Genomic DNA, 57,671 nt, shown 5'->3' with positions numbered 1-57,671 from the left:
GACAAGCGTGGGGGCCACATACTTAGACCAGTTTTTTTAGCAGCTCGGCCTTCTTGGCGTCGAACTCTTCCTGTGTGAGGATGCCCTTGGCCTTGAGTTCTCCGAGCTTCTCGAGCGTGGCCATGACATCGTCTGGCTTGACCGCCGCAGCCGCTGCGGCCGAAGCCGCCTGGGCTGTGTTGCCCTGCAGGCCCTGCTGCAGGTTTTGCGCCAGCACCTGGCCCAGCGCCACACCGGCACCCAGGCCCATGGCGTCACCGGCAATACCGCTGCCGCCCCCGCCGCCTTCGGCGAACTTCGGGATGGCCTGCGCCGTCTGGTACTGCATGAACTTGCCCATGTCGTTGCCGACCATGCCCATGCCGATTTTCTGGTCGAGGATTTTTTGCAGCTCTTCGGGCAGCGAGAGGTTCTGCACCGTCATGCCCTCGAGCTTCAGGCCGATCTTGGCAAATTCGGGCACGAGCTGCGCCGCCAGCGCCTGTGCAAACACGAGCTGGTTCGCGGCCAGATCGAGGAAGGCAATGTCGCTGGCTGCAATGGCGGCGGAAATGTTCTGCAGCACCAGACCCCGCAGCTGCCCGTCAAGGTCGGCCGTGGTGTAGCGGTCGCGTGTGCCTGAAATTTCGGTATGGAAAAGCTTGGGGTCGGCAACACGGAAGTTGTAGTTGCCGAAGGCGCGCAGCCGGACAGCACCGAAGTCCTTGTCGCGAATGGTGATGGGCTGGGGCGTGCCCCACTTCTGGTCGATCTGCTGGCGGGTGCTGAAGAAGTAGACGTCGCTCTTGAAGGGAGACTCAAACAGCTTGTCCCAGTTCTTGAGGTAGGTCAGCACCGGAATGGTCTGCGTCGTCAGCTTGTACATGCCGGGACCGAACACATCGGCGATCTTGCCCTCGTTGACGAAGACCGCCATTTGCGATTCGCGCACGGTGAGCGAGGCGCCGTACTGGATCTCCATGTCGGCCATCGGGAAACGCCAGGCCAGTGTGCCGTCGTCGTCCTCGGTCCACTGGATGATGTCGATGAACTGTTTCTTGATGAAGTCCATTAAGGCCATAGCGCGCTCCCTTGAGTGGTTGTCGGCCACATGATACCCGCCGATAACGACGTTTTTACGTTATTTACTGGCCCTGACCGCCTCCAGCGCAGTTCAGGCCGCGGCCCTGCTCCGCGCAGTCCTGCAGGACCAGCCCGGCACTGCGCGGATCAGGGAACCCAGCCAGGCGGAAAGTCGGCACATCGGCCGCAACGCCGCCTTCGGCATCCTTGATGCCGGCGGCGCGCAGGGACTGCTGACGGCGCTCATCGCCTTCCAGGACTGGCAGCGCCGTACCGTTCACAATGCGCGCGTCACCGGTACGCTCCGCGGTACTGGCAGGGGCCGGCGTGATATTGGCTGTCGTGGCGGCCGTCGCATTCTGCAAGGTGTAATTGCCGGCGTCGGCACCTGACAGGGTGATGCCGGTAATGCTGACGGGCTTGCCATTGCCGACGGCAGGCGAATCGAAGTTTCCGGTAGCCGCCCCCACGGTGAGAACGTCCGCGCCTATGCGCCCGGTAAACGCAGCACCGCCCGTTGCCAGCGTAGCTGATGTGGTGCCGTCCTGCACCTTGTTCGCGGCGGTGATGCCGCTGACATTCGCAATCGAAGCCGGCGTGATATTGGCCGTGGTGGCGGCCGTGCTGTTGACGCTGTAGTTGACCGCATCGGTGCCGGTGATGGCAATACCGCCGACGTTGACGGTTTTACCCACGCCCGCATTCTTGTCGGCAAAGCTGGCCGAGGTGTTGCTGGCCGCGAGTACATCGCCGGCGACCCGGTTGTCGGCCAGTGTCACGGTTGCGGCAGTGCCGCCGTCGTACACCTTGTTTTGGGCCGTGGCACCCACCGTCAGGGCGCGTTGCGTGATGTTGGCGGTGGTGGCGGCCGTGGTGTTAAACGTGTAGTTTCCGGCGTCGGTGCCGGTGACGGCTATGCCGCTGACGTTCACCGTCTTGCCGGTGCCCACATTCTTGTCGCCAAAGCTGGCAGCCGTGTTGGTGGTGGCGAGCACGTCGCCGGCAACACGGTTGTCGGCAAGCGTCACGGTGGCGGCGGTTCCGCCGTCATAGACACGGTTTTGGCCTGTGGCGCTGACCGTGAGGGCTCGCTGCGTGATGTCGGCCGTGGTGGCGGCCGTGGTGTTGTACGTGTAGTTCCCGGCGTCGGAGCCGGTCACGGCAATGCCGCTGACGCTCACCGCCTTGCCTGTACCCACATTCTTGTCGCCAAAGCTGGCAGCCGTGTTGGTAGCCGTGAGCACATCGCCGGCGATCCGGTTGTCGGCAAGCGTCACGGTGGCAACGGTTCCGCCGTCATACACACGGTTCTGGCCGGTTGCGCCGACCGTGAGCGCGCGCTGCGTGATGTTGGCAGTGGTGGCTGCCGTGGTGTTGGCGCTGTAGTTGCCCGCATCGGCGCCGGTGAGGGCAATGCCGCTGACGTTCACGGTCTTGCCGGTGCCGACGTTCTTGTCGATAAAGCTCGCGGCGGTATTCGTGGCGGTCAGCACATCGCCGCTGAGGCGGTTGTCGGTCAGCGCGACGGTGGCCGCAACGCCGCCGTCATAGACACGGTTCTGGCCGGCGGCGCTGACCGTCAACGCGCGCTGCGTGATGGTCAGCGCGCCATTGGTCAAGGCCAGGGTGTAGTTTTCGCTGTTGGTACCTACGCCGGCAGTGATAGCCACCGGTCCGGCCACCACAGCTGTCCGGTCAACGGCTGTGGTGGTGTAGTTCACACCCAGGCTGGCGATGGTGTCGCCGTCGATCAGCCCGCTTACCACCCCGGTCAGCAGCGGGTTGGTGTCGCCATACACCTTGGTCTTGTTGTCGGCCGTAACCGTCAGGGTCGGCGCGACGCGGTAGAGGAAAGTATTTGCGCTGCCGGCCGGTACATAGCTGGCGTCGCTGTTGTAGCGCTTGCTGTAGCCGGCAACGCCCTCAAGCGTGGTGCCGGGGTCGCCGCTGTAGACCAGGTAGCGGCCAGATGCGGCCACGATGCCGCCCGCGCCCACATTGTTGACGAGCTGGCCGCCGGTGCTGACGCCGGCCGCATTGGCGCTGCCGGCCTTGAGGACGACGGCATCGCCGGTGGCGGAAGAATTCACGGCATTGTTCAACGTGAGATTTGACGCCGCGCCGGTGGTTTCAATTTTGACCGCGCCGGTGGCCGTTACGCCTGCTGTCGCGCCGACCGTGCCCACAACCAGTGCGCCGGCCTGCCTGTAGTCCACGCTGCCGGTGCTGGCGGCGAGCGTGGTGACGGCATTGCCCGCGTTTGCCAGGGTATAAGCACCCGTTCCCCCCGTCAGCGCGAGCCCTGAAGCCAGGATGGCGCCAGACTGGCTGACAGCCCCGCCTGCAGACAGGGTGGCATTGCCGGTTGTCGCAACGGCAGCCACGTCGAATCCGGCCGCGCTGCTGTACTGGATGGCCCCCGCCGCATTGGCCGTGTCTGCGGCATTGCGGGCCTGCAGGTTGATGGCGGTGCTGGTGTTGCCGCTGTTGTTGAGCGTGATGCCACCGCCGGCGTTGACCAGCGTTTTGACCTGCAGCGTGCCGGCCGTGATGTTGCCGGTACCGGCCGTCTGGGTGACCGCGCCCAGTGCTGTCAGGTTCAGTGTGCCGCTGCCGAGGTTTGAGGCCGTGCTGCCCACACCCAGGTTGACGGCGCCCGCGCTGCGCACGAAGGCGTTGGCATTGCCGGTGGTGTTGACGCTCAGGTTGCCGGCCCCCACGTCGATGCCGTTGCTGGCGTCGGTGCCGATCTGGCCGTTGGCATTGAGGGTGAGGTTCTGCGCGGTGATGGTTTGCACGCCCACATCGGTGATGGAGCCGGCATTGAGCGTCAGGGTCTTGCCGGCCAGGCCGACCGCGCCGCCTATGGTCATGGCGCCAGTGCTGGCCGTATCGCCGATGACGATGGGGCCGGTGGCGCCCGTGGCGAAGGCGCTGACTTCCGCGGCCGTGAGGTCAAAGCCCGAAGCGCCCGACAGGGACATGGTGCGGCTCGCGGTTTTGGCCTTGAGCGTCAATGCGCCACTGGTCGCCAGCGCGTTGTTGCCTGTGTTCGCGGCGATGGCGACCGTGTCGGCCGTGATCGTGATGGGCCCGCTGCCGGCAACCACGTCGACGTTGTTCTGCGTGTACGTGCCGGTGCCGGTGTCTATGGCGACAGCGTTGTTGACGGTGCTGATATTGCCAGCCACCGTTGTGCTGTTGTTGCCGTTATTCAGCGTGAAGCCGCCCGCCGCCGTGATGGCATTGAGGGTGGCGATGTTGTTGGCCTGGGTGCCGAGGTTCAGCGAGCCTGCACCCGTGCCGGCCACTGCCAGTGAGGCCGCCGTCACAGCGCCCGACTGCGTGATGTTGCCGCCGGATTGCAGCGTCAATGCCCCTGTGGTGTTGACAGCGGCCACGTCGAAGCCGGTGGCGTCGCGATAGCTGACTGCCCCATTGGCATTGGCCGTGTCGGCGGCATTGCGGGCCCGTAGATCGACCGTGGCGACCTCGTTGCCGGCATTGTTCAATGTGATGTTCGCCGTGCCGGCGGACAGCGTTTTGGCCACCAGCGTGGGCGCGGTGATGGCACCCGTCTGGGTGATGGTCGCGCCGGCCACCACTGTCAGGCTGCTATTGGCAACGGAGGTACCCAGCACCACGGCATTGGCATCGCGCAGCGAGACGTTGTTGCCGCTGGTGACGGCCACGCTGGAGAAGTTGTTGGCCGCATTGGCCAGCGTGATGTCGTTGGCTGCGCCGGCGGCCAGCGTGGTGGCGCCTGTGACCGTCACCGCGCCGGTCTGTGTGATGGCGCCGGCCGTATTCAGCGCCAGAGAACCCGACACCACTGAGGTCCCCATCACCAGCGCATTGCTGTCGGTGATGCTGACGTTATTGCCCGTGGTGACAGCCACCGCCCCCGTGAAATCGTTGCCGGCATTGGTCAGCGTGATGTTGTTGCCGGCGCCGGCCGCCAGGGTGGCGGTGGTCGCCTTGATGGCGCTGGTTTGCGTGAGTGCGCTTCCGGCCGTCAGGGCCAACGCACTGACGTTGAGCGCGCCATTGAGACTGATGTCGCCAGTGTCGGCGCCGGCGGTGGTGGCCGTCAGCGAGGTGGAACCGGTAACGCCCACCGAGGCACCGCCCATGGCGCCCACGGCGATGTCGTTGGCGGTCACGGCCAGCGCCGACAAGGCCAGGCTGGCGCCCGTGGTGCCGGCAATGCTCACGTCGCCGTTGCCTGCCTGCAGGATCAGCGTACGGCCCGAGGCCTGGCTGTTGACCGCTCCGTCGAACTGGATATTGGCGCCGGCACCCGCGCCGGCATTGCCGCCGCGTGAGTCCACAGTGATGCTGGCCGTATTGAGCAGTGCGTCATCCTTGATACGGACAACGCCGCCAGCACCGGAGACCGCGCCGCCGACCTGGTTGCCACCCAGCGCAGTAAGCCCGCCGGCAAGGGTGATGGTGGGCGTGGCGCCCGCTGCGTCGAGTGTGATGGCGCCTGCGTTACCGCCCGCCGCCACGCCTGTGCCGCCGTTGCCGCCGGTGGTGGTGATGGCGGCGACCGATACATTGCCGCCGGTGGAAGCCATCGACACCGCGGCGCCCTGACCGCCGGCCTGGTTGCCGCCCGCACCGTTGCCGCCAACGGCGCTGATTGCACCGGTGCTGCTGATGGCCCCCGTGGAATTGACGGTGACCGCGCCACCATTGCCACCCGAGCCGACGGTGCTGCCGTTGGTGCCGTTGGCCGTGATGGCCGCCGTGGTGACGCCCGCGCCGGAAATGTCTACCGTGCCGGCATTGCGCCCGTTGGCCGGGCCGGCAGTCGTGCCGCCGCTGGTGACTATGGCGCCAACCGCCACTGCGCCGCCGGATCCGCTAACGCTGATGTTGCCGCCATGGCCCGAAGTGCCGCCCGTAGTGGTCAGCGTACCTGCCGTGAGGTTGCCAGCCGTGTTGCTTAGGGTAATGCTGCCTGCCGAGCCGCCTGCGCCCGTGCCGGCTGCATTGCCGCTTTGCGCAGCCAGTGCACCCACCGTGACAGCACCCGCAACGGTGTTAGCCACGCCGATGCTGCCCGCATTGCCGCCGTCGCCGTTGGTGGTTCCGCCCGCACCCCCGCTGGCCGTCATGCCTGCGGTAGTGACCGCCCCCGTGGAGGTGATGCTGACGGCGCCGCCGCTGCCGCCCTTTTGACTGGACGTGGCCGCCGCCGCGCCGCCGCTAGCGGTGATGGTGCCGGTGCCCATGTTGAGGCCGGCGCCGCTGATGGTGACCGTGCCGGCATCACGGCCTGCCAGACCGCTGACCGTGGTGCCGCCGCTGGCGATGATGTTGTTGTTGAGCACTGACACCTGGCCGGCAGCAGAAAGGCTGACGTTGCCGCCGTTGCCCTTGACACCACCGGTGGTGGTGACGGCCCCGGTGGACAACGTTCCCGCTGCGGCGGTGTTGCTCACGGAAACACCGCCGGCCGTGCCGCCCGCGCCGGCGCCCAGCGCGTTACCGGTTTGCGCCGTCAGCGTTCCGGTGGTGATATTGCCGCTGCCGCTGTTGTTGACCGTGATGCTGCCGGCATTGCCACCGGCCGCATTGGTGCCGACCGCTGCGCCGCCGCTCGCCGTGAGATTGGTGAGCGTGAGGCCGTTGTTGCCGGTAATGGAAATCGCCGCACCGTTACCGCCGGCCTGGTCACCCGTCAGCGTGCCATTCGTGCCGCTGGCGGTCACGGTGGTGCCGGTCAGCAGGCCTCCTGTGGCCTGCAGCGTGACGGAACCTGCGTTGCGTCCCGCCGTGCCCGCGTTGGCGGTGCCGCCGCTGGAAACAACCGCGCCTGTCGTCAAAACGCCGGCCGTCGAGGTGACGCTGATGTTGCCGCCGTTGCCGTTGGCGCCACCCGTGGTGGTAAGCGCACCGACTGTCAGCGCCGTTCCGTTCAGCGTGATACTGCCGGCCGTGCCGCCGGCGCCCGTTCCGGTGGCGCCACCCGTTGAGGCCGTCACTGCCGCGGTGCCCAACGTGCCGCTGCCCGTGATGCTCACCACACCGGCATTGCCGCCGGCCTGGTTGGTGCCCAGGCCCGCGCTGCCACTGGCGCTGACCAGACCCGTGACCGAGCGGTTGACGCCCGTCACCGTGATATTGCCCGCATTGCGGCCAGCGCCGGTGCCACCGGCCAGCGCCGTGCCGCTGGTGTTCAGCGTGCCGGTGACCGTCACGCCGCCCTGCGAGGCCAGTGCGACCGAGCCGCCGTTGCCGCCTGCCGCGCCGCTGCTGTCTATCGCACCGGTCCCGATGTTGGCGCCTGCCGCGTTGTTGGTCACGCTGATGCTGCCGGCCGCGCCACCGGCGCCGGTACCCACTGCCGCGCCCGTACGTGCCGCGAGCCCACCCAACGCAATCGCGCCTGCCGTTGTGGAATTGTTCTGCACGGTGATGCTGCCGGCATCACCACCGTCACCGTTGGTGGTGCCACCCGCGCCGCCGTTGGCGGTGAGAGCGCCGGCGGTCACGGCATCGGTGGTCGTGATGCTGACGGCCGCGCCGCTGCCGCCTTTCAGGTTCGACGTGGCAGCTGCCGCGCCACCGCTGGCCGTGATGGTGCCCGTTCCCATATTGAGGCCGCCGCCGCTGATGGTGACGGTGCCGGCGTTACGGCCGGCCTGGCCGCTGACCGCAGTGCCGCCGCTGGTGGTGATGTTGTTGTTGATGATGGACACCTGGCCCAGTGCCGACAGATTGACATTGCCGCCGTTGCCCTTGACACCGCCGCTGGTGAGAATGGCCGCGGTGGACAAGGTACCGCCGGCCGCCGCGTTGGCCACGCTGACGCTGCCGGACGTGCCGCCTGCACCTGTGCCCACCGCATTGCCGGTTTGCGCCGTCAGCGTTCCAGTGGCGATATTGCCGCTGCCGCTGTTGTTGACCGTGATGCTGCCGGCATTGCCGCCGGCCGCATTGGTACCCACGCCTGCGCCGCCGCTGGCCGTGAGGTTGGTCACCGTGATGCCGCCGGTGCCGGCAAGGGAAATCGCCGCGCCATTGCCGCCGGCCTGGTCGCCCGCCAGTGCGCCGTTGGTACCGCTGGCCGTAATGGTCGTGCCGGTGAGCAGGCCGCCCGTGGCCTGCAAGGTGACCGCTGCTGCGTTGCGACCCGCCGTACCGGCATTGGCCACGCCACCGCTGGTATTGATGACGCCGGCCGTCAAAACGCCCGCCGTGGACGTGACACTGACGGCGCCGCCGTCGCCGTTGGCGGTGCCTGTGGTCGTCAGCGCGCCAGCTGTGACGGCGCTGCCCGTCAGCGTGATGCTGCCGGCGTTGCCGCCGGCGCCCGTTCCTGTTGCGGCACCTGTTTGGGACGTGATGCCGACCGCGCCAAGTGTGCCGCTGCCGGTGATGCTCACCGCGCCGGCGTTGCCACCCGCCTGGTTGGCACCCAGCCCCGCGCCGCCGCTGGCGGTGATCAGGCCCGTGACCGAGCGGTTGACGCCGCTCAGGGTAATGTTGCCGGCATTTTTTCCTGCGGCGGTCACCCCAGCGCCGATAGCACCGCCGCTGGTGTTGATCGTTCCGCCGACCGTGAGAGCGCCCTGCGAACTCAGGACGACGTCGGCGCCGGCGCCGTTGGTGCCGCCATTGGCCGTCACAGCCCCTGCGATGGAGAGGGCTTGCCCGGCCGCGCTGTTGGTCACCTGCACAGCGCCGGCGGTGCCGCCCGTGCCGGCGCCGAAAGCAGCCCCGCTGTTGGAGCTCAGTGCTCCCAGCGAGATGGCGCCAGTGGTGGCCGAATTGTTGATGACGGTGATGCTGCCCGCGCTGCCGCCGTTGGCCGGCGTGGCAATGCCCGCACCGCCCGTGGTGTTGATGGCGCCGGCGGTGATGCCGCCCGCGGCAGCCGTGATTTGCACATTGGCGCCGTTGCCGCCGCTTTGGCCGGCGCCTATGCCTGGCGTGCCGTTGGCCGTGATGTTTCCGGTACCGGTGCTCACGCTTGCGCCTGAGAGCGTGACGGTGCCGGCATTGCGGCCTGCATTGCCCGTCAAGGTGACGCCGCCGGCCGTATTGATCGCGCCTGCAGCACCAGTGGACAGCGCACCCTGGGCACTCAGGGTGACGGCACCGCCGTCGCCTTTGGTGCCGCCGGTGGTGGTGATGCCTGCCGTCGTGACATTGCCGGCCGCTGCCGTATTCGTGACGGCGACGCTGGCCGCGGTGCCCCCTGCGCCCGTGCCGATTGCATTGCCGGTTTGGGCCGCCAGGGTTCCGGTGGTGATGTTTCCGCTGCCGCTGTTGTTGACCGTGATACTGCCGGCATTTCCGCCGGCAGCATTGGTGCCCACACCCGCGCCGCCGCTGGCCGCGAGATTGGTGACGCTGATGCCACTGTTGCCGGTAATGGAGATCACCGCACCGTTGCCGCCGGCCTGGTCGCCCGCCAGAGTGCCGTTCGTGCCGCTGGCGGTCATGGTGGCGCCGGTCAACAGACCACCCGTGGCCTGCAGCGTCACCGTTCCGGCATTGCGCCCGGCCGTTCCCGCATTGGCTGTGCCGCCGCTGGAAACGATCGCGCCTGTCGTCAAAACGCCGGCCGTCGAGGTGGCGCTGACAGTGCCGCCGTTGCCGTTGGCACCGCCCGTGGTCGTCAGGGTACCAGTGGTCACTGCCGTGCCGTCCAACATGATGCTGCCTGCTGTGCCGCCCGCGCCGGTGCCCGTCGCTGCACCGGTTTGTGCTGCGATGTTGTTCGTGCCCAGGCTGCCGCTGCCGGTGATGCTCACCACGCCGGCATTGCCACCGGCCTGGTTGGTACCCATCCCTGCACCGCCGCTGGCGGTGATGGCACCGGTGACGGCGCGGTTGACGCCCGTGATCGTGACGTTGCCGGCGTTCTTGCCTGCTGCGGTCATACCGGTACCCAACGCGCCGCCGCTGGTGGTGATCAGCCCGCTGACGGTAAGGGCACCTTGTGAGCTCAGGGTGACATCGGCACCGGCGCTGTTGGTGCCGCCGTTGGCCGTGATGGCCCCCGTGGTGAGGCCTTGCCCGGCCGCATTGTTGGTCACCTGCACGGCACCGGCCGTGCCGCCAGCGCCGGTCCCGAAGGCCGCTCCGCTGCTGGAGCTCAGCCCTCCCAGTGAGATGGCGCCCACCGTCGCCGAGTTGTTGACGACGGTGATCGTGCCCGCATTGCCGCCGCTGGCCAGGGTGGCAATGCCCGCACCGCCCGTTGTATTGATGGCACCGGCTGTGATGGCGCCCGTGGCCGTGACTTGCACATTGGCGCCATTGCCGCCATTTTGGCCAGCGCCTATACCCGGCGTGCCGTTGGCGGTGATGTTGCCCGTGCCGGTGCTTACGCTTGCACCCGAGAGTGTGACGGCGCCAGCATTGCGGCCGGCATAGCCTGCCAGCGTGACGCCACCGGCCGTGTTGATGGTGCCAGCAGCGCCGGTGGACAAAGCGCCCAGCGCACTCAGGTTCACGGCGCCGCCGTCGCCTTTGGCTCCGCCCGTCGTGGTGACTCCCGCGGTCGTCAGGTTGCCCGCGGCAGCCGTATTCGTCACCGAAATGCTGCCGGCCGCACCGCCGGTACCGGTGCCCGTGGCCGTGCCGGTCTGTGCGGCCAGCGCGGCGGCAGTGATGTTGCCGGTACCGCTGTTGGTAACCGTGATGGTTCCTGCATTGCCGCCCGACGCATTGGCGCCCACACCGGCCCCGCCACTGGCGGTCATGGCTGCGCCTGCGATGCCGCCCGCGGCGACTATGGAGACTGCGCCCGCGTTGCCGCCGTTGCCGGCCGTGTTGCCGGCCGTGCCGCTGGCCGTTACAGCGCCCAGCGCGGTGATGGCGCCGGCCGCCGTGATGTTGATTGCACCGGCATTGCGGCCTGCAGTGTTGGCCAGTGCCGTGCCGCCGGTGCTGGTGACGGTGCCCGCGCTCAGTGCACCGGCGGAATTGAGCGTGATGGCGCCGCCGTCGCCGTTGTTGCCGCCCTGGGTGGTGATGTTGCCGGTGCCCAGGCTGGCGCTGGCCACGCTGTTGGTCACGGAGATGCTGCCGGCCGTGCCGCCGGCGCCGGTGGTGACCGCATTGCCGGTGCTGGCGGTCAACCCGCTCACAGCGACGTTACCGGTGCCGCTGTTAGCCAGGATGATGCTGCCCGCGTTGCCCCCGGCCGCGATGCCCGTCGTGCCAGCGGCACCGCCGCTGGCCGTGAGGGTGCCTGTGCTGGAGATGCCGCCGGTGGAGGTAATGTTGATACTGCCGCCCGTACCACCGGCCTGTCCAGCCCCCAGCCCGGCGGAACCGCTGGCGGTGATGGCGGCGGTGGTGACACCGGCGCCCGAGATGCTGACGGCCCCGCCGCTACGGCCTGGGTTGCCGGTTGTGGCAGGGCCTCCGATGGCGTTGATGGCCCCGAGCAGGTTGACAGTGCCCGTAGCGTTGAGGGTGACGTTGCCGGCATTGGTATTGCCGGCGCCTGTGGTGGTGATGCTACCGGCCGCGGTGCTGGTGATATTGGCCGCCGAAAGATTCACGCCGCCGGAAGCCGTTAGTGCGGCATTGAGGGCAATCGTGTTGCCAGCTTCAAAGCGGACCTTGTTGCCCGCCGTCATGGCCAGTGCGCTGGCCAGCGTGATGTTGCGCGAGGCCTGGAGGTACAGCTCGCTATAGCCGGTAATGTCGGCGATCTGGATGGTGTACGTGCCCGTCGGGCTCGGTGGATCGAAGAGGGCCACGTCGGGCGTGCCATCGGCATTGTTGGGCGGTGAGGACTGTATGGTGGTGTTGATGTCGATGTCCTGCGGATCCAGCAGCACCCTTCCGCCAGTGCCGGCCGGCGCGGTCACGTCGATACTGCCGCGCAGGTCCAGCTGCTGCTTGCCCGAAACCTCGACAAAGCCGCCGTCACCACCGTTGGCGCCGCCGCGCGCGCTGATGGCGCCGCTGTGGCGCGTGTCACCGTCGGCCCAGACCACCACTTTTCCGCCTTTGCCGCTGTCTGTCGCGTCGGCCCGTATCGATGCGCCTGCGGCCACATAAGTGCGTGAAGCATTCTGGACGGCCGCATTGCCGCCCTGGTAATCGCCGCCCACCAGCGCGGTGCCGCCGCCGGCTGCGCCGGAGACGTCAATGGCAGCACCGGTGTCCAGCGCCACCTTGTCGCCCAGCACCTGCACCGTGCCGCCGCTCTGGCCGGCCACCGTGCCGCTGGCGTCGAGCGTGCCCGAGACATGGACCACGCCCGTGCCACCGCCGCTCAGCACAATCGTGCCGTTGCGCTCCACGGCGGAGTTGGCGCGGATGACGCCGGACTGGTTGATGACGGTCGCCATGGCATCGCCCATGGCACTGGCCAGCACGGCAACCCGGCCGCCCGTGGCCGTGATACTGCCGCTGTTGGTGATCGCGGCCTGCGCAGCCGCGGCGTCCACCGAGAAGCGCACCAGGCCCACACCCGAGGTGTCGACCGACACACGCGAGCCCGCGAGCAGGCCGACGGAGCCGGCTTCGGCGCTGATGGCGCCGGTGTTGGTGACCTGCGGCGCAGCCAGCAGCACGTAACCGCCGCGCGCGGCGGTGATGCTGCCGTGGTTGCTGACGGCGCCCGCGCCGCTGCCGCTGAAGCTGAAGCTGTAGCGGCCGGCCATGAAGTCGCCGTTGCCGATGTCGAGACTGGAGGCGACGAGCCCACCCACATTGACCTGCGCCCCCGGGGCGAACATCACGCCGGACGGATTGATCAGGAAGACCTGGCCGTTGGCGCTCAGCGAACCGAAGATGGATGAGGCACCGTTGCCGATGACGCGGTTCAGCGCGACGGACGAGGCGCCGGGCTGCACGAACTGCATCGATTGCCCCACGCCGATGTTGAAGCTTTGCCAGTTCAGCACCGCCTTGTCGCTGGTCTGGTTGACCACCATGGCGTTGGCCGACGGCGTGCTGACGCTGGCCTGGCCTCCCACCACCTGCGCGCCTTCAGGCAAGGCGATGGCCCAAGGCGAGACAGCCGCCAGCAGTGTTGCAAGCAGGCGCGACAGCCTGCGGTCGCTGCGGATGCGGTAAGTGGCCGAGAGCTTGCGCGACAGGCGGACCACCACCGTACGCACGGACCAGGGGCGGTAGGGGGCGTGAGCGGAAGAAGTGGGGGCGGTCATGATGGGTATGCAGAGCAGGGAGTGGGGCCGGGCTAGAACCAGGCTTGGACCGACAGCCAGGCGCGCGGCGCACGGTCCGGGTCGCCGGTGGACGGCGGCGCCGTCGTCGTGCGCCATGCCAGGTAGGTCTTGACCAGGAATTTGCCGGGCTGGCCCAGCGTGGCGCCCACACCGACGGAACCGAGGCTCAGCGTGTTGGCATTGCCCGGCACAGTGGGGCCGTTCTGGTTGAAGCGAATGCGCCCATGGTCATAGAAAGCCAGCAGAGTCAAAGGCTCACCCCAGACCGTTGGGGCGAGCTGGTAACGCGACTCCAGGTTCAACAGGAAACCGGCGTCGCCGACGCCTTCCCCCACCGGGTAGCCGCGCACGCCATTGGGCCCGCCCAGAACCATTTTTTCGGCCGAGCTGAGGTTTTTCGACGCCAGCTGGGCCTGTGCCGCGACGTGAAAGCTGTAAGCGGCATCAAAAAACTGGGAGCGCTGGAATTCCAGGTTCAGCTTGCTGAAACCGCCCGCTGTGCGCAGGCCGCCGAGGCCATCGTCAAGCGCCTGATCGGCCGCATTCAGCGTGAGGCGGCCGAAGGTGGCGTTCACGGCATAGTTGTTCAGGCTGCTGCCGCCCGCCAGTTCGTCGATGAAGTTACCCGCCAGCCCCAGCCTGAGCGCGGCGATGTCGCGCTCGCTTTTGAGTGCGGGTGTGCGCGTTTCGTCAACGAGCTTTTTTTGCTCTGCACTGATGAGGCCGTACAAATTGTTGGCGCGCCCGCGCAGCAGGGGGTGGGACAGGGTGAGGCCGAGAATGTCGGCCCGGCCGCTGGCCCCCAGCGGCTCGAATTGCTTGCCCAGCGCGTAGTCCAGGCGCACCGCGCTGACACCCACCCGCGTGCCGTAAGCGCCGACCGGCACGGTGTAGCCGGCGCGGTACAGGGTCGAGCCAGCCTGGTCGCTTTGCTGGGCGCTCAAGGCCAGCACGTCACCGCGCCCCAGCAGGTTGTTGAGATTGGCACTTAACGTGACACGCGCGGCACCAGCGGCGCGCGCGCCATGGTTGTCTACGCTGACCGAGCCGTCGGCGCGCGGCCCTTTGCCCTGCACGGTGATCAGGACATCCGCCAGGCCCAGGCGATCTCCAGGCTCAACCGTAGCGCCGGCGTCATATCCCGCCAGGTCGCGCAACAGCAACACGGGCTTGTCGAGTGCGTATTCGGTAACGGCGTCACCGGACCGCAGCTGGCTGCCCACCAGTTCTTCCGCGAACGCCTTTGAGATGCCGGCGCCGTCGACACGCACAGAGACGCGGCCGACCCGCGCTTCAATGATGGTGATGGCGACAGTCCCGCCTTCTGCGGGAAACGCCTGCTCGGGCAGGTACGCCTGCGTGAGCAGATAGCCGTTCTGCCGGTAAAGCGCGCTGATGGCATTGGCGGCATCTGTGAGGCCGGCCAGATCCGTGGGCCGGTGGAGCCGGCTCGACAGCAAAGCCGCAAGTGCTTCACTGGAGAAAACGCTGTTGCCGGAAAAGCTGAACGCCGCTGGCGTAATGCGCGCAGTTCCCGCCGCTGGCTCCGCAACCCGGGGCGGTGCCAGTTCGGGCAGTGGCCCGCTACGCAAGGGCAGCAACGGTAACGAACCTTGCGGCTCCAGCAGCGTTCCGGCATCGGGCCGCACGTCTGCCCGGACCTGCGCCAGCGCAGGGACGTCCAGGGCGATGCATACGCCCAGAACCCCCCAGGCGACAAGCCTGGATGCCAGAAAGACTGAACTGCTCAAGAAGCGACCCTTTCGGTGTACAAATGCAACAAAATGTTTTATCGGTTGTAGCGCTTTGCTCTTACGCTGTCCAATATTTTTTGTTAAAACACCTCCTATTTTCGCTGTAAGTGTTTGTTTTTGCACAGTTATTTAAAGATCCTGGAAAAATAAGCCGGCACGCCGATGGCTCTTTGCCAAATGTAAGTAAATGTTTATTGCCCTATTCCCACCGACAGGCAGACAGAAGTGGTCGTCGTCCGCACGAAGGAGCACCGGTCAATAGGGATAAGAAGAGGAGGCAAAGAAGAGGGGCGGCACTCATGGGGTACGCGCCGGCCGGCAGCGCCCGTACTGGCGAGAGCTGCGCCAGAAGCCTGCGGGCGGCATGCCCAGGCCATGCTTGCTATCTTTTTGAGAGCTGCTTGCGCACGTCCAGTGGGAATGGTGAGCCGTTTGATGCCCAATCGTGGCACCGACCCGTTGGCCGGGGTTGCCCACGGGATCGCCGCCAACCGGGAGCCACCAAGCCACAGCGAAACTACCGACGCAGCAGAAGGCGCCGGTTAACGGCCCCCAAAAAAACAGGCTGGAGTCAGCCAGGCCCCCTCGCTAAAGATACGAGAAGGGGATACGAGAAGGGGAGGATGAGTGCCAGTCCCGGGGTCAGCTCAGGCTGTGCCCCACACCTCGCGTGCGGTTTCGACCACCAGGCGCAGCTTGTTGCGTTGCGCTTCCACGGCGATGTTGTTGCCGTGTACGGTGCTGCTGAAGCCGCACTGCGGTGACAGCGCGAGCTGCTCCAGCGGCGCGTATTTCGCAGCGTCTTCAATGCGGCGCTTCAGGTCGTCCTTGCTTTCCATTTCACCGAACTTGGTAGTGACCAGGCCCAGCACCACGGTCTTGCCCTTGGGCAGGTAGCGCAGGGGTTTGAAGTCGCCGCTGCGGCTGTCGTCGTACTCGAGGAAATAGGCGTCCAGGTCCATCTCCTTGAGCAGCGCCTCGGCCACCGGCTCGTAGTTGCCGGCCGCGGCGTGGGTGCTCTTGAAGTTGCCGCGGCACAAATGCATGGCCAGCGTCATGCCGGCGGGCTTTTGCGCGACCACCTTGTTGATGAATTTGGCGTAGCGGTGCGGCAGCTCGTTGGGATCGTCTCCGCGCTGGCGCGCCGCTTCACGCATTTTCTCGTCGCACAGGTAGGCCAGGTTGGTGTCGTCCATCTGCACATAGGTACAGCCGGCCGCGGCCAGGCTGCGCAGTTCGTCGCCATAGGCCTTGGCTACGTCGTCGTAAAAAGCCGGATCGAGTTCGGGATAGGCCTCCTTGCTGATGCCGGCGCGGCCGCCGCGAAAGTGCAGCATCGTGGGCGAGGGAATGGTGACCTTGGGCGTGTTGCCCGCACTGACCTGGCTTTTGAGGTACTGGAAGTCGGCGAGCTGGATGTCCTTGACGTGGCGCACCTTGTCGATCACCCGCATCACCGGCGGCGCCAGTTCCATGCTGCCGTCGGGCCGCTGGATGGTGACCGGGATATCGGTCTTCACGCCGCCGATCTGCTCGAGGAAGTCGATGTGGAAGTAGGTGCGGCGGAATTCGCCGTCAGTGATGCTTTTGAGGCCCACGTCTTCCTGGAACTTCACGATTTCGGTGATGGCCTGGTCTTCGACCTTGCGCAGTTGTTCAGGCGTGATCTGGCCCTTGGCTTTTTGCTCGCGGGCTTCCAGCAGGTACTGCGGGCGCAGAAAGCTGCCGACATGGTCATAACGGGCGGGTAGCTTGGCGGTCATGGGAAAGTCTCCATCGGTTGCAGGCACAAACCCCCATGGTATTCCAGCAAAATCACCTCTCATTGAATACAGAAATTCCGTATTTACCCTGAATTTCCCTATTTTTCTTGGCTTTTTGGCAATTTATGTATACATTGAGTATCCATGAATGCTCAGAAATCGACTTTCCCCCTGAACGCCTGGTATGCCGCCGCTTATGACGTGGAGGTGGGCCGCACGCTGCTGGCGCGCACGATTTGCAAGCAGAAGGTGGTGATGTTCCGCCGCACCGACGGCCAGGTCGCCGTACTGGAAGACGCCTGCTGGCACCGGCTGCTGCCGCTGTCCATGGGCACGCTGAACGGCGACGAGGTGACCTGCGGTTACCACGGCCTGGTCTATAACGCCCAGGGCCGCTGCACCCACATGCCCAGCCAGGAAACGCTGAACCCTTCGGCCTGCGTGCGTGCCTTCCCGGTACTGGAAAAGCATCGCTTTGTCTGGATCTGGCCCGGCGACCCGGCCAAGGCCGACCCGGCGCTGGTGCCCGACATGCATTGGAACGACGACGCAGACTGGGCCGGCGACGGCAAGCTGATCACGGTGAAGTGCGACTACCGCCTGGTCGTCGACAACCTGATGGACCTGACCCACGAAACCTTTGTGCACGGCTCCAGCATCGGCCAGCGCGCCGTGGCCGAGGCGCCCTTTGTCGCCACGCATGGCGACCGTACGGCCACCGTCACGCGCTGGATGGAAAACATCGACGCACCGCCGTTCTGGGCCGGGCAGATTGAGCACGCGCGCGGCTACAGGGGCAAGGTGGACCGCTGGCAAATCATCAAATTCGAAGCGCCCTGCACTGTGAACATCGACGTCGGCGTGGCCGAAGCCGGATCGGGTGCGCCACCCAAAGACGGCCAGCCGGGCGACCGCAGCAAGGGCGTCAATGGTTTTGTGCTGAATACGGTGACGCCGGAAACAGACGGCAGCTGCCACTACTTCTGGGCTTTCGCACGCAATTACTGCCTGGGTGAACAGCGCCTGACGCACCAGCTGCGCGAGGGCGTGGCCGGCATCTTCCGCGAGGACGAACATGTGCTGGAGGCCCAGCAAATCGCCATCGACGAACACCCGGACCACCAGTTCTACAACCTCAACATCGATGCCGGCTCGATGTGGGCCCGGCGCCTGATAGACGGACTGATCGCGAAAGAAAAACCACCGGCGCCTGTCATCACTATCCGGCTGGCGGCCTGAGGCGGGGATCATTTTTTATGCGAACCACAATCAATGCTATCAATTCAGTAGCTTCCAGCGCAGATTCCGAAAGGGCTACAGGCCAAAATAGCCTTGAAAGCGCGCAGGTGCGGGCGCAGCTTCAGCTTCGCGAGATGATCCTGGCCGGCGAGTTGCCCGGCGGAGCACGCATTGCCGAGCTGTCCATCGTTGAAAAACTCGGCTTCTCACGCACACCCATCCGCGCGGCATTGATGCGGCTGGAGCAGGAAGGCCTGCTGGAGTCGCTGCCCAACGGCGGCTACGCCGTGCGCACGTTTTCCGAACGCGATGTGTCCGAAGCGATCGAACTGCGCGGCACCATTGAAGGGCTGTCGGCGCGGCTGGCCGCCGAGCGCGGCGCACCCACCGTGGTGCTGAACGAAGCCCGCGAATGCCTGGGCAAGATCGATGCGGTGCTCAGCCAGCCTGCGCTGGACGATGAGGCTTTCTCTTCCTACGTCGCGCTGAACGAGCGGTTTCATGAACTGCTGGGTGAAATGGCCGGTAGCAGCGTCATTGCCAAGGAGCTCGAACGCGTGTTCAGCCTGCCGTTTGCGTCGCCTTCGGGTTTTGTAGTGGTGCAGGCCAATTCCCCGGGCGCTCGCGACATGCTGGTCGTGGCGCAGGACCAGCACCGACAGGTGCTCGACGCCATTGAGCAGCGCGAGGGCTCGCGCGCCGAAGCGATCATGCGCGAGCACTCACGCCTGGCCCAGCGCAACCTGCGCGCTGCCGTGGCCAGCCACAACCTGGACCAGATGCCCGGCGTGCGGCTCATACGGAAGAAATGACGTCCCCCCAAAGCGGCCTGCGGCCGCCTCCCCCCAAGGGGCGCCACCAGTGGCCCGGCAAAGCCGGTTCCACGGCGGCCCTCGAATTTAAGAGATCACGGAAAACTGAATGAAAGCCACCTCCAGCTGGACCGATGCGGTCATTGAATCTTTTGACGAACTCACGCCCACCGTGCGCGAGTTCCGCATCCGGCCCATGGGTGACGCAGCCACCGTGCAGCGCCACGAACCTGGCAGCCACCTGCAGGTACAGCTGCTGGTGGACGGCAAGCCGCAGCTTCGTTCTTACTCACTGGTCAGCGAGACCGATGGCCAAACGTATCGCATCGCGGTGAAGCGGCTGGACGACGGCCGCGGCGGTTCGCGCGCGATGTGGCAGCTGGCCGCTGGCGACCGGTTGCAGGTGAGCGGGCCGCGCAACCATTTCCCGCTGGACTTCAATGCCCCGGCTTACCTGCTGGTGGCCGGCGGCATAGGCATCACGCCGCTGGTGGGCATGGCCCAGGCGCTGGCCGACCGCTGTGCGCAGTCGGGCCGGCCGCTGCGCATGCTGTATGGCGTGCGCAGTGAATCTGAACTGGCTTACGGCGAAATGCTGCGGGCTTGCCTGGGCGAGCGGCTGCAGGCGGCCGTCGACGCGCGCATCGATTTCGCCGGCGAGATCGCAGCGCTACCGGCCGGCGCGCAAATGTATGTCTGCGGCCCGGTGCCCATGCTGGACGCGGCGCGCCATGCCTGGGAAGCCTCGGGCCGGCCAGCGGCCGACCTGCGTTATGAAACCTTCGGCAACAGCGGGCGCTTCGCACCGCAGGCTTTTCGGGTGCAAATCCCCCGCCACGCGCTGGACATCACTGTGCCGGCCGACTGCAGCCTGCTGGATGCGCTGGAGCAGGCTGGGGTGCAGGCCGTCTTCGACTGCAAGCGCGGCGAATGCGGCCTGTGCACACTGGACGTGCTGGCGGTCGACGGCGAGATCGACCACCGCGACGTCTTTCTGAGCGAGCACGAGAAACAACAAAACACGCGCTTGTGCGCCTGTGTCTCGCGCGTGGTCGGTTCGGTGACGCTGGATTCTTCCTACCGGCCCGACGCGTGAGGGGACAACTTGTGTGCGATCACCGGGTCATGCGCGCGATGATCGCGCAACCGACCGCGAACCAACAGCAACCCCGTGAGCGGCAACCCACACAATGAAGCCATGGAGGGCATGGCCGATGTGTTCACATATCGAACATTTGTGCTGATACCGCACTCATACTAGACTCGCACCGTTTTACGGCCGGATGCCGGCGACCTGAACTCCGCCGCGTTTGACGCAGCAGCAAGAACTGAAAACCACCCAGGAGACAAGCATGAAAAAACGTACCTTCCTCACCGCCGCCGCGCTGTCGGCCGCGGCACTTGCCGCCGCCCCGGCACTGGCCCAGGACAACACCTTCAAGATCGGCCTGATCCTGCCGATGACGGGCCAGCAGGCCACCACCGGCCGGCAGATCGAGGCGGCCGTGCGCCTTTACATGGCGCAGAACGGCGACAGCGTGGCGGGCAAGAAAATCCAGCTGATCGTGAAGGACGACACCTCACTGCCGGACACCACACGGCGCCTGGCGCAAGAGCTGGTGGTCAACGACAAGGTCAACGTGCTGGCAGGCTTCGGCATCACGCCCTCGGCCCTGGCCACCGCGCCCATTGCGACGCAATCCAAGACGCCCATGGTGGTGATGGCGGCGGCAACATCCAGCATCACGCAGGCTTCCCCCTACATCGTGCGCAGCAGCTTCACGCTGCCGCAGGTTTCGGTCGCCCTGGCCGACTGGGCGCCCAAGAACGGCATCAAGACGGTGGTCACGCTGGTGTCCGACTACGGCCCCGGCATCGACGCGGAGAAATTCTTCAAGGACCGCCTGACCTTTAATGGCGGCCAGGTGACCGACGCGCTGCGCGTGCCGCTGCGCAATCCCGACTTCGCGCCCTTCCTGCAAAAAGTGCGGGACAACAAGCCCGATGCGCTCTTCGTCTTCGTGCCTTCGGGCGCAGGCGCCGCGGTGATGAAGCAGTTTCTTGAGCGCGGCCTGGACAAGGCCGGCATTCGGCTGATCGCCACCGGCGATGTGACGGACGACGACCAGCTCAACGACATGGGTGACGGCGCGATTGGCGTCGTTACTTCGCACCACTACTCGGCGGCGCACCCCTCGGCGATGAACAAAAAATTCGTGGAAGCGTTTGCCAAAGCCAACAAGGGCCTGCGCCCCAACTTCATGGCGGTGGGTGGCTATGACGGCATGCGGGTAATTTACGAGGCGCTCAAAACCAGCAAGGGCCAGGGTGGCGGCGACGCGCTGCTCGAAGCCATGAAGGGCCAGCTGTTTGAAAGCCCGCGCGGCAAGATTTTCATCGACGCACAGACGCGCGACATCGTGCAGGATGTCTATCTGCGCAAGGTCGAGAAGAAGGACGGGCAACTCTACAACGTGGAGTTTGATGTGATCAAGGACGTCAAGGATCCCGGGAAGAACAAGTAACCCCCCGAAGCGCCGCTTCGCGTCGCCTTCCCCCTGCTGGGGGCAACACCAGCGGCCCGGCGAAGCCGGTTCCGCGGTATTCCTGGCACGGACCTCTCTCAAGCAAACACTGATCCTCTGGCCAAAGCATGCTGACCCTTCTTTTTGACGGAATCGCCTACGGCATGCTGCTGTTCATCCTGGCGGTGGGCCTGGCGGTGACCATGGGCCTGATGAATTTCATCAACCTCGCGCATGGCGCTTTCGCGATGGCCGGCGGCTACATCACCGTGTTGCTGATGCAGCACTTCGGCGTGCCTTTTTTGCTGTGCCTGCCGCTGGCCTTCGCCGGCTCAGCGCTGCTAGGCGCTGTGCTGGAGCGCACGCTGTACCGGCCGCTGTACAACAAGCCGCACCTGGACCAGGTGCTGTTTTCGATCGGCCTGGTGTTCATGGCGGTGGCCAGCGTGGACTACTTCGTCGGCTCGACGCAGCAGATCGTGCAGCTGCCCCAATGGCTCAAGGGCCGCACCGAGATCGGCAGCGGCGCCTGGATGCTGGGCATGGGCCACTACCGGCTGTTCATCATTGCGGTGTGCGCCGCGCTCACGCTGGGCCTGCAATACGTGCTGACTCGCACGCGCTTCGGCAGCCGCTTGCGTGCCTCGGTGGACGACCAGCGCGTGGCGGCCGGCCTGGGCATCAACGTCAACATCGTGTTCCTTTCGACCTTCGCCGTCGGCTCGGGACTGGCCGGCCTGGGCGGCGCGCTGGGCGCCGAAGTGCTGGGGCTGGATCCGAGCTTTCCGCTCAAGTTCATGATTTACTTCCTGATCGTGGTGGCCGTGGGCGGCACCACGTCGATCACCGGGCCGCTGCTGGCCGCGCTGCTGCTGGGCATTGCCGACGTGGCGGGCAAGTACTACATCCCCAAGCTGGGGGCCTTCATCGTTTACAGCCTGATGATCGTGATTTTGATCTGGCGGCCGCAGGGCCTCTTTGTGCGCAAGGGCGGCAGATAAATGAACACTCAAACGTCCCTGCTTAAAAACAGCCGCTGGAAGCTCTGGGAACCGGTGCTCTGGCTCGCCGCCTTCGCCGCGCCAGTGCTGATGCCCAGCCACGCGTCCATCATCAATGAGATCGCCATCGTCGCGCTGTTCGCGGTGTCGCTGGATCTGGTGCTGGGTTACACCGGCATCGTCTCGCTGGGCCATGCAGCCTTCTTCGGCATAGGCGGCTATGCGGCGGCGCTGTTCGCCAAGCTGGTCATGCCGGACCCGCTGGTGGGCCTGGCGGTGGGCATCGCCACCGCCACACTGCTGGGTGCCGTGTGTTCACTCACCATCCAGCGCGGCAGCGACCTGACACGGCTCATGGTGACACTGGGGGTGGCGCTGATCCTGCTGGAGCTGGCCAACAAGCTTGACTGGCTGACCGGCGGCGCCGACGGCCTGCAAGGCGTGGTGATGGGCCCGCTGCTGGGCCGCTTCGAGTTTGACCTGTCGGGCCGCACCGCCGCCTATTACTCGCTGGCCGTGCTGCTCATTTTGTTTGTGCTGATGCGTCGCCTCGTGCATTCGCCGCTGGGCGCGACACTCAAGGCGATACGCGACAACCGCCTGCGCGCCATGGCCATCGGCATTCCGGTCGCTTCGCGGCTGACCGTGGTCTACACGGTGGCAGCCGGCGTCGCGGGCGCCGCGGGAGCGTTGATGACGCAAACCACCGGCTTTGCCTCGCTGGATTTGTTTGAGTTTCATCGTTCGGCCGATGTGCTGCTGATCCTGGTGGTCGGCGGCGCTGGCTGGCTGTATGGCGGCGTAGCCGGGGCCATCGTGTTCAAGCTGATGCAGGACGCGCTGTCGTCCATCACGCCGCAGTACTGGACCTTCTGGATAGGCCTCTTCCTGGTGGTGCTGGTGCTGGTGGGGCGCGAGCGCCTGGTCCGGCCCTGGGCATGGTTGCCTAAGCACGGAGGCCAGTCATGAGCGCGGCGCCGCACAGCGACGCGGTGCTGTCCGCGCAAGGGCTGGTGATGCGCTTCGGTGGCATTGCCGCCACCAACAACGTGAGCCTGAACCTGCGTCGCGGCGCGCGCCATGCGCTGATAGGGCCGAACGGTGCGGGCAAGACCACGCTGGTCAACCTGCTGACGGGCGTTCTGCAGCCGACCGAGGGCCGCATCCTCCTCGACGGCGAAGATATCACGCGGCTGGCGCCGCACCAGCGCGTCAAGCGCGGGATGGTGCGTACCTTCCAGATCAACCAGCTCTTCGATTCGCTCACGCCGCTGGAAACGCTGGCACTGACCGTATCGCAACAAGCGGGGCTCGGCGCGAAATGGTGGCAGGCGCTGGGGCGCAACCGGCGCGTGGCCGAGCGCTGCGAACAGTTGCTGGAGCAGTTTCACCTGACCGGAGTGATGGATCAACCGACACGCATGCTGGCCTACGGAAAGCGCCGCTTGCTGGAAATCGCCGTGGCGCTGGCCTGCGAGCCGCGTGTGCTGCTGCTCGACGAACCCGTGGCGGGTGTGCCGGCCGGCGAGCGCGAAGAACTGCTGCAGACCGTGGCCGCACTGCCCGCTGACGTGTCGGTACTGCTGATCGAGCACGACATGGACCTGGTGTTCAGCTTCGCCACCACCATGACGGTACTGGTCAACGGCACGCTGCTGACCGAGGGCACGCCTGAGGAAATCGCGGCCGACCCTCAGGTCAAGGCGGTCTATCTGGGCCATGGCGAAGAGGTGGCTCATGGCTGAACTGCTCAAGGTCGACAAACTGCGCGCCGGCTACGGTGAGGCAGTGGTGCTGCACGAGGTGTCGTTCGCACTGGGCGAGGGACAGACGCTCGCGCTGCTGGGCCGTAACGGCACCGGCAAAACCACGCTGATCAACACACTGGCAGGCGCGACGCGGCAGCACGGCGGCGCCATCTCGTTCGGGGCGGGCACATCCATGGTCGCGTTGCACCATTTGCCCTCGCACGAACGCGCGGCGGCCGGCATAGGCTGGGTGCCGCAGGAGCGCAATATCTTCAAGTCGCTGACGGTGCACGAGAACCTGACGGCGGTGGCGCGCCCGGGCAAATGGAACCCCGAAGGCGTGTACGCCATGTTCCCGCGCCTGGCCGAGCGAAAGGGCAACCTGGGCACGCAGCTGTCGGGCGGCGAGCAGCAGATGCTGGCTGTGGGCCGGGCGCTGGTACTCAACCCGAAGCTGCTGCTGCTCGACGAACCGCTGGAGGGCCTGGCGCCCATCATCGTGGAGGAGCTGCTGCGCGCCATACGCCGCATCACGCGCGAAGAGGGCCTGAGCGCCATCATCGTGGAGCAACACCCGCAAGCCATTCTGGCGATTTCCGACAGCGCCGTGGTGCTGGACCGCGGCATGGTAGTCCACACCGGAACGGCCCAGGCGTTGCGCGAGCAGCCCGAGCGCCTGGACCATTTGCTGGGTGTTGCGCGCTGAGCGGCGCAGGCCCGCCAACCTGGCTTTTTTTATTTCGCGCTTAAAGCGCTCAAAAAACGGCTACGCGCCGCCATCGTGAATGAGCTCCGCGGCAAAGCGGCTTTCTGTGCTGAAAAGTCAAAAGCAATACACCTTTTTGCGTAGATTCACTTACTAGGGTTTTCCCCTCCGACGGCCTACAATCGCAGACCTTACAAGAAATTGACGGTCGACCCGACCGTTTCCGCTGGAGACCTTGCTGATGCCGACACCCCCCACCGCGACGCCCAATAGCACTGAAGCCAATCGCGAAGAAAAACGCGCCGAATTGCGCCTCGCCGCACTTGAATACCACGAGTTTCCGACCCCGGGCAAGATCGCCATTGCAGCGACCAAACAGCTGACCAACCAGCGCGACCTGGCCCTGGCTTATTCGCCAGGCGTCGCCGCACCTTGCGAAGAAATTGTCAAGGACCCGAATAACGCCTTTAAGTACACCAGCCGCGGCAACCTTGTGGCTGTCGTGACCAACGGCACCGCCGTGCTGGGCCTGGGCGACATCGGCCCTTTGGCCTCCAAGCCGGTCATGGAAGGCAAGGGCGTGCTGTTCAAGAAGTTCGCCGGCGTGGATGTGTTCGACATTGAGATCGACGAAAAAGACCCGGCCAAGCTGGTCGACATCATTGCTTCGCTGGAGCCGACCTTCGGCGCCATCAACCTTGAAGACATCAAGGCGCCCGACTGTTTTTATATCGAGCGTGAGCTGCGCAAGCGCATGAAGATCCCGGTCTTCCATGATGACCAGCACGGTACCGCCATCACCGTAGGTGCGGCCGTCCTGAATGCGCTCAAGGTTGTCGGCAAAGGTCCGGGGCAAGTCAAGCTCGTGACGTCCGGCGCGGGCGCGGCCGCCCTGGCTTGCCTGAACCTGTTGCTCAAGCTGGGCATCCAGCGCGAAAACGTGTTCGTGACCGATCTGGCCGGCGTGGTCTATGAAGGCCGCACCGAGCTGATGGACGAAGACAAGATCCAGTTCGCGCAGAAGACCGATGCACGCACGCTTGCCGACGTCATCGCTGGCGCGGACATCTTCCTGGGCCTTTCCGCCGGTGGCGTGCTCAAGAAAGACATGGTCGCCAAAATGGCCGCCAAGCCCATCATCCTGGCGCTGGCCAATCCCAATCCCGAGATCACGCCGGAGGACGTCCGGACCGTGCGCGACGACGCCATCATGGCGACCGGCCGCACCGACTACCCGAATCAGGTCAACAACGTCCTGTGCTTTCCCTACATCTTCCGCGGCGCACTGGATGCCGGGGCCTCCACCATCACCATCGAGATGGAAATCGCGGCTGTACACGCCATAGCCGAGCTGGCGCAGGCCGAGCAAAGTGAAGTCGTGGCAGCCGCCTACGTGGGTGAAAAGCTGGCGTTCGGGCCCGAATACCTGATTCCCAAGCCTTTCGATCCGCGCCTCATGATGAAGATCGCGCCCGCCGTCGCGCAGGCGGCGGCCGACAGCGGGGTGGCCCTGCGGCCCATTCAGGACATGAACGCTTACCGCGAGCGGCTGCAAAGCTTTGTCTACGCCTCGGGCACGGTGATGAAACCGATTTTCGCGGCCGCCAAGGCCGCCAGCCGCAAGCGTGTGGCCTATGCCGAGGGTGAGGAAGAACGCGTGCTGCGTGCCTGCCAGATCGTGGTGGATGAAGGACTCGCACGCCCGACACTGATCGGCCGGCCCGCCATCATTGCCCAACGCATCGAAAAATTCGGCCTGCGCCTTAAGGAGGAGCTCGACTACGACGTCGTCAATGTCGAGCAGGATCATCGCTACCGCGACTTCTGGCAAACCTATCACCGCCTCATGGAACGCCGTGGTGTGACGGTGCAGATCGCCAAAATCGAAATGCGCCGCCGCCTCACATTGATCGCCGGCATGTTGCTGCACAAAGGCGACGTGGACGGGCTGATTTGCGGCACCTGGGGCACGACGGCCCATCATCTGGACTATCTGGATCAGGTCATCGGCAAGCGCGAAGGCGTCAACACCTATGCCTGCATGAACGGCTTGTTGCTTCCGGGGCGCCAGGTGTTCCTGCTCGATACGCACGTCAACTGCGATCCGACTGCGGAACAGCTCGCGGAGATCACCACCATGGCGGCCGAGGAAATGATGCGCTTTGGCATCAAGCCCAAGGCGGCTCTGCTGTCGCATTCGAATTTTGGCTCTTCCAACCTGCCCAGCGCCCTGAAAATGCGCCGCACGCTGGAGTTGCTGCGCGAGAAAGCGCCATGGCTTGAGGTTGATGGGGAGATGCATGGCGACATGGCATTGGACGCCGATGCGCGCGCCCTCATCATGCCGAACAGCACCCTGACGGGTGAGGCCAACCTCCTGGTACTGCCCAATATTGATGCAGCGAACATTTCCTACAACCTGCTGAAAACAGCGGCGGGTGGCAATATCGCCATCGGCCCGGTTTTGCTGGGAGCAAACAAGCCCATGCACATCCTGACCGCTACGGCAACGGTGCGCCGTATTGTCAACATGACCGCACTGACGGTAGCGGATGCCAATGCGAGTCGATGAGCCAAAATTAGATAGCTAGCACTAACTTAGTGCATCAATGACCTCTCTCTTTACTGCCTAAATTTTCAGCATCCACTTGCGTTTTTTAGCCACATGCGGCAAACTACCTCTCTTGAAATTTAAGGGTTAACCCGAAAAATCGGTGGGTAACTCTGAATTCGAGAAAAAGGTTTTTTTCATGTTGCGCAATGGGTGGGCGGCCAAAACGGCCATGTTGCTGGTTTTGGCAACCGGTCTGGCCGGGTCAATCCCCAGCATGGTGCAGGCAAAGGGCCCGGTTCCGATCGGGACCATAGCGACCGTCCAATTGCCCCCCCAGGGACGCGACATGATGGTGCTGATCTACCAGGGCGGGCCTTTCAAGCATGAAAAGGACGGCGTGGTGTTTGGGAACCGGGAACGACTTCTACCGGCTCAAAGTCGCGGTTACTACCGCGAATACACCGTCAGAACGCCCGGTGAGCGCAGCCGGGGAGCCCGGCGCATCGTTTGTGGTGGCTTGAAACCTGTCGCACCTGATGCCTGTTATTACACCGACGATCACTATGCGAGTTTTCGCAAAATCGTTCAATAAATTGAACTGTGATCGTTATTTTGAGTTTTTGACTTAAGAGAAAGAGTAGCGGAGATGGATACACCACTTCGTCGGGACAACGAAACGCCTTTGCGCAAGGACGGTGAAACGCCCTTGCGCGGCGTACGTCCCAATATCGTTCAATCCATACGGGCCTTCCGGGTGCAAGACCTGCAGGATGCCGCGACACATTTAAACCAGCATTTCCTGTACGCCAACCTGGGCAACGCCCAGAGCAAGCAGGACGTGCTGGACATGATTGCGGCGCAGTACACCTTTCCGGCGCATTTCGGCAAAAACTTCGACGCACTGTACGACTGCATGACGGACCTGGTTCACAAGTCAGGCCCGCAACCCGGCTTTATTGTCGTGCTCGAGCAAATTCCGGCCAACGCCAAATTTGACAAGGAAGCGCGCGAGCAGTTGCTCGACATCTTCCGGGATGCCTCTGATTACTGGGCGGATCGCAAGATACCGTTCAGATGTTTCTATTCTTTTCTGTAGCCCGCTCCCCAGACATTGGCCAAGGGGATCGGGCGAATGAGGCCCAGCAAGCAACCGCGGAAGGCGAAGAAATCATGCCGACCGACAAATTGGTAGACGTGTCGCCACTGGCGTTGCGCATGAGCAGCCCGTTTAATGCGGGTTACTGGCTGGCAGCTGCCTGAAAAAAGGCGCGCTGTCCGGTTCACAAAAGGCCCGCTTGTTGCGGGCTTTTTTTCGCCAGGCCGGAAGTTAAGACAACGGCCGCATCCGACAGCACCGCGCCGCGACTTAAAACATGTAGTAAAGAATGCGGTGAAAATATTTGCTGATATCAATCGGGATGCGCACCAGCATCAGCTGAAGACGCGCGATGCCGGACAATCGCGGTCGAACCCGATGGCCGATTTGCGTGTCGGTTCCCGCCTGGCGGACCGGATAGGGCAACAAGGCATAGGTGTTGATACCGTGTAAATGCCTCGCCTCCATAAAGTCGTCAACGGCCATGTAAAACCGCGTTGATCGCCGTATCAGCTCCGCGGCCTCTCGCGGTCCCAGCACATAAGCCGCCGCGCCGGAAGGGTCACCCCAGTACTTTGCGTAGGGTGTGTCGCCGATGAATTTGTGCCGTTTCTCAAAGACGCCTGCGAGCCTGACCATGGGATACGGTGCCAATTCAAGCTGGGCGAGCAACGCCGTACTTAGCGTTGGAATTAATACGTCATCTTCCAGCACGAGGCATTTTTCGCCCTCGGCCAGCACTGCTCTCCAGGCATCCTGATGCGCCAGAAAACAGCCGACCTCCCCGGGCGACATGCTGTAACCATAACGAATCCGACGCGCACTTTCGCTGTAGCCTACCTCGGCCAGCCGTTCTGGGTCGACTCGCACACCATCAATCAGGCTATAGCGCAGCCCCAGCGCCATCATTTGCCGGTCAATAGTCGCTCGCCTGGTGGTCGCCTCGGGAAGTGAGATGACAAATATCTTCATATCAGGTGTACCGAACAGCTAATTGCGCAGTTGCGCTACGCTCCGCGCCAGGGCCACATACTCGGTCACCCCGACTTCTTCAGCGCGCCGCTGGACATCAAACTGCCCGCCAAAACCGTGGCTGTCCAGCCACTTTCCCAAGGTGTGGCGCAGCAACTTGCGACGCTGGCTAAAGGCGACCTGCACCAGCTCACTCAGGAGTTTGACGTCCAGCGCCACAGGCGCTGCATGCGGCACCATGCGCACCACGGCGCTATCGACCCGCGGCGGCGGATCAAAACTGTGCGGCGGCACGAACAGCACGTTTTCCATCGCGTAGCGCCACTGCAGCATCACGCTGAGCCGGCTGTAATCGCTGGTAGCTGGCACCGCCACCATCCGGTCTATCACTTCTTTTTGCAACATGAAGTGCTGGTCTTCTATGACCTCCACGGCATCCAGCAAATGAAACAGGATGGGTGTGGAAATGTTGTAGGGGAGATTGCCGACCACCCGAAGTTTTTGCCCTTCGGCACAGGCCGTTCGCGCCAGCTGGCGGACATCCACTTTCAACACGTCGGACTCAACCACGGCAAGCTGGGGGTGCAATCGCAACTGGCGGGCAAGATCGCGGTCCAGCTCAATGACCGTCAAGTGCCCCACCCGTTCAACCAAGGGTTGGGTCAGCGCAGCCAATCCAGGCCCGATCTCCACCATGGCCTGTCCTGGACGTGGAGCAATCGCCTGCACAATCCCCTCAATGACGCCTTGGTCCGTCAGGAAATGCTGGCCAAAACGCTTGCGCGGAATATGTTTCACATTGGGGGCGACCTAAAGCCGCCAGACTGGCATACAAACAAGACTGCCGTTTTTTGGAGAAGTCAGCCGGAAAGTTGACCCGCCCACGCAGCGCGAATGGAACCTTAAGGAAGGCCTGAGGCGATCTTCACAGCTGCGGTGCGTCACGGTACTCCACATAGGCGCGGCCCCGAATCTCCTGGATCCACAGTGCATAGGCTTCGTTTTGCTTTTTCTCGCGCAGCACACCGCGCGCCATCTCCCGCTGTTCACGTTGCGATAGCTGGGTCTCGCGGCGTTCAAGCACCTGAATAAGATGGACGCCAAAACGGGAAACCAAGGGATCCGAGACCTGATTGGGCGCCAGGCCGTTCATGACTTTCTCGAACTCAGGCACAAACATGCCGGTGCTTGCCCAGCCGAGGTCACCGCCTTCCTTTGCGGAGGCATCGTCGCTGTTCTCACGTGCGAGTGCTGCGAAATCAGCCTGCCCGGCCTGGATGCGTCTTTTAAAACCCGCCAGCTTCTCCACTGCGGCGGCTTCACTGAGCTGTGGCGTCAACCGGAGCAGGATATGCCTGGCATGGGTTTGTGCCACCATCATGCTGGGCATGCCGCCTTGCCGTTTTTCGATGACTTTGAGGATGTGAAATCCCGCCCCGCTCCGAACCGGCCCCGCCAGGCCCCCCGCCTGCAATTTGCTTGTCGCCTCAACAAAGAGATCCGGATAGCGGTCTGCAGTCCGCAACCCCATCAGGCCCCCCGAAGCGCGCGTGGGAGACGCCGAAACTTCGGCGGCCAGTGCCGTGAAGTCTGCACCGTTGCGGGCACGGTCCATCACCTGCTGGGCCTTGGCCTGCAGCGCTGCGACTTGATCGGGCGTGGCATTTTCCGGCACGGCCACCAGAATTTCCGCGAGGTTGAGCGCCAGCGAAGACGATGGGGTGCCGCCATCCTGGTCACGCAGAAATTGGTCGACTTCCTGCTCCGTGACCGTTGCACGAGTCTCCAGCTCGCGTTGGCGCAAACGGCTGACCAAAAGCTCGTCCCTCAATTCCGAGCGGAATTGGGCATAGTCAATCCTGTCCGCTTTCAGGCGATTGCGCAGCTCGTCGACCGTGATCTGGTTTTGGCTGGCGACGGTCTGGACCGCAGCTTCGACGGCATTGTCATCGACCCGCAGACCCGAATTGCGCGCCATTTGCAGCTGCGCCTTGTCGCTGATCAGGCGTTCCAGAATTTGTCCGACCATTTCACTGCGCGGCGGCACTGTCGCGCCCATCTGAAGCATTTGTTGCTCGGTCCGAATCAACTTGCTTCGAACCTCGTTGTTGGTAATGGGTTCGGAGTTGACCACGGCAACAATGAAGTCAGCCTGCCGCTGCGCGCTTCCTTGCGCCGACGCAGTCCGGGAGCCCGTGGCCGCGTCGGGCAGGCGCAATGTACCCGATGGCCGCAACCCCTGCGCCTGAGCACCCACCATCAGCACAATCGACAATGCCATGGCCGTTGTGGCGGCTTGAGTGGAGTTCAAAAAAAATCTTGGGACGGCGCGGTTATTAGTCATAAGTAGTAAAGCGGCTTGGCGTGCTGGTATTCTCACGCAGATATTGGTAACGTGGAACATTCGACTTCAGGGTTTCCAGGGGGTTGGAACCGAGGCGCGAAAACCCCACAAGTTCAAGCTGAAACAGGATTTTCGTATCCGAGCTTCCGGTCCCGGTTTGAGAGCGCTGCAGAACCACGCGCCCTATCCAGCAGCAACCATCGTATTCAACACCGATGATCGAGTCGACCAGTTTTTTGTCCAGCACGCTGTAATTCAGGCGCCCAACGGCATAGTAGCGGCCGCCTCCCTGGCCCTGCCCAGCGCCCAGATCTTTTCCCTTGTCGCCCCACAAATCATTGATGGGCCACTGCCAGCCCACGTCAATTTGCTCGCTGACATTGCGCTGGCGCCGGAATGCGGCACTGATGACGCGGTAATTGCTGGGGTTGTAGCGCACGCCAATCGACGCACGCTCAGATTGCTTGGTCTTCGGGTTGTACTGAACCGTACTGTCGAAAGACCACTGCGGCACCCAATTGACGGAAGCCCCGACCAGCAAGTCGCTGATGCGGTCGGTGACCGGCAATACACCCGGCAGGGTCACCTTCTGATCCTCAAAACGAAAGCGCTGCGCAATGCCGACACGCACAGCTTCAGCACCGGTCGCAGGATCCAGCAGACGCGAGGTAACGCCCAGGGTCAGCAGGTTAGCGTCTGAAATACGGTCATTACCGACAAATGCGTTTTCGGTAAAGACCGTGGCGAAGTTGAAGTCGTTGGACCCGGAGTCGTAGTTGGGCAGCAGGCTCTGGTCGCGATAGGGAGTACGCACATAAAAGGCCCGGGGCTCCAGTGTCTGGGTAAAGTTCCGGCCCAGGAACCCGGCATTACGTTCAAACTGCACGCCGCTGTCCAGGCTGAAGGTAGGCACAACACGCGACGCCGTTGTCGCACCATTGGGCAACGCTGAATCAAATTTGTAACTCGTGGCATGCAGCTGCACTTTGGGGGTGATGTACCCCGCAGGCAGCAGCCAGGGGCGGCTCAGTTGCAGCCGCGTGAATGCCCGGTCACTATTGGGCTGGTTGGTGAGCTGGCGATCTGCGGAAAAACGGGTGAAGTCGCCCTCCACCGACCAGTCAAAGCCATTGCCCAATCCCACCACCGGCGCATCCACACGGGTGTACGCCGCTGCAAACTGGGGCAGGCGGTCGTAAGGCGGAACGATGGGCGAAGTGACATCCTGCAATGTCTGCCATTTGAGCGTTCGCATGGACGAAGAAAAGAACCCGCGGGTCCACGACAAACTCGCGTCCTGGGGCAGAAGGCGCTGGGTGGTCGCCCCCTTGAGAGCTGGAAAGTCACGCCAATAATCGTTGTCACTCACCCGGTTCAGGTTGAGGTTGATGCCCAGGTCGCCGACGGATGACAGGCCGCTGCTGATGGCACCAACGTGCTGATAACTGTAGGACCAGCGGTCACGATTGCGCAACTTGTCGCCGGGCAGGAAGTTTCCCTGCAGTTCGCCTGTGTACTTCGGCTCCAGGTAGCGGAATTCGCCGGCGAGGTCCACCCCGCGTTTGGTCATGATCGCCGGTGAAAATGTCGCGTCCCGATTGGGCGCAATATCAAAGTAATAAGGTTGCCGATACTCAAACCCGTTGATTGAGCCCATGCCGATGGAGGGCGGCAGAAGACCCGACTTGCGCTTGTCGCTCAACGGAAAACTCACCCGGGGAAAAGCCAGGATAGGCACATCCTTGAAACGCACAACGGCTCCATTGGCAACGCCAACTTCGCGGTCCAGGTCAAACTCGAAGCTTCTGGCGCGCAATACCCATGAGGGCTCCCAGCTGGCCTCGTCATTGCGCTCGCAGGTGGTGTAGCTGGCGCGCTGGGCCGTCAAATGGCCTTCATCGATGAAATCGATCCGCTCCGCCTGGCCGTTGCCGCTGTTGCTGAGGAAGCGGTAGGCCGGCGTCGTGAAAAAGCCTTCAAACCGGTCCAGCTTGATCTCCAGCTCGGGACCCTCAAACCTGTTGCCCGCCCGGTTGATGCGAACATTGCCGCGGCTTTTAAGTTGGTCTTCGGGCTGGTAGTACTCAATGCGGTCCGCGCGGATGGCGGTAGACCCGCGGCGCAATTCCGCATTGCCGTCAATCACGGTTTCAAGATCGGGGCGGCCGGAAATCCGGTCGCCAAAAACAAATGTGGGGCCCTTGTCCTGGGGATCGCTGGAAACCTGCTCGGCCAGCTGGGGCGAAGACTTGAGTTTCGGGGTGTCGCCTGCGGGCCGGTCCGCGGGGGGAACAGCGGAAGGGGCCTGAAAAGGAACAGGTGACGCAGCCGGAGTTTGGGCGTGCGCCGTCCCGGCACCCGTCATCCCCAGTGCTGCGCAAACCACCAGCGTGGAGACAGCTTGAGCTATCGGGGAAAGAATAAAGGGCGAAGGGGATGCGCGGCGCATCGTTTATGTGAGATAAACCCGTTTGTAAAATCAGGCCTGATTATCCATGACCCTCCACCCCGTCCCCACAATGTCGAACCAGCGCCCAATTGCAGGGCTGGCAGGGACTCCAGAAACATGACCACCCCTTCCATTGCCTGGGCCGACCCGGCACGTGCCATGACCTTCGAAGCCTGGCTGACTGCCGCTGCCCGCCAGCACAATCTGCGGGTCGACACCATCAGGCCGGCATCAGCTGACGCAAGTTTTCGCCGCTACTTCCGGGTGGACGCAGCAACAGGCGATGGCAGTTACATCGTCATGGACGCACCACCTGCGCAGGAAGATTGCAGACCTTTCGTCAAAGTCGCCGGCCTGATGAGCGGCGCCGGCTTGATTGCCCCGCGCGTACTGGCCTGGGATGAGCCAATGGGCTTCATGCTGCTAAGCGACCTGGGTGCGCAGACCATGATGGAAGCGATCAGACCGCCCGCCGAGGTTGATGCTATCGCCAGCCCCACTCCGGCGCACTACGACCTGTATGTAGATGCGGTGGAGGCCTTGGTGCGCTGGCAACTCGCCTCCACGCCCGGCGTGCTTCCGCCCTACGACGATGCACTCCTGTCGCGCGAGCTGTCGCTCTTTCCAGACTGGTATGTCGCCAGACATCGCGGGCTGGCGCTGGACACCGGCCTTCAGGACAAGCTGAACGTCATCTTCGAACAGATCAAGGCCAGCAACCTGAATTCGCTCAATGGCGCACGGGTGTTTGTGCACCGCGACTTCATGCCCCGCAACCTGATGATCACCCGGCCCAGCAACGCAGGGGGCATGCAATTTTCCGACGGGCCGCCCCTAGGAAAATTAACCCCCTCGGGGGGCAGCGCAGTACGCGAAGCGACAAGCGTGGGGGCTCCACCTTTGGGCGTGCTGGACTTTCAGGACGCGGTCTACGGCCCCATCACCTACGACATCGCCAGCCTGATGCGCGACGCCTTCCTGAGCTGGGAAGAAGATTTCGTACTGGACATCACCGTGCGCTATTGGCAAAAAGCCCGCAAGGCCGGCCTGCCGGTCGGTGACGATTTTGGCGAGTTTTACCGGGCCGTGGAATGGATGGGCCTGCAGCGCCACCTCAAGATTCTGGGCATCTTTGCGCGCCTCACGCTGCGTGACGGCAAGCCCAAATACCTGGCCGACACGCCCCGCTTCATCAAATACGCCCGCAACACCGCTGCGCGCTACCGGCAGCTCGGGCCGCTGATGGTGCTGCTCGACGAGATTGAGGGCAATGAAACCCGTGTGGGCTACACCTTCTGATGCACAATCAGGCCATAGCGCCCACTGGCTCTGCGCAAGCAGCTATTATTTTTATAGCATTCACAGCAAGCACCTAACAATGCATCTTCCTGCACCAGCACCATGACCGCCCGGTTTTTCGCTGACATCGCGCTGGCGTCTGGCAGCATCGTCAGCCTGCCGCCATCCACTGCGCGCCACGTCCAGGTCTTGCGGATGCAGCCCGGCGACGCCCTGACAATATTCAACGGCCAAGGCAACGGCCAGCCCGGCAGCGAAGGGGAATTTGCAGCCACCGTCGAGCGCATGGGCCGCAGCGATGTGGAGGTCCTTATCGGCGGCTACACCGCCACGGCACGCGAAGCCAGCCGTTCCATTCACCTGGCCGTCGGCATGCCCGCCAATGACCGCATGGACTGGCTGATTGAAAAAGCCGCCGAATTGGGCGTGGCCAGCATCCAGCCCTTGATGAGTGAGCGCAGCGTGCTGCGCATCAAGGGTGAGCGAGCCGACAAAAAAATCGCGCACTGGCGGGGCGTCGCCGTCGCGGCCTGCGAGCAATGCGGCCGCAGCCGCATACCACCCGTTCACGACGTCGCTAACCTGTCTGACTGGCTCAAAGGCGCGGGGCAGGGCGCAGCTGGCGGCACCCGGCTGCTACTCTCATTACAAGACGGCAGCCGGCCGCTGGCCGAAGCGGTGGCCGCAGCTGGTGCCGGCGCACTGACCTTCCTGAGCGGTCCCGAGGGCGGCCTCAGCGCGGCTGAAGAGGCTGCGGCCATGGCTTGCGGCTTTGCGGCCGTCACCCTCGGCCCGCGCGTGCTTCGGGCCGAAACCGCACCGCTCGCCTGCCTGTCGTTTCTCGCAGTGACAAGCGGCACGCCATGAACCGCAATCTCTGGCTGCTGGCCGTCTGCCAGGGCCTCTTTCTCACCAACAACGTCACCTTCATCGCCATCAACGGCCTGGTCGGCCTGAACCTGGCACCGCTGGGCTGGATGGCGACACTGCCCGTCATGGGCTATGTGGTGGGTGGCGCGCTGTCCACGTCCGTGGTGGCGCGCACGCAAATGCGCTTCGGGCGCAAGATTTCCTTCCAGCTGGGCCTGCTGGTGGCCGCCGCCTCGGCCCTGCTGTGCTGCTATGCGGCTTACAGCAAAAATTTCTGGCTTCTGGTGGCCGCCACAGTGGTGGCGGGCTACTACAGCGCCAATGCCCAGCTCTACCGCTTTGCCGCGGCCGAGCTCGCCCTGCCGGCCTTTCGCGAGAAGGCCATTTCCCTGGTCATGGCAGGCGGCCTGCTGGGCGCCGTCGCCGGGCCCAACCTGGCGGCCTCTACGCGGGGGCTGACCGACGTGCCCTTTGCAGGCGCCTACCTGGCGCTGGCCGGCGTGGCGCTGCTGTCGATGGCGCTGCTGGCATTCATCCGGTTTCCGCCGCCGCCCGAGGCGCATGCCAGCCGCGGTGGCCGGCCACTTCGCGAAATCATGCGGCAGCCGATCTTCATCGTGGCCGCCGCAGCCGGTGCCCTGGGCTTTGGCGTGATGAACCTGCTGATGGCGGCCACGCCAATTGCCATGCAGGTTTGCGGCCTGCCGTTTTCCAGCGTCGCGCTGGTGCTGGAGTGGCACGTGATCGGCATGTTCGCACCCGGTTTTTTCACCGGTCACCTGATCCGGCGCTTCGGCACTTTGCCCATCATGGCGGTGGGTCTGGCGCTCAACGTGGTGTGCGTGCTGATCGCGCTCTCGGGCGTGGAGCTCAAGGAATTTCTGGCGGCGCTCTTTTTGCTGGGTCTGGGCTGGAATTTTCTTTTCACCGGCAGCACCACCCTGGCGCTTGAGACCTATCGGCCGGAAGAAAAAGACAAGGCGCAGGGCGCGCTCAATTTCTGTATTTTTGCCGTGCTGGCGGTTTCCTCGCTGGCCTCCGGCGTGCTGGTGACCACCCAAGGCTGGGCGCTGTTGAACCTGGGGTCACTGCTGCCGCTGGGGCTCACCGCCGCCGCGCTGGCCTGGCTTGCACTCGGCCAACGCAAGGGACAGAAGGCCTGAGAACCTGGTTACGCCTCGCACCGTGTCCGACATTGCGGTCAGGCTGGGCATGGAACCCGGTGATGTCGCCAGTTACTGCTATTGTTTTTATAGCTGTTTGCGCCCGTTCTTATTGGGCTGAAGCCGAATTTCTCTTGAGATTTTCTTAACCGCTAGAAGCGGGCGTCCAGCCAGGCCTTGAGCGTGTCAAACACCGGCTCCGACTCGACTTCATTGAATATCTCGTGATAGAGGCCCTCAAAGCACCGCGACGTCACCGTACCGGCGGTCACGGCCGGTGAGTGGGCCGCGTTTTCCGAGAAAGCGCGGCTGCCGGCCGGATTGACAAGCCGGTCCGCACCCGCATACATCAGCAGCGTAGGCGTGCGCCATTGGGCGGCGGCCGCCACCGTCGCGGGACCCGCTGTTGCGATGAATTTGCCCAGGCGTGGCGAGATTCTGTCGTGCACCAGCCGGTCGGTGAAGTATTTTTTGACCACCTCTTCATCGTGCGAGATGTAGCGCGCGTCCAGGCCGTTGCCCACACACAGGTCGGGTGCCAGCCTCGGCATAAAGGCCAGCAGCAGCTTTTGCAAGACGTTGAGCCCCGGCTCCAGCGCGGGAGAAGACATCACGAGGCCATCCACGGGGCGAATGCCCAGTGCGACAAACCGGCTCACCACCAGACCGCCCATGCTGTGGCCAAGCAGAACCAGGGGAAGATGCGCAGGCGGCTGCGGGCTTCGTCCGTCCGCGTTGACCTCCTCCAGAAGGCGCACGCAACGCAGGCGCGTGTCGTCGACTATTTCGGCCAGGTCGTCCAGCAGTGCAGTCTCATTGGGCAGCACACCACGGACCCCGCCCGATTCGCCATGGCCGCGCTGGTCGTAGGCACGCACGGCAAAACCCCAGTCGAGCAATTGGCTGGCGACATGGTCGTAGCGGCTGGCGTGCTCGCCCAAGCCATGGACCAGCAGCACCATGGCGCGCGGCGGCAACGCATGTTGACCCCCTTCGATGGCCAAAGCATCCAGTGGCCACTCATAGAGAGCCAGGTTCTCGCCGTCGCGGGCGGTGAAAGGCGCTAGGACGGTGGAATGCATGCGGCAGCAAAAGCCTGGCTTGAAACAAGCGCTGCCGGCAAACCGCGGCGCAAAGAAGGGTAGCTCACCCGCATCAACCGGGAACACGGGCCATCACATGCGCGACCGCGGCGGTCAGCTTCTTCGCATAGGGCACGTTCAGGAACTCGTTAGGGCCGTGCGCATTGCTCTTGGGGCCGAGCACACCGCAAACCATCATCTGCGCCTTGGGGAAGCCCTTGCTCAGCATGTTCATCAGCGGAATGGTTCCGCCCTGGCCTATGGTGCCGCAGGGCGCGCCGAAGAAGCTTTGCGACGCATCGTTGAGCGCGTTCTCAAACCAGGGTACGGTGCTGGGCGCATTCCAGCCGGTGGCGCCGCCGTTGCTTTCAAACGTGACTTTGGCCTGGTAAGGCGCATTGTCTTCCAGCAGTGTCTTGAGTTCCTGCACCGCGGCGCCGGCGTCGATCAGCGGCGGAAAACGCAGCGAGAGCTTGAAAGCGGTGTAGGGGCGCAGCACATTGCCTGCATCCTTGAGGGCCGGAAAGCCTTCGGCACCCGTCACGCTCAGCGTCGGCCGCCAGGTGCGGTTGAGCAGGGCTTCCACCGGGTCGGTCGTGGTGGGCAAGGCAAATGCGCTGGAGCCTTCACAGTCGTAGTGCGCCCAGGGAAAGCGCTTGTAGATTTCTTCGCCGAGGATTTTGGCGGTGGCCTGCGCCTGCACCAGCCGGTCGGCCGGAACCTCACAGTGAAAGCTCTGCGGCAGCAGACGACCGGTCTTGCTGTCTTCCAGGCGGTCCAGCACCTGGCGCATGATGCGAAAGCTCGACGGCACCAAGCCGCTGGCGTCGCCGGAGTGCACGCCTTCGGTGAGGATTTCCACCTTGAGCACGCCCGCCGCGTTGCCGCGCAGGCTGGTGGTCAGCCACAGCTGGTCGTAGTTGCCCGCGCCGGAATCCAGGCACACCACCAGCGCGACGTCGCCCAGGCGCTCACGCAGCGCATTGACGTAAGGCAGCAAATCATAGGAGCCGCTTTCCTCGCAGGTTTCGATCAGGCCAACGATGCGCGGGTGCGGCACGTTCTGCGCTTTGAGCGCCTGCACCGCGGCAATGCTGGCGTAGACCGCATACCCATCGTCGGCGGCGCCACGGCCATAAAGCTTTCCATCTTCGTACTTGGCCATCCAGGGGCTCAAATCATTGCGCCAACCGGTGAACTCGGGCTGCTTGTCGAGGTGGCCGTACATCAACACGGTTTGCGTCGAATCGGCGCGCGTGGCCGGGATCTCAAAGAACAGCACCGGGGTGCGGCCTTCGAGGCGCACGATCTCCAGCTTGAGGCCTTCGACCTTCTGCGCCTCGACCCAGGCCGCCGCATTGCGCATGACGGTGTCGATGAAGCCGTGCTGCGCCCAGTCGCTGTCAAACGTGGGGGACTTGGCTGGGATGGAGATGTAGTCGGTGATCTGTTTGACGATGTCGCCGTCCCATTGGGCCGTGACCTGGGACAAGGCCTGGGCGGCGTTAAGGATGCTGGCGGGGATTTCGCGGTGCAGTGGGGCGTTCATTGGAAAGGCTCCGGGAACAAGGGTATCGGCTTTTTTAGGACAGCGTTTTGCTGCCGCACCTGCTACTGTACGCTTCCGACACAGACCGTGCCACCGGCCAAGGGAAGACCCGCAATTGGAGAACTCAACCTACAGCGCCTCGCAGGCGGCGTGGGCAAAGATAACTCCTCTAATTGGACGAGAAAGCAGACAAGTACGCCACGGAGCCGCCATGACACCAGCAAGCCGCGCACACGCGCCATCTTCCGCCGCCACGCCTTCCACGGCAGCCGATTCCCGCATCCGCGCTGGCGTGGGCGGCTGGACCTTTGAGCCCTGGCGCGACAACTTTTTCCCAGCCGGCCTGGCGCACAGCCGCGAACTCGAATACGCAAGCCGCCGGCTGAGCGCCATCGAGGTCAACGGCACCTACTACGGCACACTCAAGCCGGCCAGCTTCAGGAAATGGCACGACGAGACGCCGGACAACTTCATGTTTTCCCTCAAGGCCTCGCGCTACGCGACCCACCGCCGGGTGCTGGCCGAGGCAGGCGAGTCCATCCGGCGCTTCACTGAAAGCGGCATCAGCGAGCTGGGCGACAAGCTGGGCCCCGTCGTCTGGCAATTCATGCCCGGCAAGGTGTTTGAAGCAGGGGATTTCGAGGCGTTTCTGTCGCTGCTGCCCAAACAGGTGGACGGCCGGGCGCTGCGCCATGTCGTCGACGTTCGCCACGAGAGCTTTATGTCGCCCGATTACCTGGCCTTGGCGCGCCGTTACAAGGTCGCCACTGTATTTACCGACTCTGACAAATTTCCGTCTTTCGCCGACCTCACGGGTGACTTCGCCTATGCCCGCCTCATGATGAGCGAAGCAGGGCTGGAGACCGGCTACGAGGAAAGCGCGCTGAACGCCTGGGCTGAGCGCGCGCGGCAATGGGCTGACGGCTCCGCGCCGGCCGACCTGCCGACGCTGGAAGAAGCCCCGGCACAGGGCAAGGCGCGCGACGTGTTTGTGTATTTCATCAACGGTGCCAAGGAAAGGGCGCCGGCGGCGGCCATGGCACTTTTAAACCGCCTGGGCTTCACGCCTTCTGCCTAACCATAGACCGCCATGGCTTCGCCGAGCCGTATTTCGCGGCCGGGCGCCCACTCGGCATTGAACTGCAGCGGCCCTTTGGGAAACAGCATGACGACTGTGGAGCCCAGCAGGAAGCGGCCCATTTCCTCGCCCTGCTTGAGGCGAATGGCGGAGGCTGGCTCGTCGGGGTAATCCCATTGCCGCACCACCTTGCCGCGCGGCGGGTTCACCACGCCGTGCCACACCGTGGCCATGCTGCCAACGATGGTCGCGCCGACCAGCACCAGCACAAAGGGCCCGCGCGCCGATTCGAAAACGCAGACCACGCGCTCATTGCGCGCGAACAGCCCCGGCACGCCGCGTGCGGTAACGGGATTGACGGAAAACAGGTCGCCCGGCACATAAATCATGCGCGTCAGCCGACCGCCTGCAGGCATGTGGATGCGGTGGTAGTCCCGGGGGCTCAGATAGAGCGTAGCGAAATGGCCGTCCTGGTAATGCGCCGCCAGCGCCGCATCCCCGCCCACCAACGCAGTGGTCGAATAACTGTGCCCCTTGGCCTGAAAGATCTGGTCCTTCTCGATCGCACCGAACTGGCTGATCGCACCGTCCACCGGCGAAATCAGCTCGGCATTGGCCAGCGGCCGCGCGCCGGGCTTGAGCGCACGCGTGAAGAAGTCGTTGAAGGTGAGATAGCTCGCAATGTCGGAGTTGAGCGCCTCGTCCATGTTGACCTGGTACTTGGCGACAAAGCGGCGGATGATTTCGGTGGTGACCCAGCCACGCTCGCGCGAAGCTACAAAACCGGCAAAGTTGGTCAGCGCCTGCTTGGGAAACAGGTATTGGGGGAGGACGGCGAATCGGTCGGACACTAGGCGGCTTGAATGGAGGGAGGAAGGGCCATTCTATCGACGCCGAAACGTCTTTTCCGCCGGATATCGGCGTGCTACTGTGCGGGATAACCCGCCTCGGCCAGCGCAGCCGCCACGGCTTGCCGGCCTTGCGAAGATTGCACCACAACCTTTTTGCCGGGCAAGTCCACACTGACCTGCGCCGCTGCATCCAGCGATTTGATGGCCTGGGTGACGGCACCAACGCAGTGGCCGCAGCTCATGGCGGGGATATTAAATTCCATAAAGACTCCTTGGAAGCTGTCTGAGAGATTGGTACAGGGATTACCCAGAAGTCTGAACCTTCCCATGGGGGCAGGGTCAAGCGTAGCCCGGCAAGTCCTGCCTCGATTCAGGGCTATTACACCAAGGCGCTTGACCCTCCCATGGTGGTAAGGTTGAGACTACAGGCATGAACACCCCATCCACGTTAAAAACATCTCCCGTCATGCCGGCGCTGACCGAGTGGCAGTTTCCCGTCCAGGGCATGAGCTGCGCGTCCTGCGTGGCGCGTGTGGAACGTTCGCTGGCCAACGTCCCGGGCGTTGAGGACGTGAGCGTCAATTTCGCGACCGAACAGGCCAGCGTCAAGGTGCGCGCCGGTGTCGGCATGGACGCCCTGAAGACCGCCGTCGCCAAAGCCGGCTATAGCGTGGCCGAACAATCCTTGCGGCTCAAAATAGACGGCATGACCTGCGCCTCCTGCGTGTCGCGCGTCGAGAAGGCGCTCAAGCAGGTACCCGGGGTGCTGTCGGCCAGTGTCAACCTGGCCATTGAAACCGCGGAAGTCAGCGTGGCCGGCGACGGCGCCTTATTGCCTGCGCTGATGGCGGCAGTGGCCAAAGCGGGCTACCACGCGCGTGAAATCCCCGCTTCCGGCACTCCCGTGGACAAACCCGCCGCCGCCTGGTGGCCCATCGTGCTGGCGGCTGTCCTGTCTGCGCCGCTGGCGCTGCCCATGGTCGGGACGCTGTTCGGCAAGGACTGGATGCTGGGCGGCTGGTGGCAATGGCTGCTGGCCACGCCGGTGCAGTTCTGGCTGGGCGCACGCTTTTACCGCGCCGGCTGGAGCGCCTTGCGCGCCCGCACCGGCAACATGGATTTGCTGGTCGCGTTGGGCACCTCAGCCGCCTACGGCCTGAGCATCTATCAATTGCTGCGGCATGGCGGCCATGGCATGGCTCACCTGTATTTTGAAGCCTCGGCAGTCGTCATCACACTGGTGTTGTTGGGCAAATGGATGGAAGCGCGCGCCAAACACCAGACGACCGCCGCCATCCGCGCGTTGCAGGCGCTGCGCCCCGGCACCGCGCGCCGTCGGCGCGATGGAAGGGACGAAGACGTAGCCTTGCAAGACATACAGCTCGGCGACCTGGTGGTGGTGCGCCCTGGCGAACGCATCGCGGTCGACGGCGAGATCGTCGAGGGCTCCACGCAGGTGGACGAATCGCTGATCACCGGCGAAAGCCTGCCTGTTGCCAAGCATGCGGGCGACCACGTGACTGGCGGCGCGGTCAATGCCGAAGGCCTGATCGTGGTGCGCACCACGGCCATAGGCGCGGAGTCCACGCTGGCCCGCATCGTGCGCATGGTCGAATCGGCCCAAGCCAAAAAAGCACCGATACAGCGGCTGGTGGATCAGGTCAGCGCGGTGTTTGTGCCAGTGGTGATCACCATTGCCCTGGTGACGTTGCTGGGCTGGGGCCTGGCCACGCACGACTGGGAGGCGGCCATCCTCAATGCGGTCGCTGTGCTGGTGATTGCCTGCCCCTGCGCACTCGGTCTGGCCACGCCTACCGCCATCATGGTGGGCACCGGCGCCGCCGCACGCCAGGGCATCCTGATCAAGGACGCGGAGGCGCTGGAAGTGGCGCACAGCGTCAAGGTAGTGGCTTTTGACAAAACCGGCACGCTGACCGAGGGTAAGCCCGAACTGGTGGCGCTGGAGCCCAGCGCCATCGCTGCCGATGAGCTGCTGGCCTGGTCGGCCGCCATCCAGTCGGGCAGCGAACACCCGCTCGCCCGCGCGGTCACACGGCGCGCGGCGGAGCAGCAGCTTGAGATTCCCGCGGCGACAGAGTTGCGCGCTGTCGCCGGCCGCGGCATGGCCGCCGTGGTGGCAGGCCGCGAACTGCGACTCGGAAGCCCGCGCTTCATGCAGGAGCTGGGTCTGGACTTGAACAACCTCGCCGCACTGAACGCTCGCGCAAAAGAACTCGAAGCCGAAGGCCGCACGGTGTCATGGCTGGCCGAAGTCACCGGAACACCGCGGCTTCTCGGGCTGATGGCGTTTGGCGACACGCTCAAAAGCAGCGCGGCGCCGGCGATTGCCCGCCTCCACGCATTGGGCATTCAAACTGCTTTGGTGACCGGCGACAACCCCGGCAGCGCCGAAGCCGCGGCGCAGCAACTCGGAATAGACCTTGTACATAGCCAGGTGTTGCCGCAAGACAAAGCCGCCATCATCGGCCAGCTCAAGGCTGGCGTGCAAGCGCAAGGCGGGCGTGTGGCCATGGTGGGCGACGGCATCAACGATGCGCCGGCCCTCGCCGCGGCCGATGTGGGCATCGCGATGTCCACTGGTACCGACGTGGCCATGCACGCAGCCGGCATTACGCTGATGCGCGGCAACCCGGCTCTGGTGGCGGACGCCATCGATATTTCGCGCCGCACCTACGCCAAGATCCGCCAGAACCTGTTCTGGGCCTTTATCTACAACGTGGTCGGCATCCCGCTGGCTGCACTGGGGCTGCTCAGCCCCGTCATCGCCGGCGCCGCCATGGCGCTGAGCAGCGCCAGCGTGGTGATGAACGCCTTGCTGTTGCGCCGCTGGAAAGGAAGCACCCATGACTGACACCATTGATACAGGCCCGCTCAACATCGGCCAGGCCGCTGCGCACTCGGGCGTGTCCGCCAAGATGATTCGCCACTACGAGTCGCTGGGCCTGCTGCCCACGGTGCACCGCACCGACGCGGGCTACCGCCAATACGGCGAAAAGGAAGTGCACACGCTGCGCTTCATACGCCGCGCCCGTACCTTGGGCTTCAGCATGGCCGAGATCACCGAGCTGCTCAAGCTGTGGCAGAACAAGCGCCGCGCCAGCGCGGACGTCAAACGCATCGCACTGGCCCATGTGGCCGATCTGGAGCGCCGCATCGCGGAGATGGAGGCGATGAAGCAGACCCTGGGGCACCTGGCGCATTGTTGCCAGGGCAACAGCCGGCCCGACTGCCCTATCCTGACCGAGTTGGCGGCTTGATCGCGGCTGAATGAAATGTCCGGTTCTGGCGAGCGTCAGCGAGCCGTCGGATTTATCCTGAGCTGTTGATGGACGCTCCATCGCCCTGACGAATTGCAGCATGCCACTTGTTTCTGAAACACCTATCCTGTTGCCCGACCCAACTGAAGCCGGCGCTGGCCCGGATGACTGGGCGCACATCACAGCCACACTGAACCGCCACGGCAGCGCTGTGCTGCCACAGCTGCTGAGCGCGCAGGAATGCAAAACCGTGGCCGGGCTGTATGCCGATGCATGCCATTTCCGCAGTCGCGTGGTGATGCAGCGCCACGGCTTTGGCCAGGGCGAATATCAGTACTTCAATTACCCGCTGCCGGACATCGTGGCGCGGCTGCGCACCATGCTTTACCCGCAGTTGGTCGGCGTAGCCAACGCCTGGAACCAGGCCATGGGAGTCGATGTACGTTACCCGGTTGCCCATGCTGACTTCCTCGCGCGCTGCCACAAAGCCGGCCAGGAGCGGCCTACGCCGCTGCTCTTGCAATATGGCCCCGGCGACTACAACTGCCTGCACCAGGACCTGTATGGCGAGCACGTGTTCCCGATCCAGGTCGCGGTGCTGCTGTCGCGCCCGGGCGAAGATTTCACGGGCGGCGAATTTGTGCTGACCGAGCAACGCCCGCGCATGCAGTCGCGGCCCGAGGTGGTGCCGCTGCGGCAAGGCGATGCCGTTGTGTTTGCCGTGCACCATCGCCCGGTACAAGGCAGCCGGGGGTTTTACCGGGTCAATATGCGGCACGGCGTGAGCACGGTGCGCAGCGGGCACCGGCATACGCTGGGCATTATTTTTCATGACGCGCAGTAAAGGAAATGATTTGACCTTGGGGCTTTTCGATGAAGTGCCGACACCTTATGCGGTGCCCGAGCTGATCGCGCCGGGCGCCGTGTTGCTGCGCGGCTTTGCCCGCGAGGTGGATGAAGCCTTGCTACAAGCCGTGGAAGACGTGGTCGCGGCCGCGCCACTGCGCCATCTGGTCACACCGGGCGGCTACACCATGTCGGTCGCGATGAGCAACTGCGGCGCGCTGGGTTGGGTGTCCGACCGCAGCGGTTACCGCTACGACACCAAAGACCCGCTCTCTGGCAAGCCCTGGCCTACGATGCCAGGCAGCTTCTCCGAACTCGCTCTGCGCGCCGCAGCGGAAGCGGGCTTTGACCACTTCCGCCCGGACGCCTGCCTGATCAATCGCTATGAACCCGGCGCGCGGCTGTCGCTGCACCAGGACAAAGACGAAGGCAACATGGACGCACCGATTGTGTCGGTGTCGCTGGGCCTGCCTGCCGTGTTCCTGTTCGGCGGCTTGAACCGCAGCGGTCGCCCCGCGCGATACCGCCTGGTGCATGGCGACGTCGCGGTGTGGGGCGGCCCATCGCGGCTGGCCTATCACGGCGTGGCGCCGCTGGCCGAGGGTGAGCATGCGCGCCTGGGCCGGCAGCGCATCAATCTGACGTTTCGCTGCGCGCGCTGAACAGGCCGAACGCGCTCAGGCGCGTTCGCGAAATTTTTTCAACCAACCCAGACCGGCCGGCGTAGCACCGGCTTCTGCGCCGCGCAGCGGTTTGTACTCGCACCCCACCCAGCCGCTGTAGCCCAGCTCATCCAGCAACGCAAACAGATAGGGATAGTTGATCTCGCCAACATCCGGCTCATTGCGGCCAGGCGCACCGGCGATCTGCAGATGGCCCACATGGCCCGTGGGCAAGTATTTGCGCAGCTTCATGGCCAGGTCGCCTTCAACAACCTGGCAGTGGTAGAGGTCCATCTGCACCTTGACGTTGAGCGCGCCCACTTCACGGATGATTTCATGCGCGTGGTCTTGCCGGTTCAGAAAGAAACGCGGAATGTCACGCGTGTTGATGGGTTCGATCAGAAGATCCACACTCACCTTGGCCGCCAGCGTGGCGGCCTCACGCAGGTTGTTCACATAGGTGGGCTGCACTGCTTCCCGCTCCATCCCCTCCGGCAACACACCCGCCATCACGTGGATGCGCGGGCAGCCCAGCGCTTGCGCATAGTCGAGCGCAATGGCGATGCCGGCGCGGAACTCGGTCTCATGGCCCGGCAGGCAGGCCGTGCCTTTTTGCGAGGAGGCCCAGGCCTTTTCAATACTGGCCACATCCACGCCGCCGGGCGGAGCGTTGAACAGCACCAGCTGCTGGCCGTGCTGCTGCAGGATGGCTTTGAGCGCCGCTGGTTCCCATGCATACGGCGAGAGGATCTCCACAGCCGTGAAGCCGTCACGCGCAGCGGCGGCAAAGCGTTCGGCCATGGGTAGCTCGGTGTACATCCAGCTGAGGTTGGCGGCAAATTGGGGCATGGGTTTCAGGGGCTAGGTGTGTCGGGGCCAGGCGCGGACTGGCATTCCCAGAATATCCGCGCGGTGCAGTGGCGGCAAATCTCCGGATCCAGCTTGTTGAAGATGGTGGCGATGGCGGTGAACTTGTCGGGGAACTGGTGCTCTGGCCCGAGCACGCTGGTAAAGCCGGTCTTGCGCCACATGCGGATCACCTCGGGCCGCGGCCGGTGAAAGTACAGATCGCCGCCCATGGCGCGGCGTGCGGCGAGTTCAGCCTCCCAGAGCTCGGCCCCAGCCAGGTCAATGAAGTTCATGCTCTTGCCCATGACCAGCAGGTGTTTTTGCGGCTGGGACTGGGTGCGCAATGCGTGCAGGATGTCGGCCACGTGCTGGGTCGCGCCGAAATAGACCTCGCCTTCCATGCGCAGCAATTTGAGCTGCGGGCATTCTGGCAAGGCCTGGGGCGTCGCTTCCACCGACGCGTCGGCCTTCTGCGCGGGAACGACGTCAACCCCTGCGTCAACGCTGTTGTCAACGACCACGAACTGCCGGTCCAGGCCGCGGCTGTCAAAGCCCATGGTGCGCATGGCGGGCTTTGACGTGCGGTAGAGAAAAGACATCAGCGACAAAATCATGCCCAGCAAGATCGCGATCTCCAGCCGTATCGTGACGGTGGCCACCATGGTGGCCAGCGCCACACCGAAGTCGCTGCGGCTCAAGGTGAACAGCTGGCGCCAGCGCGCGAAGTCCAGCAGCGCGAACGCCACCAGCACCAGCAGCGCCGCCAGCGCGGCCATGGGGATTTGCGCGAGTAGCGGCGCGCTCACCGCCACCAGCGCCAGCAGCAACAAAGCCGAAAACACCGAGGCCAGCGGCGTGCGCGCACCGGCCTCCAGGTTGGGCATGGAGCGGTTCATCGAGCCGCAGGAAACGTAGCTTGAGAAAAACCCGCCAACGATGTTGGACAGGCCCTGGCCGCGGAACTCGCGGTTGGCGTCTATGCGTTGGCCCGAGCGCAGCGCCACCGTCTTGGCGATCGAGATCGCCTGGCCCAGCGCGACGATGGTTAGCGCAAACGCCAGGCCGATAAGGTCGGCGGCCTGCGCCCAGCTGATGCGCGGCACTTCGAACCTCGGCCAGGGTATGGGGATCTGGCCCACAGTACGCAACGAGGCGGAGGGTGCGGCACCGGGATGAAGAAGGCCGCTCCACACCCAGGCCAGCGCAGTGGCCACCGCCAATCCGATCAACATGTACGGCCAGTTGCGGCGCAGGTGGCGCAGCAGCAGCGCGACGCCCAGGGTGATGGCCGCAACACCCAGCGCCATGGGCTGGGCGGAAGTGATCTGCGTGAGAACATGTCCAAGAACCGCGGCCGCGCTGTGCTCAGGCGCGGCCGGCAGGCCCAGCAGGTCGGGCAACGCATGCACGGCGATCAGCAGCGCCGCGCCCGAAGTAAAACCAAACAGCACCGCCGGTGAAATGAAGTTGGCCAGCACACCCAGGCGCAACGCGCCAATCAGCCACTGCATGACGCCCACCATCACGGTGACGGCCAGCGCCAGCTGAATGTAGAGCGGGCTAAAGGCCATGGCCAGCGGCGAGAGCATGGCGAACAGCGCCAGCGAGTTGGCGTTGGTGGGCCCCGACATGACATGCCGGCTGGAACCGAAAAGCGCGGCGATGATGCAGGGAATCACAGCGGTGTAAAGGCCGTAGGCCGGCGGCAGGCCAGCCAGCGTTGCGAAGGCAATGCCTTGCGGCAGCACCAGCACTGCGCCCAAGAGACCCGCCATCGCATCGGCCCGCACAGTAGCAGGCGACACCTCGCGCACCCAGTCGCCAAAAAGGCGTTCCAGGAGCGGGATCGACGGCCGGGATGCGCTGGGGGCTGAGGGTTCCATCACGAGGGCCTGAGCATACCGCGCCCAGCCCCCGGTCATCCAGCGCCGCGATCAGGCCAGGCCGGACAAGCGCAGCAGCAGGCCGGCGAGCGCCGACGCCGCAATCACCTGAATCACGCCGCGCTTGTAGCGCAGCAGCGCCACGGCGGCACCCAAAGTAATGGCCAGCGCATAAAAGTCCACCCGGGCCAGCCAGGGGCCACCGGTGTTCGCGCGCAGGGCAATGTGCGCCAGGAAAAACAGCGCCAGGCTGGCGATCACGCCGACCACCGCGGCCGTGATGGCCGTGAGCGGCGCAGTGAAATGCAGCTTGCCGTGCGTGGACTCCACCAGCGGCCCACCTGCCAGAATGAACAGAAAGGAGGGCAGGAAGGTGAACCAGGTCACCACGCTGGCTGCCAGCGCCGCGCCCAGAAACAGCATGTCCGGGCCCAACACCTGCTTGGCCCAGCCGCCCATAAAGCCGACGAAGGCCACCACCATGATCAGCGGGCCGGGCGTGGTTTCACCCAGCGCAAGCCCGTCGATCATCTGCGGGCCGGTCAGCCAGTGGAACTGCTCCACCGCTCCCTGGTAGACATAGGGCAGGACCGCATAAGCGCCGCCGAAGGTGAGCAGCGCAGCCTTGGTGAAGAACCAGCCCATCTGCGTCAGCGTGGCATCCCAGCCCCGTGTCGCCATCAATGCCCCTATGGGCAATAGCCACAACACCGCGCCCACGCCCAGTACGGCGGCCAGGCGCGAAGGCTTGAAGCGGGCGTGCTCCGGTGTCGGCGTGTCGTCGTCGATCAGCGCCGGCCCATATCCAAGCCTGGCCTCGCCATGCCCCGCGCCACCGGAAAACTGTGCCGGCGAGAAGCGGGCCCCCAGCCACCCCACCACCGCCGCGCCAAGTACGATCAGCGGAAACGGCAGGTTCAACGCATAGATTGCTATAAAACTGATAGCTGCTATCGCCCATAGAACGGGGGCCTGGGCCGGTTTTCTTAATGAGCGTGAGCCGATGCGATGCACCGCCTGCAGCACAATGGCGGCGACCGCCGGCTTGATGCCGTAAAACAGGCCGGCGACCAGCGGCACATCACCAAAGGCCACATAAACCCAGCTGAGCGCGATCAGGATAAACAGTGAAGGCAGCACAAACAGCGCGCCTGCCACGATGCCGCCCCAAGTGCGGTGCATGAGCCAGCCGATGTAGGTGGCCAGCTGCTGTGCCTCGGGGCCGGGCAGCAGCATGCAGTAGTTCAGCGCATGCAGAAAGCGCCGCTCGCTGATCCAGCGTCTTTGCTCGACCAGTTCGCGATGCATGATGGCAATCTGCCCGGCGGGCCCGCCAAAGCTGATGAAGCCGAGCTTGAGCCAGAACTTGAGCGCGTCGGCAAAAGACACGGCCGACGGCCGTTCATGGGGCAAAGGGAGGGAAGAGGGCAAGGCGGTGGTCACTTGGCGGCTCCGGTCATGGCTTCTGGTTTCCAGTTGTGCGGCTCGCCTTGCGCACTGCGGCACCATGCGTAGAGCGCGTCGTATAGCGGCATGGCAGCCTCCAGCATGGCGTGGTCGTCGTCCGCGTGCAGGCGCGACAGGCCCAACGAGAACGCCAGCAGGCCGGCCGATTGCGGCGCGAGTTCGAGGCGGTCTGTATCGGCGCCACGCACGATGCGCGCCAGGGTGGCCAGCGCGGGATCTGTCAATCCAAAGGCCCGCATCAGAGTGTCAAAGCTGCACAGCTCGCCTTCATGCGAGACCGGCGCGCCAGGAATGTCGTAGGCCACGGCACCCAGCCGTTTTGCTTCACTCAGCACCTGCAGAGTCGGCACGTAGAAGAATTCCGCGCGCTCATCGATGAAGCGCCGTACCAGCCAAGGGCAGGCGATGCGGTCGATTTTGGGCCGCTCACGCGTGATCCAGCGCGAGGGCTGCTCGCCGGTGACGCCCCATTCGGGCCGCTTGAAGACGGTGGCGGGGCGCTGCGCGCGCCATTGGGCGATGTCTTGCGGCGTATCAACGCCGTCTTCACCACCTTCGATACCGCCGGCCAGCGCGTAAGCATTCCAGCCCGCGGCGCGCAGCTCGGCGACAGCATCCGCGCTGACGTTGTGTCCATAGACGCAATACACAACGACTTCGCGCGGTGGCTGTGACGCGGCAAAGGCCGCCACATTTTCCGGTGCGCAGCGCTGGGCACCTGCAATTAGACGGGAGCTTTCAAGGAATTTTCCTTTGCGCCTCACATCGAGCAGCAAAGGTGCATCGGCACGGCCCATGCGGGCGGCGAGTTCCTGGGGGGAAATGGAGGGAACGGAAAGGGTAGAGGTGTCCACGGAGTACTCCAATGAGTTGCCAGCGCTTGGACGGGACACCGTCTATCTGTGAAGATTCGGGAGGCTGAAATCCCGATGCGCGAATACTAACACCAGAGCGCGTCCTTGCGCCAATCCTAACTCCGCTGGAACTTGAAAACCGCCCGGCTGGCACGGGCATTCGGCCAAAAGCGGACTTCGCGGCCATCCTGCAAGCCGAAGGAATCCAGGATCTGCAACTGGTTTTGCAGCGCAAGCGCTTCAAAATCCTGCAGCGTGCCGACACGGATGTTGGGCGTGTCATACCACTGGTAAGGCAACACCTTCGTTACCGGCATGCGGCCGCGCGCAACAGCCAGGCGGTTGGGCCAGTGGCCGAAGTTGGGAAACACGACGATGCCGGCGCGGCCTACACGCGCGGTTTCACGCAGCATGGTTTCGGCGTTGTGCAGGTGTTGCAGCGTGTCGATCTGCAGCACCACGTCAAACGAGCGGTCGCCAAACAGCGCCAGGCCCGCTTCCAGGTTGAGCTGGATCACGTTGACGCCGCGCGCCACGCAGGCCTGGACGTTGGCGTCGTTGATCTCGACGCCGTAGCCCGAGCAGCCGCGTTCACGGATCAGGTAGTCCAGCAGCTCGCCGGTGCCGCAGCCCAGGTCAAGCACACGGGAGCCGTGCGGCACCAGCCGCGCGATGGACAGCAAATCAGCCGAGGGCTGAACATTGAGTTCGACAGGCAGGTTCATACAGCGGCCACCTTGCTCTGAAAATAGGAGCGCACCACGCCCAGGTAGCGATCATCCTCCAGCAAAAAAGCATCATGGCCGTGCGGCGCGTCGATTTCTGCGTAGCTCACGTCGCGCTGGTTGTCGAGCAGCGCCTTAACGATTTCGCGGCTGCGCGCGGGGGAAAAGCGCCAGTCGGTGGTGAAACTCACGAGCAGGAACTTGGCCGTCACATGGGCCAGCGCCTGGGTGAGGTTGCCGCCATACACCCGGGCTGGGTCGAAGTAGTCGAGCGCGCGGGTAATCAGCAAATAGGTGTTGGCGTCAAAGTACTCGCTGAATTTGTCGCCCTGGTAGCGCAGGTAGCTTTCGATTTCGAACTCGATGTCTTGCGTCGTGTATTTATAGGGGGCATCGGCATTCACCGTCTCGGCTACCGCTTGCCGTAACTGACGGCCGAACTTCTCGTTCATCACGTCGTCGCTCAGGTAAGTGATGTGGCCGATCATGCGGGCGATGCGCAAGCCGCGTTTGGGCAGCACGCCGTGACGGTAGAAATGGCCGCCGTGAAAATCGGGATCGGTCACGATGGCGCGGCGGGCGACTTCGTTGAAGGCGATGTTCTCGGCGGTGAGGTTGGGCGCGCTGGCCACCACCACGGCGTGGCGCACGCGGTCGGGGTATTGCAGCGTCCAGGCCAGTGCCTGCATGCCGCCCAGGCTGCCGCCCATCACGGCGGCCAGGGTCTGGATGCCCAGGCGGTCCAGCAGGCGGGCCTGGGCGCTGACCCAGTCCTGCACTGTGACGACGGGGAAGTCGGCGCCGTAGAGCTCCTGCGTGTCGGGGTTGGGCTGCATGGGCCCGGTGGAGCCGAAGCAGGAGCCTAAATTGTTGACGCCAATGACGAAGAAGCGGTCAGTGTCGACCGGCTTGCCGGGGCCGATCATGGTGTCCCACCAGCCTTCGGATTTGGCTATCGGCTGGCCCTGCGCATCGAGGTACACGCCCGCCACATGGTGCGAGGCATTGAGCGCGTGGCAGATCAGCACGGCGTTGGATTTGTCGGCGTTGAGCTCGCCGTAGGTCTCATAGCTCAGGTCGTAGGCGCGTATTGACGCGCCGCTCTGCAGCGGTAGCGCCTCAACGAAATGCATGCTGAGCGGGGTGGCAATAAGTGTCAAAAAATCACCTGCTGAAAACAAAAAACCCGGCATCGCTAAAGCGAGTCCGGGTTTTTGGATGTCGTCTTTAGCTGTACTTTTTAAGCGCCCGCAAGCTGAGCAAATCGGCGCTGTGGACAGTATAGCAAGCCGGGGTCACATCAAAAGCGCAGCCAGGCCCAGGCCCGCAAAGATGATCGCCGACACAATGTGCACAGCGCGCAGCGGCACCAGGCGCGTGACGCGCTCACCGAGCCAGACCACCGGCGCGTTCGCCAGCATCATGCCCAGGGTGGTGCCCGCGACCACGCTGACGATGGCGTCGTAGCGCGCGGCCAGCATCACGGTGGCGATCTGTGTCTTGTCGCCCATTTCCGCCAGGAAGAAGACCAGCACGGTGGTGAAGAACACGCCGTAGCGCGGCGGCTTTTCCTCCTCGTCCGCGTCCAGCTTGTCGGGCACCAGCATCCACGCCGCCATTGCCAGAAACGAGGCGCCCAGGATCCAGCGCAGCATTTGAGGGCCGATCAGTGTGGTGACCCAGGCGCCGGCGGCGCCGGCCAATGCGTGGTTGGCCAGGGTCGCGACAAAGATACCGGAGACGATGGGCCAGGGCTTCTTGAAGCGGGCAGCGAGGATAAGCGCGAGGAGTTGCGTCTTGTCGCCCATTTCGGCGAGGGCGACGATGCCCGTTGAGACGAAGAAAGCTTCCATTCAAAAAAACTCCGGCCGAAAACCCATGACTGCACGGCATCCCCGGCCTGAAGCGGAGGCTGTGCAGTCAAAGGTCTCGCGTGATCCGAAGACCGCTTGCGCCATGTCCAGAAGAACAGGTTCCAAGGACAAGTCTGTTGACGCAAGCCCCTTTCAGGATTGAAAGGCTGGCTACTCCCCAATGACAGCTTTCATTATATCGGCGGGCGTCCAAGCGCTTTCAGGCTGAAATGGTGCGCAGAGTTGTTCGCTCGCACACTTGAGGCGCATTTCTTGCTTGTATTTGGTGCGATTATGGGAATTTCTCTGAAATCGCACCAATAAATAGCAATTTCATTTGAGGAGGGACTTATGGAAGCACTAAAACAGGGCTCAGATGCCTTGTTCATCCTGCTGGGCGGCATCATGGTGCTCGCCATGCACGCCGGTTTTGCCTTTCTGGAACTGGGTACGGTTCGCAAAAAGAACCAGGTCAATGCCCTGGTCAAGATCCTGGTGGACTTCTCGGTATCCACCGTGGTGTATTTCATGGTGGGCTATGGCGTAGCCTACGGCACCCATTTTTTCGTTGGCGCAGAGCAATTGGCGGCCAAAAACGGCTATGAGCTGGTCAAGTTCTTTTTCCTGCTGACCTTTGCCGCAGCTATTCCGGCGATTATTTCGGGCGGCATCGCCGAGCGGGCGCGCTTTTATCCGCAGCTCATCGCGACCGCCGTCATCGTCGGTTTCGTCTATCCCTTCTTCGAAGGCATCGTCTGGAACCAGCACTTCGGGGTGCAGGCCTGGATCAAATCGCTGACCGGTGCGGAGTTTCATGATTTCGCGGGCTCCATCGTGGTTCACGCCGTGGGCGGCTGGCTGGCCTTGCCGGCGGTGATTTTGCTGGGCGCGCGCAGCAACCGCTACCGCAAGGACGGCGCAGTGTCGGCCCATCCGCCTTCGAACATTCCTTTTCTGGCCCTGGGTGCCTGGATCCTCACTGTGGGCTGGTTCGGCTTTAACGTGATGAGCGCACAGACCATCGACAAAATCTCCGGCCTGGTCGCCGTCAACTCCCTGATGGCCATGGTCGGCGGCACACTCGCCGCCCTGGTGTTTGGCAAGAATGACCCGGGGTTTGTGCACAACGGGCCGCTGGCCGGTCTGGTGGCGGTATGCGCAGGCTCAGACCTGATGCATCCGCTGGGCGCGCTGGTGACGGGCGGCGTCGCCGGCGGCGTGTTCGTCGTGATGTTCACGCTGACGCAGAACAAATGGAAGATTGACGACGTACTGGGCGTCTGGCCGCTGCATGGCTTGTGCGGCCTGTGGGGTGGCATCGCGGCCGGCATCTTCGGCAACCAGACCCTGGGGGGGCTGGGCGGTGTGAGCTTTGGCGCCCAGCTGCTGGGCAGCGCCATGGGCGTGGCCTGGGCGCTGCTGGCGGGCTTTGCTGTCTATGGTGTCCTCAAGTCCACGATGGGCCTCAGGCTGAGTCAGGAAGAAGAATTTGAAGGCGCTGACTTGTCTGTCCACCGCATTGGCGCCACGCCCGACCGCGAAGTCAACTGGTAGCGGCGACGCAGGCGGCGCCTCTGCTACCTATTTGATAGCTGCTTGCGCCCGTCCTTATTGGGCTTGGGGCCGTTTCTTTTAAAAATCGCGCCTGGGGCCATGGGCTTCTGGCGCCTTGGGCATAAATTTCGTCGAGTTCCGGCGCACAAGCGCCACACCTGCCGCTAGACTTTCGGCCATGCCTACTTTTGAAGAGCAGCTGGTTGAACACCGCGTCTATCTCCTTCGTTTTGCGCACCTGCAGCTGCGCAACGATGAATGGGCCGAGGACGCCGTGTCGGAAACGTTGCTGGCGGCTTTGTCCAAGCCGCAGTCTTTCGGCAACCGCTCCCAGCTCAAGACGTGGCTTGTCGGCATTCTCAAGCACAAGGTCATTGACCTGATCCGCAGCAATGCGCGCATGGTGGCGGTGCCGGACGCCCACGGCGACGAAGAGGGTGACGAGCTCGACCGGCTCTCTTTCCAGGCTGACGGGCATTTCACCGAGCCGCCCAACGACTGGGGCAATCCGGACCAGACCCTGCAGCAGGTTCAGTTCTTCCAGGTACTGGACGCATGCATGGAACGCCTGCCACCTGCACTGGGGCGGCTGTTCCTGATGCGTGAGTGGCTGGAGCTTTCCTCGCAGGAAGTCTGTAAGGAACTCTCACTGACACCGACCAACCTGTATGTCCAGTTGCATCGGGCACGCCTGCGCCTGCAGGAGTGCCTGAATATCCACTGGTTTGGCAAACTCAGCACCTGACACGGCCGGCCCTTAACGTGAAACCCAACATTACCCTGTTAAGACGCACCTGCCGGGAGGCTGCGGCATTGCTGATCGCGCGGGAAGACCGCGCACTCCGTTTGCCCGACCACATTGCGCTCAAGCTGCATCTTCTGGCCTGCGATGCCTGCCCGAAGTTTGAGAACCAGATTCTGACCATGCGCGCCGCGATGAAGCAGTGGCGCAACTATTCGGATCTTGCCGAGGCTGGCTCCACCGAATTGCCGCCCGATATTCGTCCCAAATAACGCGCCGCCGAACGAGCGAAGGCGGTCGCCATCTCATCGAATAAATATGGATTCGGATTGAATCATTGCAATTTTTTGTAACTATTTTCCTTCCGCGCGCGCGTCAACTGTCCTGCTTATGGCTTTTAACGGACACATCCTCGCTTCCAGCATCAGGGCTGTCCAGAGAGAACTTACGACTCTGATTTCTTCGCGCCGGTAGCCTCTATTCATTGGTAAGTCCATAAACAGTAGGCGCTAACTTATTAAGCAGGGCCGTAAATTCGGGCCACTAATAGCGCTTTATTGTTAAACACCCGCGTAGCTGGTGCGAAAACCTCATCCCGGGCTTTTTGTTGTGCCATCTTCAATAGAAGTGCTTTGGGTTACCCTCCGCGGCCTTCAAGTCAGCGGGCAGGTCGATACAAAAATCGTAAACAAACCCGGGAAGCCCCTGTTTATGCGGGCTTGCGAGGCCCAGGCAGTAACGCCAGCTGGTTGTCTTTTTGATAACTGACGCATAATATGCCGGTGCGAGTGTCACTATTCGCACACGTTAGGTGATCGGTCAGTTTCGCGCGCTACAGCGGTACGTATCAAGATTTGTTGTGCTTTCG

At 63.9% G+C, this 57,671-nt stretch carries 41 protein-coding genes and 1 riboswitch; of the genes, 22 read left to right on the top strand and 19 right to left on the bottom strand.

Annotated features, from left to right (window positions below):
- Positions 1–22 precede the first annotated feature (22 nt).
- The 4 genes from AC1DU8_RS21015 to AC1DU8_RS21000 all read right to left on the bottom strand — a co-directional run bounded on the left by AC1DU8_RS21015 (position 23) and on the right by AC1DU8_RS21000 (position 16,752).
- The gene (locus AC1DU8_RS21015) at positions 23–1,060 is read right to left on the bottom strand and encodes an SPFH domain-containing protein (RefSeq protein WP_457281947.1); all 1,038 of its coding nucleotides are present in this window, start codon (positions 1,058–1,060) and stop codon (positions 23–25) included.
- Between the two features lie 64 nt (positions 1,061–1,124).
- Positions 1,125–13,214 (bottom strand): YDG domain-containing protein, encoded by a 12,090-nt coding sequence (locus AC1DU8_RS21010; protein WP_477727209.1) that lies wholly within the window; start codon positions 13,212–13,214, stop codon positions 1,125–1,127.
- 32 nt (positions 13,215–13,246) lie between these two features.
- The gene (locus AC1DU8_RS21005; protein ID WP_477689736.1) at positions 13,247–14,986 is read right to left on the bottom strand and encodes a ShlB/FhaC/HecB family hemolysin secretion/activation protein; all 1,740 of its coding nucleotides are present in this window, start codon (positions 14,984–14,986) and stop codon (positions 13,247–13,249) included.
- Between the two features lie 650 nt (positions 14,987–15,636).
- A complete protein-coding gene (locus AC1DU8_RS21000) occupies positions 15,637–16,752 on the bottom strand; it encodes a 5-methyltetrahydropteroyltriglutamate--homocysteine S-methyltransferase (RefSeq protein ID WP_457281944.1) in 1,116 nt (371 codons plus the stop codon).
- A 144-nt stretch (positions 16,753–16,896) separates the two neighbouring features.
- Between AC1DU8_RS21000 and AC1DU8_RS20995 the strand changes: the two genes are divergently transcribed.
- From AC1DU8_RS20995 to AC1DU8_RS20945, 11 genes are all read left to right on the top strand, one after another.
- Positions 16,897–17,991, top strand: coding sequence for an aromatic ring-hydroxylating dioxygenase subunit alpha (locus AC1DU8_RS20995; protein ID WP_457281943.1), 1,095 nt, complete (start codon positions 16,897–16,899; stop codon positions 17,989–17,991).
- A gap of 107 nt (positions 17,992–18,098) precedes the next feature.
- Positions 18,099–18,803: a GntR family transcriptional regulator gene (locus AC1DU8_RS20990; protein ID WP_457281942.1), complete on the top strand. Its 705-nt coding sequence runs from the start codon at positions 18,099–18,101 to the stop codon at positions 18,801–18,803.
- A 109-nt stretch (positions 18,804–18,912) separates the two neighbouring features.
- Positions 18,913–19,899 carry a PDR/VanB family oxidoreductase gene (locus AC1DU8_RS20985; RefSeq protein ID WP_477689735.1) on the top strand — a complete coding sequence of 329 codons (987 nt, stop codon included), beginning with the start codon at positions 18,913–18,915 and terminating at the stop codon, positions 19,897–19,899.
- Positions 19,900–20,155: 256 nt separating this feature from the next.
- On the top strand, positions 20,156–21,328 hold the full coding sequence (locus tag AC1DU8_RS20980; RefSeq protein ID WP_457281940.1) for an ABC transporter substrate-binding protein: 1,173 nt from the start codon (positions 20,156–20,158) through the stop codon (positions 21,326–21,328).
- Positions 21,329–21,456: 128 nt separating this feature from the next.
- Entirely contained in the window at positions 21,457–22,329 is an 873-nt protein-coding gene (locus tag AC1DU8_RS20975) for a branched-chain amino acid ABC transporter permease (protein WP_457281939.1), read from the top strand.
- Entirely contained in the window at positions 22,330–23,298 is a 969-nt protein-coding gene (locus AC1DU8_RS20970; protein WP_477689734.1) for a branched-chain amino acid ABC transporter permease, read from the top strand.
- On the top strand, positions 23,295–24,074 hold the full coding sequence (locus AC1DU8_RS20965; protein ID WP_457281937.1) for an ABC transporter ATP-binding protein: 780 nt from the start codon (positions 23,295–23,297) through the stop codon (positions 24,072–24,074). Before AC1DU8_RS20970 ends, AC1DU8_RS20965 begins: the two co-directional genes overlap by 4 nt.
- Positions 24,067–24,783 carry an ABC transporter ATP-binding protein gene (locus AC1DU8_RS20960; protein WP_457281936.1) on the top strand — a complete coding sequence of 239 codons (717 nt, stop codon included), beginning with the start codon at positions 24,067–24,069 and terminating at the stop codon, positions 24,781–24,783. The genes AC1DU8_RS20965 and AC1DU8_RS20960 overlap by 8 nt, the downstream gene beginning before the upstream one ends.
- 241 nt (positions 24,784–25,024) lie before the next feature.
- Positions 25,025–27,355: an NADP-dependent malic enzyme gene (locus AC1DU8_RS20955; protein ID WP_457281935.1), complete on the top strand. Its 2,331-nt coding sequence runs from the start codon at positions 25,025–25,027 to the stop codon at positions 27,353–27,355.
- A gap of 178 nt (positions 27,356–27,533) precedes the next feature.
- Positions 27,534–27,929, top strand: coding sequence for a guanyl-specific ribonuclease (locus tag AC1DU8_RS20950; protein WP_457282089.1), 396 nt, complete (start codon positions 27,534–27,536; stop codon positions 27,927–27,929).
- A 54-nt stretch (positions 27,930–27,983) separates the two neighbouring features.
- Positions 27,984–28,433: a barstar family protein gene (locus AC1DU8_RS20945; protein WP_348050784.1), complete on the top strand. Its 450-nt coding sequence runs from the start codon at positions 27,984–27,986 to the stop codon at positions 28,431–28,433.
- A gap of 270 nt (positions 28,434–28,703) precedes the next feature.
- Here the strand turns inward: AC1DU8_RS20945 and AC1DU8_RS20940 are convergent, their stop codons facing one another.
- The 4 genes from AC1DU8_RS20940 to AC1DU8_RS20925 form a co-directional block, all read right to left on the bottom strand.
- Positions 28,704–29,405, bottom strand: coding sequence for a glycosyltransferase family 25 protein (locus AC1DU8_RS20940; RefSeq protein WP_477689733.1), 702 nt, complete (start codon positions 29,403–29,405; stop codon positions 28,704–28,706).
- A gap of 18 nt (positions 29,406–29,423) precedes the next feature.
- Positions 29,424–30,203: a 16S rRNA (adenine(1518)-N(6)/adenine(1519)-N(6))-dimethyltransferase RsmA gene (gene rsmA / locus AC1DU8_RS20935; RefSeq protein WP_477667064.1), complete on the bottom strand. Its 780-nt coding sequence runs from the start codon at positions 30,201–30,203 to the stop codon at positions 29,424–29,426.
- A gap of 127 nt (positions 30,204–30,330) precedes the next feature.
- Positions 30,331–31,749 (bottom strand): peptidylprolyl isomerase, encoded by a 1,419-nt coding sequence (locus AC1DU8_RS20930; protein WP_457282088.1) that lies wholly within the window; start codon positions 31,747–31,749, stop codon positions 30,331–30,333.
- Positions 31,742–34,198 carry an LPS-assembly protein LptD gene (locus AC1DU8_RS20925; RefSeq protein ID WP_477689732.1) on the bottom strand — a complete coding sequence of 819 codons (2,457 nt, stop codon included), beginning with the start codon at positions 34,196–34,198 and terminating at the stop codon, positions 31,742–31,744. Before AC1DU8_RS20925 ends, AC1DU8_RS20930 begins: the two co-directional genes overlap by 8 nt.
- 117 nt (positions 34,199–34,315) lie before the next feature.
- Here AC1DU8_RS20925 and AC1DU8_RS20920 point away from each other — a divergent pair, with 117 nt between their 5' ends.
- From AC1DU8_RS20920 to AC1DU8_RS20910, 3 genes are all read left to right on the top strand, one after another.
- Entirely contained in the window at positions 34,316–35,497 is a 1,182-nt protein-coding gene (locus AC1DU8_RS20920; protein WP_477667063.1) for an aminoglycoside phosphotransferase family protein, read from the top strand.
- Positions 35,498–35,599: 102 nt separating this feature from the next.
- The gene (locus tag AC1DU8_RS20915; RefSeq protein ID WP_457281930.1) at positions 35,600–36,364 is read left to right on the top strand and encodes a 16S rRNA (uracil(1498)-N(3))-methyltransferase; all 765 of its coding nucleotides are present in this window, start codon (positions 35,600–35,602) and stop codon (positions 36,362–36,364) included.
- The gene (locus AC1DU8_RS20910; protein ID WP_457281929.1) at positions 36,361–37,530 is read left to right on the top strand and encodes an MFS transporter; all 1,170 of its coding nucleotides are present in this window, start codon (positions 36,361–36,363) and stop codon (positions 37,528–37,530) included. The genes AC1DU8_RS20915 and AC1DU8_RS20910 overlap by 4 nt, the downstream gene beginning before the upstream one ends.
- A 152-nt stretch (positions 37,531–37,682) precedes the next feature.
- Here the strand turns inward: AC1DU8_RS20910 and AC1DU8_RS20905 are convergent, their stop codons facing one another.
- A complete protein-coding gene (locus AC1DU8_RS20905; RefSeq protein ID WP_457281928.1) occupies positions 37,683–38,612 on the bottom strand; it encodes an alpha/beta hydrolase in 930 nt (309 codons plus the stop codon).
- 73 nt (positions 38,613–38,685) lie between these two features.
- Positions 38,686–40,161, bottom strand: coding sequence for a M20 family metallopeptidase (locus AC1DU8_RS20900; RefSeq protein WP_477689730.1), 1,476 nt, complete (start codon positions 40,159–40,161; stop codon positions 38,686–38,688).
- Between the two features lie 211 nt (positions 40,162–40,372).
- Here AC1DU8_RS20900 and AC1DU8_RS20895 point away from each other — a divergent pair, with 211 nt between their 5' ends.
- Positions 40,373–41,239, top strand: a complete 867-nt coding sequence (locus tag AC1DU8_RS20895) for a DUF72 domain-containing protein (RefSeq protein WP_477727208.1) — start codon at positions 40,373–40,375, stop codon at positions 41,237–41,239.
- Here AC1DU8_RS20895 and asd read toward each other — a convergent pair.
- Both asd and AC1DU8_RS20885 read right to left on the bottom strand, forming a co-directional pair.
- On the bottom strand, positions 41,236–42,090 hold the full coding sequence (asd, locus tag AC1DU8_RS20890) for an archaetidylserine decarboxylase (RefSeq protein ID WP_477667059.1): 855 nt from the start codon (positions 42,088–42,090) through the stop codon (positions 41,236–41,238). The genes AC1DU8_RS20895 and asd overlap by 4 nt on opposite strands.
- A 74-nt stretch (positions 42,091–42,164) precedes the next feature.
- Positions 42,165–42,353, bottom strand: a complete 189-nt coding sequence (locus tag AC1DU8_RS20885) for a heavy-metal-associated domain-containing protein (protein WP_457281924.1) — start codon at positions 42,351–42,353, stop codon at positions 42,165–42,167.
- Between the two features lie 167 nt (positions 42,354–42,520).
- Here AC1DU8_RS20885 and AC1DU8_RS20880 point away from each other — a divergent pair, with 167 nt between their 5' ends.
- The 4 genes from AC1DU8_RS20880 to alkB all read left to right on the top strand — a co-directional run bounded on the left by AC1DU8_RS20880 (position 42,521) and on the right by alkB (position 46,876).
- Positions 42,521–44,962 carry a heavy metal translocating P-type ATPase gene (locus tag AC1DU8_RS20880; RefSeq protein ID WP_477727207.1) on the top strand — a complete coding sequence of 814 codons (2,442 nt, stop codon included), beginning with the start codon at positions 42,521–42,523 and terminating at the stop codon, positions 44,960–44,962.
- Positions 44,955–45,368 carry a Cu(I)-responsive transcriptional regulator gene (gene cueR, locus AC1DU8_RS20875; protein WP_457281922.1) on the top strand — a complete coding sequence of 138 codons (414 nt, stop codon included), beginning with the start codon at positions 44,955–44,957 and terminating at the stop codon, positions 45,366–45,368. Before AC1DU8_RS20880 ends, cueR begins: the two co-directional genes overlap by 8 nt.
- Before the next feature lie 100 nt (positions 45,369–45,468).
- Positions 45,469–46,212, top strand: a complete 744-nt coding sequence (locus AC1DU8_RS20870) for a 2OG-Fe(II) oxygenase (protein ID WP_477667056.1) — start codon at positions 45,469–45,471, stop codon at positions 46,210–46,212.
- Positions 46,213–46,222: 10 nt separating this feature from the next.
- A complete protein-coding gene (alkB, locus tag AC1DU8_RS20865) occupies positions 46,223–46,876 on the top strand; it encodes a DNA oxidative demethylase AlkB (protein WP_457281920.1) in 654 nt (217 codons plus the stop codon).
- 15 nt (positions 46,877–46,891) lie between these two features.
- On the opposite strand, the gene otnI is transcribed toward alkB, so the two are convergent.
- The 7 genes from otnI to AC1DU8_RS20830 all read right to left on the bottom strand — a co-directional run bounded on the left by otnI (position 46,892) and on the right by AC1DU8_RS20830 (position 54,507).
- Entirely contained in the window at positions 46,892–47,725 is an 834-nt protein-coding gene (gene otnI, locus AC1DU8_RS20860; protein ID WP_457281919.1) for a 2-oxo-tetronate isomerase, read from the bottom strand.
- A gap of 5 nt (positions 47,726–47,730) precedes the next feature.
- Positions 47,731–49,608 (bottom strand): SulP family inorganic anion transporter, encoded by a 1,878-nt coding sequence (locus AC1DU8_RS20855; protein WP_477667054.1) that lies wholly within the window; start codon positions 49,606–49,608, stop codon positions 47,731–47,733.
- A 51-nt stretch (positions 49,609–49,659) separates the two neighbouring features.
- Positions 49,660–51,051, bottom strand: coding sequence for a chromate efflux transporter (gene chrA / locus AC1DU8_RS20850; protein ID WP_457281917.1), 1,392 nt, complete (start codon positions 51,049–51,051; stop codon positions 49,660–49,662).
- Positions 51,048–51,929: a chromate resistance protein ChrB domain-containing protein gene (locus AC1DU8_RS20845; protein WP_477727206.1), complete on the bottom strand. Its 882-nt coding sequence runs from the start codon at positions 51,927–51,929 to the stop codon at positions 51,048–51,050. Before AC1DU8_RS20845 ends, chrA begins: the two co-directional genes overlap by 4 nt.
- 116 nt (positions 51,930–52,045) lie before the next feature.
- Positions 52,046–52,654, bottom strand: a complete 609-nt coding sequence (metW, locus tag AC1DU8_RS20840; protein ID WP_477689728.1) for a methionine biosynthesis protein MetW — start codon at positions 52,652–52,654, stop codon at positions 52,046–52,048.
- Positions 52,651–53,814 carry a homoserine O-succinyltransferase MetX gene (gene metX / locus AC1DU8_RS20835; protein ID WP_477727205.1) on the bottom strand — a complete coding sequence of 388 codons (1,164 nt, stop codon included), beginning with the start codon at positions 53,812–53,814 and terminating at the stop codon, positions 52,651–52,653. Before metX ends, metW begins: the two co-directional genes overlap by 4 nt.
- A 135-nt stretch (positions 53,815–53,949) precedes the next feature.
- A complete protein-coding gene (locus tag AC1DU8_RS20830; protein ID WP_477727204.1) occupies positions 53,950–54,507 on the bottom strand; it encodes a TMEM165/GDT1 family protein in 558 nt (185 codons plus the stop codon).
- A riboswitch (yybP-ykoY riboswitch) is annotated at positions 54,497–54,699 on the bottom strand. It overlaps the preceding gene by 11 nt.
- 159 nt (positions 54,700–54,858) lie before the next feature.
- On the opposite strand from AC1DU8_RS20830, the gene AC1DU8_RS20825 reads away from it, so the two are divergent.
- The 3 genes from AC1DU8_RS20825 to AC1DU8_RS20815 all read left to right on the top strand — a co-directional run bounded on the left by AC1DU8_RS20825 (position 54,859) and on the right by AC1DU8_RS20815 (position 57,075).
- Positions 54,859–56,061: an ammonium transporter gene (locus AC1DU8_RS20825; protein WP_477689726.1), complete on the top strand. Its 1,203-nt coding sequence runs from the start codon at positions 54,859–54,861 to the stop codon at positions 56,059–56,061.
- Positions 56,062–56,239: 178 nt separating this feature from the next.
- Positions 56,240–56,806, top strand: a complete 567-nt coding sequence (locus AC1DU8_RS20820) for a sigma-70 family RNA polymerase sigma factor (protein ID WP_477689725.1) — start codon at positions 56,240–56,242, stop codon at positions 56,804–56,806.
- Positions 56,807–56,823: 17 nt separating this feature from the next.
- Complete coding sequence (locus AC1DU8_RS20815; protein WP_477670440.1) at positions 56,824–57,075, top strand: zf-HC2 domain-containing protein; 252 nt, start codon at positions 56,824–56,826, stop codon at positions 57,073–57,075.
- The last annotated feature ends 596 nt before the right edge of the window (positions 57,076–57,671 follow it).

This window comes from Polaromonas sp. P3_A5 (assembly GCF_056403055.1).
The sequence above is the reverse complement of the archived record's forward strand: the minus strand, read 5'-3'. Positions and strand labels throughout refer to the sequence as shown.

Coding starts and splice junctions, on each gene's coding strand:
- AC1DU8_RS20915 (WP_457281930.1), top strand. CDS start 35,600: ATGACCGCCCGGTTTTTCGCTGACATCGCGCTGGCGTCTGGCAGCATC.
- AC1DU8_RS20985 (WP_477689735.1), top strand. CDS start 18,913: ATGAAAGCCACCTCCAGCTGGACCGATGCGGTCATTGAATCTTTTGAC.
- AC1DU8_RS20980 (WP_457281940.1), top strand. CDS start 20,156: ATGAAAAAACGTACCTTCCTCACCGCCGCCGCGCTGTCGGCCGCGGCA.
- AC1DU8_RS20895 (WP_477727208.1), top strand. CDS start 40,373: ATGACACCAGCAAGCCGCGCACACGCGCCATCTTCCGCCGCCACGCCT.
- AC1DU8_RS20900 (WP_477689730.1), bottom strand. CDS start 40,161: ATGAACGCCCCACTGCACCGCGAAATCCCCGCCAGCATCCTTAACGCC.
- AC1DU8_RS20960 (WP_457281936.1), top strand. CDS start 24,067: ATGGCTGAACTGCTCAAGGTCGACAAACTGCGCGCCGGCTACGGTGAG.
- AC1DU8_RS20905 (WP_457281928.1), bottom strand. CDS start 38,612: ATGCATTCCACCGTCCTAGCGCCTTTCACCGCCCGCGACGGCGAGAAC.
- AC1DU8_RS20880 (WP_477727207.1), top strand. CDS start 42,521: ATGAACACCCCATCCACGTTAAAAACATCTCCCGTCATGCCGGCGCTG.
- metW (WP_477689728.1), bottom strand. CDS start 52,654: ATGAACCTGCCTGTCGAACTCAATGTTCAGCCCTCGGCTGATTTGCTG.
- AC1DU8_RS20945 (WP_348050784.1), top strand. CDS start 27,984: ATGGATACACCACTTCGTCGGGACAACGAAACGCCTTTGCGCAAGGAC.
- AC1DU8_RS21010 (WP_477727209.1), bottom strand. CDS start 13,214: ATGACCGCCCCCACTTCTTCCGCTCACGCCCCCTACCGCCCCTGGTCC.
- AC1DU8_RS20910 (WP_457281929.1), top strand. CDS start 36,361: ATGAACCGCAATCTCTGGCTGCTGGCCGTCTGCCAGGGCCTCTTTCTC.
- AC1DU8_RS21015 (WP_457281947.1), bottom strand. CDS start 1,060: ATGGCCTTAATGGACTTCATCAAGAAACAGTTCATCGACATCATCCAG.
- AC1DU8_RS20930 (WP_457282088.1), bottom strand. CDS start 31,749: ATGACTAATAACCGCGCCGTCCCAAGATTTTTTTTGAACTCCACTCAA.
- cueR (WP_457281922.1), top strand. CDS start 44,955: ATGACTGACACCATTGATACAGGCCCGCTCAACATCGGCCAGGCCGCT.
- AC1DU8_RS20955 (WP_457281935.1), top strand. CDS start 25,025: ATGCCGACACCCCCCACCGCGACGCCCAATAGCACTGAAGCCAATCGC.
- AC1DU8_RS20970 (WP_477689734.1), top strand. CDS start 22,330: ATGAACACTCAAACGTCCCTGCTTAAAAACAGCCGCTGGAAGCTCTGG.
- AC1DU8_RS20925 (WP_477689732.1), bottom strand. CDS start 34,198: ATGCGCCGCGCATCCCCTTCGCCCTTTATTCTTTCCCCGATAGCTCAA.
- AC1DU8_RS20995 (WP_457281943.1), top strand. CDS start 16,897: ATGAATGCTCAGAAATCGACTTTCCCCCTGAACGCCTGGTATGCCGCC.
- AC1DU8_RS21000 (WP_457281944.1), bottom strand. CDS start 16,752: ATGACCGCCAAGCTACCCGCCCGTTATGACCATGTCGGCAGCTTTCTG.
- AC1DU8_RS20820 (WP_477689725.1), top strand. CDS start 56,240: ATGCCTACTTTTGAAGAGCAGCTGGTTGAACACCGCGTCTATCTCCTT.
- AC1DU8_RS20975 (WP_457281939.1), top strand. CDS start 21,457: ATGCTGACCCTTCTTTTTGACGGAATCGCCTACGGCATGCTGCTGTTC.
- AC1DU8_RS20885 (WP_457281924.1), bottom strand. CDS start 42,353: ATGGAATTTAATATCCCCGCCATGAGCTGCGGCCACTGCGTTGGTGCC.
- AC1DU8_RS20870 (WP_477667056.1), top strand. CDS start 45,469: ATGCCACTTGTTTCTGAAACACCTATCCTGTTGCCCGACCCAACTGAA.
- AC1DU8_RS20950 (WP_457282089.1), top strand. CDS start 27,534: ATGTTGCGCAATGGGTGGGCGGCCAAAACGGCCATGTTGCTGGTTTTG.
- AC1DU8_RS20965 (WP_457281937.1), top strand. CDS start 23,295: ATGAGCGCGGCGCCGCACAGCGACGCGGTGCTGTCCGCGCAAGGGCTG.
- AC1DU8_RS20920 (WP_477667063.1), top strand. CDS start 34,316: ATGACCACCCCTTCCATTGCCTGGGCCGACCCGGCACGTGCCATGACC.
- AC1DU8_RS20855 (WP_477667054.1), bottom strand. CDS start 49,608: ATGGAACCCTCAGCCCCCAGCGCATCCCGGCCGTCGATCCCGCTCCTG.
- AC1DU8_RS20830 (WP_477727204.1), bottom strand. CDS start 54,507: ATGGAAGCTTTCTTCGTCTCAACGGGCATCGTCGCCCTCGCCGAAATG.
- AC1DU8_RS20825 (WP_477689726.1), top strand. CDS start 54,859: ATGGAAGCACTAAAACAGGGCTCAGATGCCTTGTTCATCCTGCTGGGC.
- otnI (WP_457281919.1), bottom strand. CDS start 47,725: ATGCCCCAATTTGCCGCCAACCTCAGCTGGATGTACACCGAGCTACCC.
- AC1DU8_RS20940 (WP_477689733.1), bottom strand. CDS start 29,405: ATGAAGATATTTGTCATCTCACTTCCCGAGGCGACCACCAGGCGAGCG.